This is a genomic window from Streptomyces sp. NPDC107500 (assembly GCF_055582785.1).
This window is the reverse complement of record NZ_JBVJPF010000003.1, coordinates 564,856-620,039: the sequence shown is the minus strand read 5'-3', so window position 1 is coordinate 620,039 and position 55,184 is coordinate 564,856. Positions and strand designations below refer to the sequence as shown.

The window sequence follows — 55,184 nt, the reverse complement described above, 5'->3', positions numbered from 1 at the left end:
CTGGGTGCTGGCGCACGGCGCCGAACTGGTCCGCGCCGACACGCTCTCCGGCACCCCCGCACCGGTGGGCGTCACCCCGCTGCTGCTGGTCCTGCTGCCGGTGTGGCTGCTGCACCGCGCGGCCCGGGACGCCACCGACCCCGGCGACGGGGTGGGCGTGGCCGTCGGCTCCGGACCCGGGGCCGGGACGGGCTTCGCGGGGGAGAGCGGCCTCCGGGACGCCGGGCCGCCGCCGGTCTCCGCGCGCTTCGCCTGGGTGGGGGTCGTCGCGGGCTACCTCTGCGTCGCCGGGCCCGTCGTGCTGTACGCGACGGGCGGTGCGCTGCGGCCCTCCTGGTGGTGGGCCGCCCTCTGCCTGCCGCTGGTCGCCATGGGCGCCGCGGGCGCGGGCGTGTGGACGGCGTTCGGCCGGCCGGGCGGGCCGGTGGGCCGGGCGCTGCGCGTACTGCCCCGGAACCTGCGGGAGCTGCTGGTGGAGCCGGACGCGCGCCTGGGCGCCTCGACGCGCGCCGCGGGCGCCGGTGCGGCGGTGCTCGTCGGGGGCGGGGCGCTGCTGGTGGGGGTCTCGCTGGTGTGGCACGGAGCCGCCGCGCAGGAGGCCTTCCTGCGGCTGACCGAGGGCTGGTCCGGGCGGTTCGCCGTACTGCTGCTCTGTCTGGTGCTGGTGCCGAACGCGGCGGTGTGGGCCGCGGTGTACGCCCTCGGCCCCGGGTTCGCGCTCGGCGTGGGGCATGTCGTGCACCCCCTGGCCTCCGCCCCGGCGCCGTTGCTGCCGCCGTTCCCGCTGCTGGCGGCGGTGCCGGACGCGGGGCCCGGTACGCCGCTGCACTGGGCGGCGGGAGGGGTGCCGCTGGTGGCGGGGACGGTGGTGGGGTGGTTCACGGCGCGGGCGGCCACGGGGGCCCCTGTGGGCGCGGTCGAGGCTGGGGCCGCCGGGGTGTGGTCGTGGCGGCGGACGGCCGGTGCCGCCGTCGTGGCCGCCGTGCTGTGCGCGGCGCTCGTCGCCCTGCTGGCCGCGTTCGCGGGCGGGCCGCTCGGCAGCGATGCCCTCGCGCGGTTCGGGCCGGTGTGGTGGCAGGCCGGGGGCGCGACGCTGGCCTGGATCGCGGTGCCGGCGGTGCCGGTGGCGTTGGTGGTGCGGGCCTGGCGGGGGCGGGGTGCTGCCGTGCGCGAGCCGGTCGTGCGCGAGCCGGCCGTGGACGGCGGCGAGGCCGCCGGCGGGGGTGGGCGGGGGTGGGCGCCGGTGCCCTTCGGGGGGCGGTGGTGGAAGCGGTCTGGCGGGGCCGACGCGGAGGGTGGCGAGGATGCGGGGGAGGCGGACGAGGATGCCGTGCCGTTCGGGCTGTACGACGGCGACGACGAGGGGGGCGGCGGGCCGTACGATCTGCTGCCGGTCGATCCTCCGGCGGAGCCGCCGCGAGGGTAGGGGGAGGGTGTTTCGCCCCCGCCGCCCCTACCCTTCCCGTCCCTGAGGGCTGCGCCCCCAGACCCCCCTTTTCGGCCTGACGGCCTCGTCCTCAAACGCCGGACGGGCTGAAAGACGAAGACCGGACCGGCCATCCGAGAGAGAAGAACCGAGGGGCGGCTAGCCCTCCGTGCCCAGCAGGTCCCGCAGTTGTTCCGGGAGCAGGCGCTCGCAGCCCTGCTTCGCCGTATTGGTCAGGGCGTCCTCGCGGCAGGTGTAGTAGTCGTTGTAGACCAGCTGGGCGCCGAAGGACGCGGCGACCAGGAGGATGGCCAGGGACGACGTGACCAGGCCGCTGATGGCCGCGGTGCGCTGCGGGCGGCCGGTCTGCTCGGCGGTGCGGGCCGGGGTGTCCGGGTCGCCGGCGGCGCGGGGCTTGGCGCGCAGGGAGCTGATGCCCCAGTACAGGGCCAGCACGCCGAGCAGCAGAGCCACGTACGGCCAGGTGAAGAGCGCGAAGAAGAGGGCCCACATGCCGCTCAGCAGGGCGTACCGCGCACGTCGCTGGGACGGGTCCGTGGGGTCCCAGCGCGGGCCCGGGCCGCCGCCCTGCCCCTCGGGACCGGAACCGGAACCGGAACCGCCGGGCCGCTCACCGAAGCCGCCGGAGGAACGGCCGGGCTGCCGGTCGCTCCACTGACCGCCCCACGGCGAACGCCCGCCGCCCCGGGAACCGGACGAGTCCTCCGAGTCGCCGCCGTCGCCCGACGGGTGCCGGGGCTGCCAGGGCCGGTCCGGCGTGCCCTCCGGGGGCGGGGCGAACGGGTTGTCCCGGTCCGGGGTGTCCTGGGAGCCGTCCTGCCCGCCGCCGTTCCCCCGGTCCGAGGGCGTGCCGGGCGGTGACGAGGGGCGCTCCCGCAGCAACACGGTGCTGCGCCCCCCTGGCTGCGCCGACTGCTGGGGGAGCGTGAGCGGTCTCAGGCTGCGGTCCGGCATCAAGTGAGCGTCTTCCCCTTGGCGGCGATGAACGGGTGGAACGGGCGAACGGGTCGGCACGACTGGTGAACGCGTGACGCGCAGGTCGCGTTCCCGGTCCGGCTCCACGCAGACGCTACCTTCCGGCCACGCCCCCGTCCCGAGGGGGCCGTCCGGTGTGCCGGTATCGTTGCTGACGGTCGGCCGCTTCGTAGACTTCCCCGTATCCCGGGGCGCGAAGCATTCGTACGACTGTACAAACCGACGAACGTACCGCTTCCCCGAGAAAGGCCCACACCGTGGCCGCCAAGCCCGTGGCCCCGCGAGCCAAGCGCCTCGTCGTGCTGGTCTCCGGATCCGGCACCAACCTCCAGGCGCTGCTCGACGAGATCGCCGCCACCGGCGTCGAGGCCTACGGAGCCGAGATCGTCGCGGTCGGCGCCGACCGCGACGGCATCGAGGGGCTGGCCCGCGCCGAGCGCGCCGGGCTGCCGGTCTTCGTGACGAAGGTCAAGGACTACGGGAGCCGCGACGAGTGGGACGCGGCGCTCGCCGAGGCCGTAGCCGCGCACGAGCCGGACCTCGTCGTCTCGGCCGGGTTCATGAAGATCGTGGGCAAGGAGTTCCTGGCCCGTTTCGGGGGGCGGTTCGTGAACACCCACCCCGCCCTCCTCCCCAGCTTCCCGGGGGCCCACGGCGTGCGGGACGCGCTCGCGTACGGCGCCAGGGTCACCGGCTGCACCGTCCACTTCGTCGACGACGGCGTCGACACCGGGCCGATCATCGCGCAGGGCGTGGTGGAGATCCGGGACGAGGACGACGAGAGCGCTCTGCACGAGCGCATCAAGGAAGTCGAGCGAAGGCTGCTCGTCGATGTCGTGGGGCGGCTCGCCCGCAACGGCTATCGCATCGAGGGACGAAAGGTAGTTATCCAGTGACCGCCGAGAGCAACAAGCGGGCCGTCCGACGGGCGCTCGTCAGCGTCTACGACAAGACCGGTCTGGAGGAGCTGGCGCGCGGGCTCCACGAGGCGGGCGTCGAACTCGTCTCCACCGGGTCCACGGCCGGCCGTATCTCCGCCGCCGGCGTCCCCGTCACCAAGGTCGAGGAGCTGACCGGCTTCCCCGAGTGCCTGGACGGCCGGGTCAAGACCCTGCACCCCAAGGTGCACGCCGGCATCCTCGCCGACCTGCGCCTGGACAGCCACCGCGAGCAGCTCGGCGAGCTGGGCGTGGAGCCGTTCGACCTGGTCGTGGTCAACCTCTACCCGTTCGAGCAGACGGTCGCCTCCGGTGCGTCGCCCGACGAGTGCGTGGAGCAGATCGACATCGGCGGCCCCTCCATGGTCCGCGCCGCCGCCAAGAACCACCCCTCCGTCGCGGTCGTGACGAGCCCGGCCCGGTACGCGGACGTGCTCTCCGCAGTGAAGGACGGCGGCTTCGACCTGACCGCCCGCAAGCGGCTCGCCGCCGAGGCGTTCCGTCACACCGCCGAGTACGACGTGGCGGTCGCCGGCTGGTTCGCGGGGGAGTACGCCGGCGACGGCGAGCAGTTCCCGGAGTTCATCGGTGTCACGTACGAGCGCAAGAACGTGCTGCGCTACGGCGAGAACCCGCACCAGCCCGCCGCCCTCTACACGGGCGGCTGCGGCGGCCTGGCCGAGGCGGAGCAGCTGCACGGCAAGGAGATGTCGTACAACAACTACGTCGACACGGACGCCGCCCGCCGTGCCGCGTACGACCACGCCGAGCCGTGTGTCGCGATCATCAAGCACGCCAACCCGTGCGGCATCGCGGTCGGCGCGGAGGTCGCCGAGGCGCACCGCAAGGCGCACGCCTGCGACCCGCTCTCCGCGTACGGCGGCGTGATCGCGGTCAACCGCCCGGTGTCCAAGGAGATGGCCGAGCAGGTCGCGGAGATCTTCACCGAGGTCATCGTCGCGCCGGACTACGAGGAAGGCGCCCTCGAAGCCCTCACCAAGAAGAAGAACATCCGCGTCCTGCGCTGCCCCGAGGCACCGCAGCCGCCCGCCGAGTTCCGCCCGATCGACGGCGGCGGCCTGGCCCAGGTCAAGGACGTGTTCCAGGCCGAGGGCGACGACCCGGCGAACTGGACGCTCGCGGCCGGCGAGGCGCTGAGCGACTCCGACCTCGCCGGCCTGGCCTTCGCCTGGAAGGCCTGCCGCGCCGTCAAGTCCAACGCGATCCTGCTCGCCAAGGACGGCGCCTCCGTCGGCGTCGGCATGGGCCAGGTCAACCGCGTCGACTCCGCGAAGCTGGCGGTGGAGCGAGCGGGCGCCGAGCGGGCGCAGGGGGCGTACGCCGCCTCCGACGCCTTCTTCCCCTTCCCGGACGGCCTGGAGATCCTCACCGCGGCCGGCGTGAAGGCCGTGGTCCAGCCGGGCGGCTCGGTCCGCGACGAACTCGTCGTCGAGGCCGCCAGGAAGGCCGGCGTGACGATGTACTTCACGGGGACGCGGCACTTCTTCCACTGACCCGGACGCCCGGTGTTGGGCCGGTCGGTAGGACCGGCCCAACAGGCGTGTCAGTCGCAGGTGTTGGACGTGTAGCTCGCGTAGTGCCACGCGTCGTTGTGGAGGAAGCGGTACTGGCCCGAGGCCGTCCGGTAGAGGTCGAAGTAGTACTTCGCCCCGTGGTAGCGCAGCTTGTACTTCGTGGCGTCGGTCGAGCCGCTGCCGAGGTACTCCAGTTCGCCACCACCGGTGGACGCGTTCCACTGGGTGTCCGCGGAGCCGAAGGTCTCCGGGCCGACCTTGCCGTCGACGCCGATGCTCCAGGCGCTCTGGAGACTCTCGGTGGCTTCCTTCGTGTTCGGGCCGAAGTGGCCGTCGATGTCGGACCAGTCGTACGGGGTGCCGTTGCTCTCCTTGGCGCCCTCCGCCAGGAGGATGATCTGCCACAGGCAGGTGGCGTTGGAGCTGGCGTACGTCGACGTCGACAGGGTGCCCTCGTCCCCGAAGTCGTCGTAGTAGGAGCCGGCCCCGCTGACGTAGCCGCTGGAGGCGGAGGCCGAGGCGGGTGCCGCGGTCATCGCCAGTGCGCCGGCGGCGATCGCGGCGACGACGGCGGTGCCGAGGCGGGCACGCGTGGTGCGGATGCTCATGAAGGTTCCTTCCCCCGGTGGGTCATGCGTGGCGTTCTCGCCATGGCCATGCTGGCCGGGAAGGGGGTGCGAGGGTACCTGCAACGTTCCAGGGCGGTTCAGGACCCTCCGCCCTTGCGCAACGCCCGCCATGTCGCCGGTCCCACGATGCCGTCCGCGTCCAGTCCCGCCCGCTCCTGGAAGATGACGACCCCGCTCCGGGTCTTCGGGCCGAAGTCGCCGTCGACCTCGCCGACCTCCGGGATGCCGTGCAGGTGGCGGAGCAGGCACTGCAACTCCCTGACCTGGCTGCCGCCGTCGCCGCGCTTGATGGTGAAGTCCCAGGTGCCGCTGTGGCCCGCCATGTATCCGCGGCCGTCGGCGTTCTCGTACACCACGGGTTTCTCGCAGGTGGGAGGGGCCGCGGCGGCGGGCGCCGACTCCCACGGGGCGGTGTAGGCGAGGCTCGCCGCTCCGACGAGCGCTGCCGCGAGCGCCGCCGCCAGGGCCGGGCGGCGCCACCGCCGGGGACGCAGCCTCGGCAGCCGGGCCGAGCGGGAGGCGCCCGCCGCCTCCTCCACCCGGCGCAGCAACGCGGCGGTGTCGGCGCCGCGTTGCCCGTGGGTCGGGGCCAGGCAGTCCTGGAGGATGCCGCGCCAGGCCGCCGGAAGGGCGGGAGACAGGCGCAGTTCCTCCCGACCGCGGGCGTACCGCATCGCCGCGTCGGAGCGGGCCTCCGACGTGCCGCCGGGCAAGGGGAAGCCGCCGGTGAGGACCAGGTGGGCGAGGACGCCGAAGGCCCAGACGTCGGCGGACGGGCGGATCCGCGTCCCGCGCTCGTCGACCTCGGGCCACAGCAGCTCGGGCGGGGTGTAGTCCGGGGTGGAGAAGGCGGGCGTGTAGGCGTGGGTGCCTTCCAGTTCGGCGGCCATGTTGAAGTCGCCCAGCCGGGCCGAACCGTCCGCCATCAGCAGGACGTTGGCCGGTTTCAGGTCGCCGTGCACCCAGCCCGCGTGGTGCAGCTGCGCCAGCCCCTCGCAGATCTGGGACAGGAGGGCGGGTCCGGCGTCCGGACGCGGGGTCCGGGCCAGTACGGCGTCCAGGGAGCCCTCGGCCCGCTCCAGCACCAGCACGGTCGCGCCGTCCAGCTCCGGATGGTCCGGGTCGTCGACCGTGAGGGTGTCGTACATCCGGATCAGGCGGGGCGAGCGCAGCCGGCGCAGCAGCAGCACCTCGCGCTCGGCCAGGTCGCGCAGGTGGTGCAGCTGCCGCGGGGTGCGGGTGCCGGTGGGCAGGAACTTCAGCGCCGCCCGGCGCGGCGGTTCGCCGCCGTCCGCGAGGGCATCCCCCGGGTCCGCGGTGTGCCGGATCCCGTCGTAGACCGTGGCGAAGGCCCCCGACGCCAGCGGCTCGCGCACCTCCCACGGCCCGATCCGGTAGCCCTTCGGCACCGGGACCGCGTACGGCCGCCCGGTCACCGTGCCGCTCCGCTCGGGGCCGGGGCGAGGACCACGAGGTCGTCCTCGCGGACCAGGTCGAAGCGGAGGGCGAGCGAGGCCAGGGACTCCTTCTTGCCGTGGGTGCGCCGGCCCGGCTCGGCGGTGTCCGGGCCGGGTCTCAGCCGGAGCTTGACGGCGAGGTAGTCGATGTTCCAGTAGACGGCGGAGCGGCTGACCTTGGGCCAGCTCGGGCGCAGCCGCTCCACGATCTCCTCGACCGCCGGCAGCGGGGCGCGGGGCTCACCGCGCAGGCGCCGTTCGCACAGGGCGGCCAGCACCGCGAAGTACCGCTTGGTGCGGTCCAGGGCGAACGCCGGGACGGTGCCGGCCCCCTCGAGACCGTGGCGCTCGATGCTGCGGAAGGCGTGCCGCGGAGCCCAGACGTCGAAGGTGAGCAGGTCCCCCGCCGCGGGCAGGGTCACGCGCGCCAGCTCGAACGGCACCGGCGCCTCCACCCGGCCCGGGCCGACCTTGATGTGCTCGCCCGCGCCTTCCGGGTTCTCCACCACGTAGGTCTGGTCCACGCTGAGGTTGCTCAGCAGCCAGAACGTCCGGTGGGCCGCGATCTCCCCGGCGACCCGGGGTACCCCCGCGTGTGCGATGGCGAGTCCGCCGCTGGGCCCGGCTCTGCCGAACTCGATGCGCTCACCCGCGCTGATCCTCAGTTGTTCGGCCACACTGCCGCACGACGGCGGCACGACGATGACGCTGTACATGGAGTCGTCCCCCTCCCCCGATCCCCTCGGGGTAGCCCTTCCCCAGTCCAACAAGGGGCAGCGTACGGGAGGCGGATGAGGGCACCCCAAGCATTCGGGCGGCGCGGCGGGTCGCCGTGAACCTGGGACGTCACAGGGTCACTTCCGCCCCTCGGGCGTGTACTCCTTGAGGTGGTGAGCGACGCGGTCGGCGTAGTCGCGGTACTTCGGGGGAACCCCGCCCGCGTCGTTCACCTTCTTGTACGACGTCCGGTACGCGACGGCGACCAGGACGGAGCGGTCGCCGGGCAGGCCGGCCTCCAGACGGGGCGTGATCCAGCACAGGTAGCGGCCCATGGCGGGGATGGACTCGGCGGGCGGGAACGGCGGTTCCGGGACGGTCTCGCCGGGTGTGCCGTCCTCGTTCATCCACCAGCGCAGCACGCTCGGGGTCCAGCGGGCGATGCCGTACTCGTTCTTGGCCGGGTCGGACAGGGCGGGGTCGAAGTCGCTCTCCGCCTTCAGCATGGCCGCGATCAGGGCCGGGCTGACCTCCTCGCGGTCGCAGTCGTGCGCCGTCTCGACGATCAGCAGCCGGTAGGCGGGCGGCACGTCGCGGTCGGTGCGCAGCACGTCCGCGCCGTAGGCGGCGGCGGAGACGCTGGCGGTGCCGCCGCCGGGCGGGCCCGCGGCGGGCTGCCGGCCGTCACCGGCCCAGGAGACGATGCCGTAGGCGAGCGCGGCCAGCGCCACGGTGCCCGCGGCCGAGGCCGCGACGACGCCCCGCCGGGTGCCGCCCCGGGCCCGGAGCGAGAACCTCGCCGCCCCGCTCGCGGCGTCGGCGGCCGCCGTCACCCGGCGCAGCAGGGCGGCGGTGCCGGTCCGGCCGGCGTGCGTCCGGGTCAGGCAGTCCCCGACGATCTCCCGCCACACCTCCGGCAGTTCGGGGGAGAGCCGCAGCTCGTGGGTGCCGCGGGCGTAGGCGACGGCGGCGTCGCGGCGGGCCGTCGGGGTGCCGCCGGGCAGCGGGAAGGACCCGGTGAGGACGAGGTGGGCGAGGACACCGAAGGCCCACACGTCGGCGGACGGCCGGATGCGGCGGCCGCGTTCGCCGATCTCGGACCACAGCAGCTCGGGCGGCGTGTAGTCCGGGGTGGAGAAGGCGGGCGTGTAGGCGTGGGTGCCCTCCAGTTCGGCGGCCATGTTGAAGTCGGCCAGCCGCACCGAACCGTCCGCCATCAGCAGGACGTTGGCCGGTTTCAGGTCACCGTGCACCCAGCCCGCCCGGTGCAGCTGCGCCAGCCCGGCGCAGACCTGGGCGAGCAGCGCGGGCCCGTCCGGCGGGCGGGGCGAGGCGGCGATCAGGGCGGACAGGGAGCCCTCCGCCCGCTCCAGGACGAGGACGGTGGCGCCGTCCAGCCGGGGATGGCCGGGGTCGTCGACGGTGAGGGTCTCGTACATCCGGATCAGCCGGGGCTGCCGCAGCCGGCGCAGCAGCGCGATCTCGCGCTCGACCAGGTCCCGCAGGTGGGCGAGTTGCCGCGGGGTGCCGGTACCGGTGGGCAGGAACTTCAGGGCGGCGGTGTCCGGCAGGTGCCCGCCGCCTGTGTCGCCGCCCCCGGCGCCCGCGGTGCCGTCGACGCGGCGCGCGGCGTAGACGCTGCCGAAGGCGCCGGTGGCGATCGGCTCGCGCACCTCCCACCCGCCCACCCGGTAGCCCCGGGGCACCGGGACGGCGTACGGCTCGGTCATCGCGGTGCCTTTGCGGACGGTGCCGCGAGGACCGCGAGGTCGTCCTCGCGGACCAGGTCGAAGCGGAGCGCCAGGGAGACCAGAGACTCCTTCTTGCCGTTCAGCCGCGGGCCCGGGTCGGCTGTCTCCGGGCCCGGCTTCAGCCGCAGTTTCACGGCGAGGTAGTCGATGTTCCACTGCACCGACGTACGGGACGCGGCCGGCCAGGCCGGGCGGAGCCGCTCGACGACCTGGTCCATGGTCGGCAGCGGCGCGTGCGGCGCCCCGCGCAGCCGCGGTTCGCACAGCGCGGCCAGCACCGCGAAGTACCGCTTGGTGCGGTCGACGGAGAAGGCGGGCGCGGTCGGCTCGCCGTCGGTGCCGTCCTCGGCGCGCAGATAGTCGTGGCGCGGCGCCCACACTTCTACCGGCAGCAGATCGCCCGCCGCGGGCAGCACGATCCGCGAGAACTCGAACGGCACCGGCGCGTCCAGCCGGCCCGGCGCGACCTTGATGTGCTCGCCCGCGCCCTCCGGGTTCTCCACCACGTACGTCTGGTGGGCCGAGAGGTTGCTCACGGTCCAGAAGGTGCCGTGGGCGGTGATCTCACCGGCCCGGCGGGACACCCCGTCGTGCGCGATCAGCAGCCCGCCCTCGGGCACGGCGCGTCCGAAGACGAGCCGTTCGCCGGGTGCGAGCCGGAGCTGGGCGCTGCTGTGTTCGTCCTCCGAGGTCGGCGGAGGTACCACGATGATGCTGAACAAGGTGCGTCTCCCCGTGCCTGACGGCTACCCGCGTCAGACTATTGCGACGCACCAGGGCCGTGCCCCCCTCGTACGGGTGAGACACGGCCCTGTGACGTGATTGGCGAGAAGTACGCACTGGCGTGCGCCGGTTCAGTACTGCGGGCGGGTGAACCAGTAGCTGCCGTTCCGGTTGGCGCAGAAGACGATGATCAGGATGCCGAGCACCAGGCTGATGAGGGCGAAGACGTTCGCCGTGAACAGGCTGATGACGCTGAACAGCACGACCACCGACGCGTAGATGATCGCGGAGACGCGCACCCCGCCCCGGCCCGTGGCGAACTTGACGCCCGTGAATATCGCCCAGAACGCAAACGCCAGCACGATGACCCCGAGGACGATCATGATGCCGGTGCCGACGCTGGCGGCGGCGTCCGCGTCCTCGGCGGAGAGGCTCGGGTCGGAGCTGACCGCGTCCTCGAACTCCTCCGAGAACCAGGCGCTGGCGATCATCATCAGCAGGCCGCCGATCACCTGGAAGCCGCCCAGGACGAACAGCATCACGCGCGCTGCCTTCACCGAGCCGGGCATCGCCACCGGGGCGGGCGCGTAACCGCCGCCGTACGGCTGTACCGGCGGGGCCGCGGGGTAGCCGTAGCCGGGCTGGCCCTGGGGCTGCTGCTGGGGGTAGCCGTAGTTCGGCTGCTGGCCGCCGCCCTGGGGCGGGCCGTAAGGGTTGTTCGGATCGCCGAAACTCATGGCGGGACTTCCTCCGTCGCTGTCAAGTGCGGGGACGGCGCGCGGCGCGAGTCGGAGGAGTCTCTTCGGTGCGGTTCGTCCCCCCGGTACGGCCCCGCGGCACTGTGCACCCCAATCGTTCTTGACCGATCTCTTACTTGTCCAGCCCGCTCACAAGGTGTTGTGCAAGTGCAACAACGTCGATCATGGATCGACGACCGGATGCCGGCCGGATTGGAACCGGGGGCCGGTCATCCGCGAGGATGGGGGCATGACCGCCCAGATTCTCGATGGCAAGGCCACCGCAGCCGCGATCAAGTCCGAACTGACCGCCCGCGTGGCGGCGCTGAAGGAGAGGGGTGTCACCCCCGGCCTCGGCACCGTCCTGGTCGGCGACGATCCCGGCAGCCAGAAGTACGTCGCCGGCAAGCACCGCGACTGCGCGCAGGTCGGCATCGCCTCCATCCAGCGTCACCTGCCGGCCACGGCGACCCAGGAGGAGATCGAGGCGGTCGTCCGCGAGCTGAACGAGGACCCGGCCTGCACGGGTTACATCGTCCAGCTGCCGCTGCCCAAGGGCATCGACGAGAACCGCATCCTGGAGCTGATGGACCCGGACAAGGACGCGGACGGCCTGCACCCGATGAACCTCGGCCGCCTCGTCCTGAACGAGCCGGCGCCGCTGCCCTGCACCCCCAACGGCATCCTCACCCTCCTGCGCCGCTACGGCGTGGAGATCAAGGGCGCCGAGGTCGTGGTCGTCGGCCGCGGGGTCACCATCGGCCGCCCGATGCCGCTGCTGCTCACCCGGCGCAGCGAGAACGCCACCGTGACCCAGTGCCACACCGGCACCCGGGACCTCTCCGCCCACCTCAAGCGCGCCGACATCATCGTCGCCGCGGCCGGCTCCCCGCACCTGGTCCGCGCCGAGGACGTGAAGCCGGGCGCCGCCGTCCTCGACGTGGGCGTCTCCCGCAACGCCGAGGGCAAGATCGTGGGCGACGTCCACCCGGACGTGGCCGAGGTCGCCGCCTGGATCTCCCCGAACCCCGGCGGCGTCGGCCCGATGACCCGCGCCGAGCTGCTCGTCAACGTGGTGGAGGCGGCGGAGCGCCGTGCCGGCTGAGGACACCCACGCCGAGCGCCCGGGCCGCACGACGGACCGCGCTCAGGCCCGCGAGAACACCGCGGTACGCGCCGACAGCGCCGAGGGCGCAGAGACGGTCGAGGGCACCGAGGGCGTGGAACGGGCGCCGGACTCCGGCGACACCGCCGGGCCCGCCAAGTCATCCGGGTCCTCTGGGCCGGCCGGGTCCTCCGGGTCCGCCGAAAAGTCCGGCCGCCCCGACCGCGCGGAGGACGTCTCGGAGCCCGAGGCCGCCGAAGACCCCGACGAGATCCTCGTCCGGGACCCGGTCAGCGCGCCCGACGCCCAGGGCCGGCCGAAACGCGCCACGCGCCGGTTCCCGCTCTTCACCCGCGACACCGCGCGCCCCGAGGGCGGCGGCCGGGCCGCGGCCGGCGACGCCCCCGCGCCCGCCCGGCAGTGGCCGGTGCTCACCGTGGCCGGACTGGTCGGGATCGGGCTGCTGATCACCGGGCTCGACGTGTTCCGGTGGGGACTGGTGCTCGTCGGCGTCGCGCTGCTGATCGGTGCCGCGCTGCGCTGGTCCGTGCCGGACGTCGGCATGCTCGCGGTCCGCTCGCGCTTCACGGACATCGTCACCTACGGCGTGCTGGGCACCGCCATCGCCATGCTGGCGCTGATGGCCCAGCCGCACGCGCCGCTGAAGATCCCGTTCCTGAACGATCTGCTGCACTTCACCGTAAGTAGTTAGCGAAGCCCCGCTCGAACGACGGCCCGTCCCCACCCCCGTGGAAGGACGGGCCGCCGTCCGGATCCACACTCCTGCACGTCGAACGCGCTGTTCAACGCCTGTCAGGGCGCTGTGGCACGGAAGTGACCGTTCCGCTACTCCGCTACGCGGGCCCCGGAAACGGCTCCGTTCAGGGGTTCCGTCACCAGCACGGGAACGCCGGTGGGAGACTGGACCAGGTGTCGGTGGGCGTGCGACCGTGCATGCCTGCGGCCTCTGTGCTCCTGTGCGCCCCCACCCCGGGAACTGAGCTCCTGACCGGGCGCATCCCTGTGGGTAGCCAGAACGGCGGGGGAACGACCAGCACGTACCGGGGGAAGAGGGGGGAAGCAGTGCCTCGTTGGAAGGCCTTGCCGGAGGAACTCGATCCGCAGATCAAGGAGTTCACCGGCCAGCTGCGCCGACTCGTGGACCGCAGTGATCTGAGCGTCGCGTCGGTGGCCGACGCCACGGGCTACAGCAAGACGTCCTGGGAGCGATACCTGAACGGACGGCTGCTGGCGCCGAAGGGCGCCATCATCGCCCTGGCGGAGGTGACGGGGACCAACCCCCTGCACCTGACCACCATGTGGGAGCTGGCCGAGCGTGCCTGGAGCCGCTCGGAGATGCGCCACGACATGACGATGGAGGCCATCCGCATATCCCAGGCGCGTGCCGCCCTCGGCGACCTGGGCACCGCGTCCGGCAAGACCGCGGGACCGGGCCACGGCGGCAGGAACAGCCGCGGAAGCCGCTCCGGCCGCCACGGCGGCGGCGCGTCGGCGACGTCCGGAGTCGCGGGGCCCGCCGGGGTGGCGCCCACACTGGGGCCGACGGTCCCCGCCCAGCCGACCGCGGCGGACAGCCCCGACGCGGCCGCAGGCCCGGTCCGCGGCGGCGGCACGACCGGCTCCCCCTCCGTCCCGTTCTCCGGCGACCCGTCGCCGGGCGGCGCCACCGACGGCAACTCGTGGGGGCTGGCCGGATACCGGGGACCCGCACCGACCGGTGACCGCACGGCACGCCCCGGGCACCGGGCCGGTTCCGGCGAGGCCGCCACGGCCATGGGCCCCGCGGCGACGCCCGGTCCCGCCGCGCCCGACGGCCGGAGCCCCTCCGGCGGGTACGGCGAGCCCCCGCGCGGCGGCTCGGGCTCGCGCGGCCGGTCCAACGGGGGCGGCAGCAGGCGGTTGACGACGTTCGTCGCGGGTGTCGTCGGCGTGCTCGTCGTGATCGCGGGCGCCTTCTTCCTGCTGAACGACGGCGGGGACAAGAAGAACGAGGGCGCCAAGCCCTCCCCGTCCCCGACGGTGAGCAGCAAGCAGCAGCTGCCGCCCGGCGTGAAGTGCAGCGGCGACGCCTGCACCGGCAAGGACCCGGAGGTCATGGGCTGCGGCGGCGACCTGGTCACCACCGCCGCCACCGCCACCGTCGGCACGACCGCGGTCGAGGTCCGCTACAGCAAGACCTGCGGTACCGCGTGGGCCCGCGTGACCCAGGCCGCCCAGGGCGACAAGGTCCAGGTGAGCGCCGAGGGCAGGAACCAGCAGACGGGGACGGTCTCCGGAGTCGGCGACACCGTCGCGTACACCCCGATGGTGGCGGTGAAGTCCGCGGCCGCGGCGGAGGCGTGCGTGACGACCGCGTCCGGCGTCCAGGGCTGCACGGAGTAGGCGGCGGGACGGCACTCGGCGGGCACCGAGCAGGCCCGCGAAGAAAGTTCGCCGGCGGCAGGCATGTCCGGCGAGGACCCGGGCAGGCGAGAAGTACCCCCACGGGAGTCCGGCAACGGTATCCCCCGAAACGGCGGTCGCCTCCGTCCCCCCTCTCCCGGACAGGCGGCCGCCTTTCCGTTGCCCCGCCCGCGCGTCCGGTGGAGTCGGAAGGCCCTGTGGGCCGGGCCACACCGACCCGGACGTCCCGGACACCGCGGGCGCGATAGCCTGACGGCCGGATCGGTCTCTTGGTATCAAGAGATCGATCAAATGCCCGGGGCAGGGACGCCCCACCGCCAGCTGTCATACGGAGAACGCCATGACCCGCACTCCCGTGAACGTCACCGTCACCGGCGCGGCCGGCCAGATCGGTTACGCCCTGCTCTTCCGCATCGCCTCCGGCCAGCTGCTCGGCGCGGACGTGCCGGTCAAGCTCCGCCTCCTGGAGATCACCCCGGCGCTCAAGGCCGCCGAGGGCACCGCGATGGAGCTGGACGACTGCGCGTTCCCGCTCCTCCAGGGCATCGAGATCACCGACGACCCGAACGTCGCCTTCGCCGGCGCCAACGTCGCCCTCCTCGTCGGCGCCCGCCCCCGCACCAAGGGCATGGAGCGCGGCGACCTCCTGGAGGCCAACGGCGGCATCTTCAAGCCGCAGGGCAAGGCCATCAACGACCACGCCGCGGACGACATCAAGGTCCTCGTCGTCGGCAACCCGGCCAACACCAACGCCCTGATCGCCCAGGCCGCCGCCCCGGACGTACCGGCGGAGCGCTTCACCGCGATGACCCGCCTGGACCACAACCGCGCGCTGACCCAGCTCGCGAAGAAGACGGGCTCGACGGTCGCCGACATCAAGCGCCTGACCATCTGGGGCAACCACTCCGCCACCCAGTACCCGGACATCTTCCACGCCACCATCGCCGGCAAGAACGCCGCCGAGACCGTCAACGACGAGAAGTGGCTGGCCGAGGACTTCATCCCGACCGTCGCCAAGCGCGGCGCGGCCATCATCGAGGCCCGCGGCGCCTCGTCGGCCGCCTCCGCCGCCAACGCCGCCATCGACCACGTGCACACGTGGGTCAACGGCACCGCCGACGGCGACTGGACCTCCATGGGCATCCCCTCGGACGGCTCCTACGGCGTCCCGGAGGGCCTGATCTCCTCCTTCCCCGTCACCACCAAGGACGGCAAGTACGAGATCGTCCAGGGCCTGGACATCAACGAGTTCTCCCGCGCCCGCATCGACGCCTCCGTCAAGGAGCTGTCGGAGGAGCGCGACGCGGTCCGCGGTCTCGGTCTGCTCTGACCCCACTCCGCCCCCGAACGGGCCCCGCACCGGTACGACCGGTGCGGGGCCCGTCCCCGTTTCCGGGCCCGTTTCCGACCCGCCTCCGGTCCGTTAAGCACCCTTCATTCCCTTCCTCCGTGATGCGCCGCACTTTCGATGCCCGAATCGGCATGCCTGGGGGGCTCCGGGGCAGGGGCTCGGTCCCCGGGAGTGACACGCGTGTGACACAGGGGCGTTGATCAGGAACGGAAGGCAATCCCACCATGGCGAACAGCACGGAAACCCAGGCGGACCGGGGGCACCGGACCATCCACGCCGGCGGCCGGTGGCTGGCCGCGTCCTCCGGCGCGACCCGCGACATCGTCGACCCCGCCGACGGCCTGCCCTTCGCCGTGGTCGCGGAGGGCGACGAGAAGGACACGGACCTCGCGGTGGCCGCCGCCCGGCGGGCGTTCGACGAAGGGCCGTGGCCGCACACCCCGGTCGCCGAGCGGGCCGCCCTGCTGCGCCGCGTCGCCGACCTCCTCGTGCGCGACCGCGAGCCCCTCGGCCTGCTGGAGAGCCGCGACGCGGGCAAGACGGTCGAGGAGGGGCGCGTCGACATCGACTGCGTCGCCGACGCCTTCCGCTACTTCGCCGACCTGGTCGCCGGCGAGGCCCCCGGCCGGGTCGTCGACGCGGGCTCGCCCGAGATCCACAGCGTCGTGGTGCACGAACCGGTCGGCGTCTGCGCCATGATCACACCCTGGAACTACCCGCTCCTCCAGGCCAGCTGGAAGATCGCCCCGGCCCTCGCCGCCGGCAACACCTTCGTGATCAAGCCGAGCGAGATCACCCCGCTCACCACCGTCGCCCTGATCGACCTGCTCGTCGAGGCCGGCCTCCCCACCGGCGTCGCGGGCATCGTCACCGGTCCCGGCCACACCGTCGGCGCCCGGCTCGCCGGGCACCCCGACGTCGACCTGGTCTCCTTCACCGGCGGCCTGGTCAGCGGTACCAAGGTCGCCCAGGCCGCCGCCGTCACCGTCAAGAAGGTCGCCCTCGAACTCGGCGGCAAGAACCCCAACGTCGTCTTCGCCGACGCCTGCGCGACCGAGGAGGGCTTCGACACCGCCGTCGACCAGGCCCTCAACGCCGCCTTCATCCACAGCGGGCAGGTCTGCTCCGCCGGTGGCCGCCTCATCATCGAGGAGTCGGTCCGCGAACGCTTCGTCGCCGAACTCGCCCGCCGCGCCGCCTTGATCCGCCTCGGCCGCGGCACCGAGGACGGCGTCGAGTGCGGCCCGCTCGTCTCCGAGCAGCAGCGCGCCAAGACCGAGGACTTCGTCGCCTCCGCCCTCGCCGAGGGCGCCGTGCCGCGCAGCGGCGGCAAGCGCCCCGAGCCGTCCCCCCAGCGGCCGGAGGGCGGCTACTTCTACGAGCCGACCGTCCTCGACCAGTGCCACCGCGAGATGCGCGTCGTGCGCGAGGAGGTCTTCGGACCCGTCCTCACCGTCGAGACCTTCCGCACCGAGGACGAAGCCGTAGCCCTGGCCAACGACACCGAGTACGGTCTGGCCGGTGCCGTCTGGACCGCCGACGCGGGACGGGCCCGCCGGGTCGCGGGCCGGCTGCGGCACGGCACCGTCTGGATCAACGACTTCCACCCCTACCTGCCGCAGGCGGAGTGGGGCGGCTTCGGCAAGAGCGGCGTGGGCCGCGAACTGGGCCCCGCGGGCCTGGCCGAGTACCGCGAGAGCAAGCACGTCTACCAGAACCTCGCGCCCAAGCCCGTCCGCTGGTTCACCGGCTGATATCGCGCACCTCCACGCATCTCCCCGCACCATCCGCTCGCCCCACTGGAGTACCCCCATGCCAGATACCACTCACGTCTACGACTACGTCGTCATCGGCGGCGGCACGGCGGGATCGGTGATCGCCTCACGGCTCACCGAGAACCCGGACGTCACCGTCGCCGTCATCGAGGGCGGCCCCAGCGACGTCGGCCGCGACGACGTACTCACCCTGCGCCGCTGGATGGGCCTGCTCGGCGGCGAACTGGACTACGACTACCCGACCACCGAGCAGCCGCGCGGCAACTCGCACATCCGGCACAGCCGCGCCCGCGTGCTCGGCGGCTGCTCCTCGCACAACACCCTCATCGCCTTCAAGCCGCTGCCGTCCGACTGGGACGAGTGGGAGGCCGCGGGCGCCAAGGGCTGGGGCGCGGTGCAGATGGAGGCCTACTACGCGCGGCTGAAGAACAACATCGTCCCCGTCGACGAGAAGGACCGGAACGCCATCGCCCGGGACTTCGTCGACTCCGCGCAGAAGGCGCTGGAGGTTCCCCGGATCGACGGCTTCAACAAGAAGCCGTTCACCGAGGGCGCCGGCTTCTTCGACCTCGCCTACCACCCCGAGAACAACAAGCGTTCGTCCGCCTCGGTGGCGTACCTGCACCCCGTGATGGACGAGCGCCCCAACCTCACCCTCATGCTGGAGACCTGGGCGTACCGGCTGGAGCTGGCCGGCACCCGCGCCGAGGGCGTCCACGTCCGCACCAAGGACGGCGAGGAGATCCTGGTCAAGGCCCGGGGCGAGGTCGTGCTGTGCGCCGGGGCGGTCGACTCGCCGCGCCTGCTGCTGCACTCCGGCATAGGCCCCCGCCAGGACCTCGAAGCGCTCGGCATACCCGTGGCGCTCGACCTGCCCGGCGTCGGCGAGAACCTGCTCGATCACCCCGAGTCGGTGATCGTGTGGGAGACCGAGGGACCCATCCCGGACAACTCCGCGATGGACTCCGACGCCGGTCTCTTCGTGCGCCGCGACCCCGAACACGCGGGCCCCGACCTGATGTTCCACTTCTACCAGATCCCGTTCACGGACAACCCGGAGCGCCTCGGCTACGAACGCCCGGAGTTCGGCGTCTCGATGACCCCGAACATCCCCAAGCCGAAGTCCCGCGGCCGCCTCCACCTCACCAGCGCCGACCCGTCCGTGAAGCCCGCCCTGGACTTCCGCTACTTCACCGACGAGGACGACTACGACGGCCGCACCCTCGTCGACGGCATCAGGATCGCCCGCGAGATCGCGAAGACCCAGCCGCTGGCCGGCTGGCTCAAGCGCGAGGTCTGCCCCGGCCCGGACGTCACCGGTGACGAGGAGCTGAGCGAGTACGCCCGCAAGGTCGCCCACACCGTCTACCACCCGGCGGGCACCTGCCGGATGGGCGCCGCCACCGACGAACAGGCCGTCGTCGACCCCGAGCTGCGCATCCGCGGCCTGGAGGGCATCCGCATCGCCGACGCCTCCGTCTTCCCGACCATGCCCGCCGTGAACCCGATGATCGGCGTCCTCATGGTCGGCGAGCGCGCCGTCGAGCTGATCGGTGGTGACGCTCGATGAGTACCACCACCAGCGCCAGTACGCCGCCGGGTACGGACGAGAGCACGGCTCCCGTGTTCTCCGTGGACGGGCTGTGGAAGGTCTTCGGCCCCAAGGCCGACCGCGTCCCCGCCGACCCCGAACTCGCCGCCCTGAGCCCGGCCGAGCTGCGTTCGCGCACCGGCTGCACGGCCGCCGTGGCCGACGTCTCCTTCGACGTCCGCAAGGGCGAGGTCTTCGTCGTCATGGGCCTGTCCGGCTCCGGCAAGTCCACCCTCGTACGCTGCCTGACCCGGCTCATCGAGCCGACCGTCGGCTCCATCGCCATCGACGGCGAGGACGTCCGCGCCATGGACAAGTCCCGGCTGCGCGAACTGCGCCGGCACCGCGCCGCGATGGTCTTCCAGCACTTCGGCCTGCTCCCGCACCGCACGGTCCTCGACAACGTGGCCTACGGCCTCGAGGTCCAGGGCGTCGGCCGCGCCGAGCGCCGCGAACGCGCCGCCGCCATCGTCGCCAAGGTCGGCCTGGAGGGCCTGGAGCAGCGCCGCCCCGGCCAGCTCTCCGGCGGCCAGCGCCAGCGCGTCGGCCTCGCCCGCGCCCTCGCCGTCGACCCCGAGGTGCTGCTCTTCGACGAGCCGTTCAGCGCCCTCGACCCGCTGATCCGGCGGGACATGCAGGAGGAGGTCGTCCGGCTGCACCGGGAGGAGGGCCGCACGATGGTCTTCATCACCCACGACCTCCAGGAAGCCCTCAAGCTCGGCGACCGCATCGCCCTCATGCGCGACGGGCGCGTGGTCCAGCTCGGCACCCCGGAGGAGATCGTCGGCTCGCCCGCCGACGACTACGTCCGCGAGTTCGTCCGCGACGTCCCGCGCGAACAGGTCCTCACCGTCCGTACGGCGATGCGCCCCGCCTCCTCGTCCGACGAGGCCGGCGCCGGCCCCGCGATCCGCCCCGAGGCCACCGTCTCCGAGGCCATCGAGGCCGTCGCCCGCGCCGGCTCCCCGGCCCGGGTCATGTCCGACGGCCGCTGCCTGGGCGTGGTCGACGCGGACGCGCTGCTGTCGGTGGTGGCGGGCACGGCCGGCGCGGCCACCGCACCCGACCCGGCTGCGGGCAGTCGTGCCGCAGGGGCGGCACCCGTCCCACCGAGAGCGGCACCGGCCAAGCGCCGAGAGCCACCCACCCCGCCCCCCGCCACCAGCGAGGAGCCGGCGTAATGGCAACGATCACCGCATCGACACAGAAGGCGGCCCCGCCGGGCTTCCTCACCCACCCCGCCGTCCGCAAGCTCCTGGCTCTCGCCATCGCCGCCGCGATCCTCGTCCCCCTGGCCGTCACCCAGTGGGGCGGCGCCACCTGGCCGAGCGCGCTGACCGTCGACGTCTCCGAGCCGCTCGGCAAGGCCAGCGACTGGATCATCGACAACCGCGACAGCCACCCCCTGTTCCTCTACTTCTTCGGCCACGTCAGCAACGTCGTCGTCCTCGCCGTACGCGCCGTGTACCTCGCCCTCCTCGCCGTCGGCTGGGCCGGGGTCACCGCGATCGGCGCCCTGGTCGCCTGGCGCGTGGCCGGCGTGAGGCTGGCCCTCGGCACCGCCGCCGCCTTCCTGGCCTGCGGCCTGCTCGGCATGTGGGTGCCGACCATGCAGACCCTCGCCCTGATGGTCGTCGCCGTCCTCGCTTCGGTCGTCGTGGGCGCCCTGCTGGGCCTCGCCGCCGGCCTGTCCGACCGGATGGACCGCGTCCTGCGCCCGGTGCTCGACACCATGCAGGTGCTGCCCGCCTTCGCCTACCTCCTCCCGGTCGTCCTGGTCTTCGGCATCGGCGTCCCCGCCGCCGTCCTGGCCACCGTCGTCTACGCCGCCCCGCCCATGGCCCGGCTCACCTCGCTGGGCCTGCGCGGCGCCGACAAGGAGGTCCTGGAGGCCGTCGAGTCCCTCGGCACCACCGCCCGCCAGCGACTGCTGACCGCCCGCGTCCCGCTGGCCCGCAAGGAACTCCTGCTCGGCGTCAACCAGACGATCATGATGGCGCTCTCCATGGCCGTCATCGCCTCCGTCATCGGCGCCGGCGGCCTCGGTGACCGCGTCTACCAGGCGCTCGCCTCGGTCGACGTCGGCGCCGCCCTCGCGGCCGGCATCCCCATCGTGCTGCTCGCCGTCGTCCTGGACCGCGTGACCGGCGCGGCGGGGGAGCAGCACCCCGGGGAGTCCGGCAGGTCCCCGCTGACCTGGCTGTACGCCCTGGGCGTCGCCGCGGCCGTGGCCATCGCCGGACGCGTCGCGGGCTTCCTGGAGTGGCCCGAGGGCTGGGAGGTGAACATCGCCGAGCCCGTCAACCGGGCCGTCGACTGGATGACCGCCCACCTGTACTCCGGCGTGCCCGTCGTCGGCGGCACCGCCGACTGGGCCGCGCACTTCACCAGCTGGGTCCTCAACCCGGCCCGGGACGGCCTCCAGTGGCTGCCCTGGTGGTCGGTACTCCTCGTCGTGGCCGCCCTCGCGTGGCTGATCGGCACCTGGCGCACCGCGCTCACCGCCGTCCTCGCCATGGCCGCCATCGGTGTCCTCGGCGTCTGGAACCCGTCCCTGGACACGCTCTCGCAGGTGCTCGCGGCGGTCGCCGTGACCCTCGTCCTCGGCTTCGCGACGGGTATCGCCGCCGCCCGCAGCGAGCGGTTCGAACGCCTGTTGCGGCCGGTCCTGGACGTCTTCCAGACCATGCCGCAGTTCGTCTACCTGATCCCCGTCGTCGCCCTGTTCGGCGTGGGACGGGCGCCCGCGGTGGCCGCCGCGGTCGTCTACGCCCTGCCGGCCGTCGTGCGCATCACCACCCAGGGACTGCGCCAGGTCGACCCGGCCGCCCTGGAGGCGGCCCGCTCGCTCGGTGCCACCAGCGGACAGCAGCTGCGCCAGGTCCAGCTCCCGCTGGCCCGCCGGTCGCTGCTGCTCGCCGTCAACCAGGGCGTCGTCCTGGTCCTCGCCGTCGTCATCATCGGCGGCCTGGTCGGCGGTGGCGCGCTCGGCTACCAGGTCGTCTTCGGCCTGGCCCAGGGCGACCTGGCGAGCGGTCTGGTGGCCGGCGCGGCCATCGTCTGCCTCGGCCTGATGCTCGACCGGGTCACCCAGCCCACCGAACGCCGCGCGAGGAAGGGAGCCTGACATGCGCGTACGTACCACCGCGGCCGTCGCCTCGGCCGCCGCGCTGACCCTGCTCACCGGCTGCGGCGCCGCCGACATGACCAAGCAGGCGTCCCCGTTCGCCAACGCCCAGGGCGCGAAGACCGTCACCCTGTCCGTGCAGTCCTGGGTCGGCGCGCAGGCCAACGTGGCCGTCGCCCAGTACCTGCTGGAGCACGAGCTGGGCTACCGCGTCGACACCGTCCAGGTCGACGAGGTCCCCGCCTGGGACGCGCTCAGCCAGGGCCGCGTCGACGCCATCCTGGAGGACTGGGGCCACCCCGAGCAGGAGCAGCGGTACGTCGAGGACAAGGGGACCATCGCCCCCGGCGGCGACCTCGGGGTCACCGGGCACATCGGCTGGTTCGTCCCGACGTACTTCGCGAAGAAGCACCCGGACGTCACCGACTGGAAGAACCTCGACAAGTACGCCGACCTGCTGCGCACCGCCGAGAGCGGCGGCAAGGGCCAGCTCCTGGACGGCTCCCCGTCCTACGTCACCAACGACAAGGCGCTGGTGAAGAACCTGGACCTGGACTACCAGGTCGTCTTCGCCGGCTCCGAGGCCGCCCAGATCACCCAGATCAAGCAGTTCGCCAAGGAGAAGAAGCCCTTCCTCAGCTACTGGTACACGCCCCAGTGGCTGTTCGAGAAGGTCCCGATGACCGAGGTGAAGCTGCCCCCGTACAAGGAGGGCTGCGACGCCGACCCGGAGAAGGTCGACTGCGCCTACCCGGTCACCCCGCTCCAGAAGTACCTCAACGCCGACTTCGCGAAGAAGGGCGGCAGGGCGGCGGAGCTCCTCAAGAGGTTCAAGTGGACGACCGAGGACCAGAACCAGGTCTCCCTGATGATCGCCGAGCAGAAGATGCGGCCCGAGGAGGCGGCGAAGAAGTGGGTGGACAGCCACGAGTCCGTCTGGAAGGAGTGGCTGTCCTGACCCTCACCGCGTCACGGACATGACCCGGGTGGCCCCGAGTCCGCCGAGTGCGGCGGGCGAGGGGCCCTCCCCGGGCCGGGCGGTCACGTTCGGCGGGCCCGGGAATCGGAACCGCCCGGCGCCGGTCGTCACCACCGCGTGCTCCCCGCCGGAATCCGCCGCGCGACCATGAGACGGTTCCAGCTGTTGATCGCCGCGATCAGCGCGAGCAGGTGCGCCAGCCCGTCGGCGTCGAAGTGCCGCGCGGCCTCCTCGTACACCGCGTCCGGCACGAAGCCCCCGGTCAGCACCGTCACCGCCTCGGTCAGCGCCAGCGCGGCCCGCTCCCGCGCGTCGAAGACCTCCCCGGCCTCCTCCCACGCGGCGAGCAGATCCAGCTGACGCTCACTCACCCCCTGCTTGCGGGCGATGCCCAGATGCATGTCGAGGCAGAATGCGCAGTGGTTGAGTTGCGAGGCGCGGATCTGCACCAGCTCGGCGAGCCGGGCGTCACCGAGACCCGCCTTGGCGGCCGCGCCCATCCCCTGCAACGCCGAACGGACTCCCGCGTCCAGATGGGTCGTACGGGCCGTCACGCGTACTGGCCCGGCGTGTAGTGCCCCGGCGTCAGCCGGCAGGTCACCCCGAAGCGGTTCCAGGCGTTGATCACCGTGATCGCGGCGATCAGCTGCGCCAGCTCCGGCTCGTCGAAGTGCGCGGCGGCCTTCTCGTACACCGCGTCCGGCACGAAGCCGTCGGTGAGCACCGTCACGGCTTCGGTCAGCTCGATCGCCGCCAGTTCCTTCTCCGTGTAGAAGTGCCGCGACTCGTCCCACGCGGCGAGCTGCACGATCCGCTCCACGCTCTCCCCGGCCGCCAGCGCGTCCTTGGTGTGCATGTCCAGGCAGAAGGCGCAGTGGTTCAGCTGGGAGGCGCGGATCTTCACCAGCTCCCCCAGCTTCGGGTCGAGCCCCTGGGTGGCGGCCTTGTCCAGGCGCAGCATCGCCTTCCAGACCTCGGGGGCGTGCTTCGCCCACTCCAGCCGGGGTGCGTGCTCGGCGGCGAAGGCCTCGGGTGCGGTGGCGGTGGTGTTCTCGTTCGTCGTCATGCCACCGAGCCTAGAAGTGAGGCAGCCCAGGGGTATGGTCCATTCCCATGGCGAAATCTTGGGCCACTTTCGGCGTCGACCTGCACTTGGACCGCTCCGGGCCCGGCCTGCGCCGGAGCCTCACCGAGTCGCTGCGCGAGGCCGTCCGCGGCGGCCGGCTGGCCCCCGGCACCCGGCTGCCCTCCTCCCGCTCGCTCGCCGCCGACCTGGGCGTGGCCCGCAACACGGTCGCCGAGGTCTACGCCGACCTGATCGCCGAGGGCTGGCTCGCCGCCCGGCAGGGCTCCGGCACCCGGGTCGCCGACCGCACGCCCGCCACCCCCGCACACCGTCCGGCACCCCACCCGCGCGAACCGGGCCGCCCGGCCTACGACCTCGTCCCCGGCACGCCCGAACTCGCCTCCTTCCCCCGCGCCCAGTGGCTCAGGGCCGCCCGCCGCGCCCTGTCCGCCGCCCCCGACCAGGCCCTCGGCTACGGCGACCCACGCGGCCGCGTGGAACTGCGCACGGCGCTCGCCGGATACCTGTCCCGCGCGCGGGGCGTGCACGCCGACCCCGACCGGATCGTGGTGTGCGCCGGCTTCCTCGGCGGCCTCGGTGTCCTCGCCGAACTGCTGCGCCGCCGGGCCGGGAACGCCGTCGCCGTCGAGTCCTACGGCCTGCCCCACCACCGCCGGCTGCTCCGGCGAGCGGGCTGCGACACGCCCCCGCTGCCCTTCGACGACCGCGGCACCCTCCCGCCCTACGACCCGGCCGCCGCCGGCGCGGTCCTGCTGACCCCCTCCCACCAGTTCCCCCTCGGCCTCCCGCTGCTCCCCGAGCGCCGGACGGCCCTGATCGACTGGGCCCGCCGCACCGGCGGCCTGGTCCTGGAGGACGACTACGACGGCGAGTTCCGCTACGACCGCCAGCCCGTCGGCGCCCTCCAGGGCCTCGACCCCGACCGCGTCGTCTACCTCGGCACCGCCAGCAAGTCCCTCGCCCCCGCCCTGCGCCTGGGCTGGCTGGTGCTGCCGCCCGCGCTCGTCGAGGAGGTCATGGACGGCATGGCGGGCCGCACCCCGGGCGTCCTCGACCAGCTGACCCTCGCCGAGTTCCTGGGCTCCGGCGACTACGACCGCCACGTCCGCTCCGCCCGCCTGCGCTACCGTCGCCGCCGCGACGCCCTGGTCGCCGCCCTCGCCGAGCGGGCACCCGGAGTCCGCGTCACCGGCATCGCCGCGGGACTCCACGCCGTCCTCGAACTGCCGCCCGGCACCGAGCGGCAGACCGTCCGTGCCGCCGCCTGGCACGGGCTCGCGGTCCACGGCCTCTCCATGTTCCGGCACCCCGACGCCGACGTCCCCCCGCTGGACGCCCTCGTCGTCGGCTACGGCACCCCGCCCGACCATGCCTGGGCGGGGGCCCTGGACGCCCTGTGCCGGGCGCTGCCGTAAAGTCCACCCGCGACGGGGGCCGTACACTCGACCGGCCCAACTGTCGTACAAGAGCACGGACAACGGGGAGACGAGGAAATGGCAGAGACCCGGCGACGGCTGCGGTCGAGCACCGTGGTGCTCGGTGGCATGGGAATGCTCGCGGCGGCCCTGAGCGCATGCGGCTCGGACCCCGACCGCCGCTGTGTGGACCGCGACAGCTACGACTACCTCAACGGCTACAAGGTCGTCTCCGACAAGAACTGCAAGTCGGGCTCCTCCGGCAGCTCGTACGGCAAGGGCGGCAAGAAGCGGACCTCGGCCGACGCCGACTGGTACTACGACGCCGACGTGAGCGGCGGCTGGGCCGACGACGGCACCTTCAGCCGGTCCGAGGCCGTGGACCGGGGCGGCTTCGGCTGCTCGGGCGGCAGCGGCGGAGGCTGAGCGCGTGGAACGCCGCACCATCACCCCGCGCACCGGCTGGCAGGAGACCGTCGAGGAACAGGGCCTGATCTACCCCCTGACCCGCTACCCCGACGGCTCCCTGCGCCCCTACTGGGACGAGAGCGCCCACTACGTCTTCTCCCTGCCGGAGGTCGAGGCGCTGGAGGAGGTCGTCGAGGAACTCCACCGCATGTGCCTGGCCGCCGCCGAGCACATCGTCACCCACGACCGCTTCGCCGACCTGGGCATCACCGACCCCCGCATCGTCCGGGCGGTCACCGAGGCCTGGCACCGCCGCGCCGAACTCCCCTCCGTCTACGCCCGCTTCGACCTGCGCTACGACGGCACCGGGCCCGCCAAGCTCCTGGAGTACAACGCGGACACCCCGACCTCCCTGGTCGAGGCCGCCTCCCCGCAGTGGTTCTGGATGGAGGAGCGCTTCCCCGGCGCCGACCAGTGGAACAGCCTGCACGAGCGCCTGGTCGACGCCTGGAAGAAGCAGGCCGCGCTGCTCCCGCCCGGCAACCCCCTGTACTTCGCGCACTCCTCGGACGACGAACTCGGCGAGGACCTGATGACGGTCGCCTACCTCAAGGAGACCGCCGAACAGGCCGGCCTGGAGACCGACTGGATCTCCATGGAGGAGATCGGCTGGGACCGCCTCTCCGGCCGCTTCGTCGACAACAAGCTGCGCTTCATCCGCAGCCTCTTCAAGCTCTACCCCTGGGAGTGGCTCACCACCGACCGCTTCGCCGGCCACGTCCTGGACACCCTCGACAACGGCGGCGGCACGGGCACCACCCTGTGGATCGAGCCCGCCTGGAAGATGCTGCTCAGCAACAAGGCCCTGCTGGCCGTCCTCTGGGAGCTGTACCCGGACCACCCCAACCTCCTGCCGGCCTACCTGGACGGCCCGAGGGAGCTGGCCGACACGACGGGCTGGGTGGCCAAGCCACTGCTGGGCCGCGAGGGCGCGGGCGTCACGATCCACGAACCGGGCACCGCCCCCGCCCCCCGCGACGAGCCCTGCTGCTACCAGGCCCTCGCCCCGCTGCCCGACTTCGACGGCAACCGCGTCGTCCTCGGCGCCTGGGTGGTGGAGAGCGAGTCGGCGGGCCTGGGAATCCGGGAGTCGTCGGGCCTGGTGACGGACGAATACGCCCGCTTCCTGCCCCACGTGATCCTCTAGCGCCCTGGAGGGGGCCGCAGGCCCCCAGGGGCGCGGGGAACTGCGCGACCAGCCCCAATGCGCCCGCAGCCCGCGACGGACAGCAACGCCGCAGACGCTTTCCGGTAGCCTGGCCCAGGGCCGTGACTGGCGCGCAAGGATGGGATGAACCATCGGGAAGCGGCCCGAACGACGAGTGCCGAGCGCCTGGGCCGACCTGAACGCTGATCCCAACGTCCGGAGGCCCCCATGTCCGCAGACCTCACCCCCGAGTCCGTCGCCTACCGCGCCGCGCTGCAAGCGATCCGCGCCGTCGAGCCCCGCGTCGCCGACGCCATCGGCCAGGAGGTCGCCGACCAGCGCGAGATGCTCAAGCTGATCGCCTCGGAGAACTACGCCTCCCCGGCCACGCTCCTCGCGATGGGCAACTGGTTCAGCGACAAGTACGCCGAGGGCACCGTCGGCCGCCGCTTCTACGCTGGCTGCCGCAACGTCGACACCGTCGAGTCCCTCGCCGCCGAGCACGCCCGCGAACTCTTCGGCGCCCGGCACGCCTACGTCCAGCCGCACTCCGGCATCGACGCCAACCTGGTCGCCTTCTGGGCCGTCCTCGGCGCCCGCGTCGAGGTGCCCTTCCTGGAGAAGGCGGGCGCCCGCCAGGTCAACGACCTGACCGACGCGGACTGGGCCGAGCTGCGCCAGGCCTTCGGCAACCAGCGGATGCTCGGCATGTCCCTGGACGCCGGCGGCCACCTCACCCACGGCTTCCGTCCGAACATCTCCGGCAAGATGTTCGACCAGCGCTCCTACGGCACCGACCCCACCACCGGCCTCATCGACTACGAGGCCCTGCGCGCCTCCGCCCGCGAGTTCAAGCCGCTGATCATCGTCGCGGGTTACTCGGCGTACCCCCGGCTGGTGAACTTCCGGATCATGCGCGAGATCGCCGACGAGGTCGGCGCGACCCTCATGGTCGACATGGCGCACTTCGCCGGTCTCGTCGCGGGCAAGGTCCTCACCGGCGACTTCGACCCGGTCCCGCACGCCCAGATCGTGACGACCACCACCCACAAGTCGCTGCGCGGCCCGCGCGGCGGCATGGTCCTGTGCGACGACTCCCTCAAGGACCAGGTCGACCGCGGCTGCCCGATGGTCCTCGGCGGGCCGCTCCCGCACGTCATGGCCGCCAAGGCCGTCGCCCTCGCCGAGGCCAGGCAGCCCGCGTTCCAGGACTACGCCCAGCGCATCGTCGACAACGCCCGCGCCCTCGCCGAGGGCCTGATGCGGCGCGGCGCCACCCTGGTCACCGGCGGCACGGACAACCACCTCAACCTGATCGACGTGGCGTCCTCCTACGGCCTCACCGGCCGCCAGGCCGAGGCCGCGCTCCTCGACTCCGGCATCGTCACCAACCGCAACGCCATCCCGTCCGACCCGAACGGCGCCTGGTACACCTCCGGCATCCGCATCGGCACCCCGGCCCTCACCACCCGCGGCCTGGGCACGGCGGAGATGGACGAGGTCGCCGGCCTGATCGACCGCGTCCTGACGACCACGGAACAGGGCACGACGAAGTCGGGCGCCCCGTCGAAGGCGTCCCACGTCCTCGACGAGAAGGTCGCCCAGGAAATCGCCCAGCGGGCCACGGACCTGGTGGCGGGCTTCCCGCTCTACCCGGAGATCGACCTGGGCTGAAGCACCCCGTCAGGGGCGCGGGGCTGTGTCGATGTGCGGCTACCGCCGCGTGGGCGCGACCAGCCACGAACGGACCGCAGTTCCCCACGCACAGAACCCGCCACTCTCTCTGAGAGAATGACGGGCATGGCGACTGACCACCCGCGCGTACTCTCCGGAATCCAGCCCACCGCAGGCTCGTTCCACCTCGGCAACTACCTCGGCGCCGTCCGCCAGTGGGTGGCCCTCCAGGAGACCCACGACGCGTTCTACATGGTCGTCGACCTGCACGCGATCACGGTCCCGCAGGACCCTAAGGAACTGCGGGCCAACACCCGGCTGGCCGCCGCCCAACTGTTGGCGGCCGGCCTGGACCCGGACCGCTGCACGCTCTTCGTGCAGAGCCACGTCCCCGAGCACGCCCAGCTCGCCTGGATCATGAACTGCCTCACCGGTTTCGGCGAGGCCGGCCGCATGACCCAGTTCAAGGACAAGTCCGCCAAGCAGGGCGCCGAGCGCGCCTCCGTCGGCCTGTTCACGTACCCGATCCTCCAGGTCGCGGACATCCTGCTCTACCAGGCCAACGAGGTCCCGGTCGGCGAGGACCAGCGCCAGCACATCGAGCTGACCCGCGACCTGGCCGAGCGGTTCAACGGCCGCTTCGGCGAGGCGTTCACCGTCCCCTCCCCGTACATCCTCAAGGAGACGGCGAAGATCTACGACCTCCAGGACCCGTCGATCAAGATGAGCAAGTCGGCGTCCACGCCGAAGGGCCTGATCAACCTCCTGGACGAGCCCAAGGCCACCGCGAAGAAGGTGAAGAGCGCGGTCACCGACACGGACACCGTGATCCGCTTCGACCGCGAGCACAAGCCGGGCGTCAGCAACCTCCTGTCGATCTACTCGGTGCTCACCGGCACGGAGATCGCCGAGCTGGAGGAGAAGTACGCCGGCAAGGGCTACGGCGCGCTCAAGACGGACCTCGCCGACGTCATGGTCGAGTTCGTGACCCCGTTCCGGGAGCGCACCCAGCAGTACCTGGACGACCCGGAGACGCTGGACTCGATCCTGGCCAAGGGCGCCGAGAAGGCACGCGCCGTCGCCGCCGAGACCCTCTCGCGGACGTACGACATGGTGGGCTTCCTGCCCGCCAAGCACTGACCCGGGGCCACCGCCCGGCCCTGGTCCCGGCCCCGCCGTGCGCCCCGGCATGCCGCCGTAGCGCTGCACATCACTCCGGTTGCGCCTGCCCCGGGCACGGTCGTGGCCGTACAGTCGATAGCCGGGTGTCCGACACAGCGACACACGACGTGTGACACGTAACGACAGGAGACGACGTGGGGACCGTAACGATCGGCGTGTCGATCGCGGTCCCGGAGCCTCACGGCAGCCAGCTCCAGCAGCTGCGCGCGGGCTTCGGCGACGCCGCTGCTCACGGCATCCCCACGCACGTCACCCTGCTGCCGCCGACCGAGGTCGACGGCAGCGCGCTGCCCGCGGTCGAGGCGCACCTGGCGGAGGTGGCGGCGCGCGGCCGGCCCTTCCCGATGCGGCTGTCCGGCACCGGGACCTTCCGTCCGCTGTCGCCCGTGGTCTTCGTCCAGGTGGTCGAGGGCGCCGCGGCCTGCTCCTGGCTCCAGAAGCGGGTGCGCGACGCGTCCGGTCCCGTCCCACGCGAACTGCAGTTCCCGTACCACCCGCACGTCACGGTGGCGCACGGCATCGGGGAGGCGGCGATGGACCGCGCCTACGAGGAGCTGTCCGACTACGCCGCCCAGTGGTCCTGCACCGGCTTCGCGCTCTACGAGCAGGGCCCCGACGGGGTGTGGCGCAAGCTGCGCGAGTTCCCCTTCGGCAGCGCCACGGTGCCCCCGCAGGCCGGGCGCGTGGAGAGCGGCTCGCTGCCCGGCCGGTGATCCGAGCCCGCCCGGCGGCCGGACGTCACACGGGCAGCCGCCGGAACAGCGTCCGCGGCAGGTGCCGCACCGCCGACATGACCACGCGCAGCGCGCCGGGCACCCACACCGTCTCCGAGCGCCGCCGCAGCCCCAGCTCGATCGCCGTGGCCACCGCTTCGGGCGTCGTGGCGAGCGGCGCCTCCTCCATCCCGGCGGTCATCCGCGACCGCACGAACCCGGGGCGTACGACCATGACGTGCACGCCCGTGCCGTGCAGCGCCTCGCCGAGGCCCTGCGCGAAGGCGTCCAGGCCGGCCTTGCTCGAGCCGTAGATGAAGTTGGCGCGCCGGGCCCGTTCGCCCGCCACCGAGGAGAGCACGACCAGGGAGCCGTGGCCCTGCGCCTGGAGCGCGCGGGCGCTGACCAGGCCGGCCGAGACCGCGCCGGTGTAGTTGGTCTGCGCGACCCGCACGGCGTTCAGCGGCTCGCGCTCGTCGTGCGCCTGGTCGCCCAGGATGCCGAAGGCCAGCAGCACCAGGTCGACGTCGCCCTCGGCGAAGACCTTGCCGAGTGCCGCCTCGTGGGACTCGGGGTCGAGCGCGTCGAAGGCGACGGTGCGCACCTCGGCGCCGAGGCCGCGCAGCTGCTCGGCGGCCGCGTCCAGGGCGGGGGAGGGGCGCCCGGCCAGCCACACCGTGCGGGTGCGGCGGGCCACCAGGCGGCGTGCGGTGGCGAGCGCGATCTCGGACGTACCGCCGAGGACGAGCAGGGACTGGGGGAGGCCGAAGGCGTCCTTCACGACAGCTCCAGAAGGGTCAGAGGGTGAGGCGGCGGGCCAGGTCGGACACGAACACCCCGCGCGGGTCCAGCTCCGCGCGCAGCGCGCGGAAGTCGTCGAGGCGCGGGTACATCGCGGCGAGCAGTTCGGGCCGCAGCCGCGAGTCCTTGGCGAGGTAGACCCGGCCGCCGGCCTGCGCGACCTCCTCGTCCAGCTCGTCCAGGAAGGCGCCGAGGCCGGGCAGGCCCGCCGGGATGTCCAGGGCCAGGGTCCAGCCGGGCACGGGAAAGGAGAGCCAGCCCGGGTCGGCCTCGCCGAACCGCTTGAGGACGGCGAGGAAGGATGGGCAGCGCCGGTCCGAGATGCGCCGCACGATCCGGCGCAGGGCGTCCTCCCGGCCCTCGCCGACGGCGAACTGGTACTGCACGAAGCCGCCGCGGCCGTAGATCCGGTTCCAGTGCGGGACGCCGTCCAGGGGGTGGAAGAACGTGGAGATCCGCTGGAGGCGGCCCCGGCTGAACCGGGGGGACTTGCGGTACCAGAGTTCGTTGAACAGGCCCACCGTGGTCCGGCCGAGGAGCCCGTCCGGGACGAGGTCGGGGGCGGCCGGGAGGCGTGAGGTGCGGAAGGCCAGCGGCGCCCGCCGTGCGCGGGAGCGGGCGGGCAGCGCGTCCAGCGGGGCGTGGTCGCCGCGGGTGAGCACCGCGCGGCCGGTCGCCCGGCCGCGCGCGAGGAGGTCGATCCAGGCGACCGAGTAGCGGTAGCGGTGGTCGGTGGCCGTCAGACGGGCCATCAGGTCGTCCAGGTCGTCGGCGCGCTCGGTGTCGACGGACATCAGCGCGGTCTCGACCGGGTGGAGCCGCAGCGTCGCGGTGAGGATCACCCCGGTCAGGCCCATGCCGCCGGCGGTCGCGTCGAACAGGGGCGTGCCCGGCGCGACGGTGCGGACCCCGCCGTCGGCCGTGAGCAGCTCCAGAGAGAGCACGTGCCGCGCGAAGGACCCCGACACGTGGTGGTTCTTGCCGTGGATGTCCGCGCCGATCGCCCCGCCGACCGTGACGTAGCGGGTGCCGGGCGTCACCGGCACGAACCAGCCGAGCGGCAGCAGCACCTCCATCAGGTGGTGCAGGGAGACGCCCGCGTCGCAGAGCACGGTGCCGCCCGCGACATCGACGGCGTGCACCTGGTTCAGGGCCGTCATGTCCAGCACGGCGCCCCCCGCGTTCTGCGCGGCGTCCCCGTACGCCCGTCCCAGCCCCCGCGCGATGCCGCCGCGGGCCCCGCAGTCGCGGACGGCCAGGGCGGCCTCCTGGTACGTCCGCGGGCGGATCAGACGGGCCGCGGTGGGCGCGGTGCGGCCCCAGCCGGTGACGGGACCCCAGTCGGTGTCGGCAGACATGCCGGTGACCGTATCGCCCCTATGAGAACGATTAGTTCCAAAACATCACGCACATACCCGAAACGGGTGATTAATGGTATGTCGCTCGATCGTGCCGTCCTTCCGGTCCGGCGGGCGGGAACAGTGAGTCGGCATGGACGACCTCGACGACATGGACCACCGGATCGTCACGGCGCTCAGAGCCTGCGGCACGGACCCGCGCGTGGCCGGCGCCGCGCGCGCCCTGTCCTGGGCCGGGGAGCACGCGGCCCTGTGGCTCGCCGCGGGTCTCGCCGGTGCCGCCGTGGACCGCGCGCGACGGGGGGCCTGGCTGCGCGGCACCGCGCTCACCGCGGGCGCCCACGTCGCCAGCATGGCCCTGAAGCGGGTCGTACGCCGTCCGCGCCCCGCACACGTCGTGCCCCTGGTGCGCACCGCCGGGCGGCACTCGTTCCCCAGCTCCCACGCCACCTCGGCCGCGGCCGCCGCCGTCGCCTTCGGCGCGCTCGGCGTGCCCGCGGTCCGGCCGCTGGCCGCCGCGGTGTGCGCCTCCCGGCTGGTCGTCGGCGTCCACTACCCCTCGGACGTCGCGGCCGGCGCGGCCCTGGGCGCGCTCACCGCCCGGCTCGGCGCCCGCTGGATGCGAGGAGGCACCCGTGACTGACACGGCCGTCCTGAGACAACGCGCCCCGCAGCGGCCCGGGGAGCCCGCGACGCCCCGCGCGAAGGGCGTGCTGAGCGGCCTGCTCCGGACCGCACGCCCCCGCCAGTGGGTCAAGAACGTCCTGGTCGTCGCCGCCCCGGCCGCCGCGGGCGAGCTGTTCTCGGTGCCCGCGCTGAGCCGGCTCGCCCTGGTCTTCGTGCTGTTCACCGCCTGCGCCAGTGCCGTCTACCTCGTCAACGACGCCCGCGACGCCGAGGCCGACCGCGCCCACCCGGTCAAGCGGCACCGCCCGGTCGCGGCCGGACAGGTCCCGGTGCCGCTCGCCTACGCCGTAGGCGGCCTCCTGGGCGTCCTCGCGCCCCTCGTCGCGGCCTGGCTGTGCCCGCCGTCCGTCGCTGCCCTGCTGACCGCCTACCTCGCGATGCAGCTGGCGTACTGCGTCGCCCTCAAGCACGTCCTCGTCGTCGACCTTGCCGTCGTCACCACCGGCTTCCTGATGCGGGCCATGATCGGCGGACTCGCGCTCGGCATCCCCCTGTCGCGCTGGTTCCTCATCACGACCGGCTTCGGCGCGCTGTTCATGGTCGCCGCCAAGCGGTACTCCGAGGCCGTCCAGATGGCCGGGCGGGCGGGCGCCACCCGCGCGCTGCTCACCGAGTACACCACCGGCTACCTCCGCTTCGTCTGGCAGCTCGCGGCCGGTGTCGCCGTCCTCGGCTACTGCCTGTGGGCCATGGAGGAGGGCGGCGTCCCGCACACCAGCGTGCTGCCCTGGCGCCAGCTGTCCATGGTCGCCTTCGTCCTCGCCGTCCTGCGCTACGCCGTCTTCGCCGACCGCGGCACCGCGGGCGAACCCGAGGACGTCGTCCTGCGCGACCGGGCGCTCGCGCTGATCGGCGTGGTCTGGGTGGCGATGTACGGCCTGGCGGTGGCCAATTGGTAGCCGGCCGGCGCGAGCTGGCCGCCTTCGCCTCCGTGGGCCTGCTCGCCTACGCCGTCGACCTCGGCCTCTTCACCTGTCTGCGCGGTCCCGCGGGCCTCGGTCCGCTCGGCGCCAAGACGCTGTCCTTCGTGGCCGGCTGCGCGGTGGCGTACGCGGGCAACGCGCTGGGCACCTACCGGCACACCCGCCCCCGGGGACTGCGCCCCTGCGCCGTGTTCGTCGCGGTGAACCTCGCCGGTGCCGGCGTGCAACTGCTCTGCCTGACCGTCAGCCACTACGGCCTCGGCCTCACCTCGCAGCGTGCCGACACCGTCTCCGGCGCAGGAATCGGCATGGTCCTGGGCACGATCCTGCGCTTCTGGGGCACAAGAACACTGGTCTTCCGGGCCGCGGACGGATCCGGTGGCCCGACGAGATCATGGAGCGGGACGAGCGGGGGCAGGGTCGGATCATGGACTGGCTGAAGAAGCTCCCCGTCGTGGGACCGTGGATCGCACGCCTGATGACCACGCACGCGTGGCGCTCGTACGAACGGCTCGACCGCGTGAAGTGGTCACGGCTGGCCGCCGCCATGACCTTCACCAGCTTCGTCGCGCTCTTCCCGCTGCTGAGCCTGGCCGCCGCCGTGGCCGCCGCCACGCTCAGCAAGAAGCAGCAGGACCAGCTCCAGGACAAGATCGCCGAGCAGATCCCCGGCATCGCCGACCAGCTGAACATCCAGGGCCTGGTGGACAACGCCGGCACCGTCGGCCTCATCTCCGGCCTGCTGCTGCTCTTCACCGGCATGGGCTGGGTCGAGGCCACCCGGGGCTGTCTGCGCGCCGTCTGGGAGCTGCCCGACGAGGAGGAGAACCCGGTCCTGCACCGGGCCAAGGACGCCGGCGTCCTCGTCGGTCTCGGCGGCGCGCTGCTGATCACCGTCGGCATCTCCACCGTCGCCTCGGCGCTGGTGGGCTGGATCATCCGCTCGATCGGCCTGGCCGAGGGCGGCGTCGGCGGCGTCCTGCTGTACATCGCCGCCTTCGTGGTGGCCGTCCTCGCCGACTTCCTCCTGCTGCTGTACGTGCTGACCCTGCTCCCCGGCGTCCACCCCGAGCGCCGCCGTCTGGTCGTCGCGGCGCTGATCGGCGCGATCGGCTTCGAACTGCTGAAGCTGCTGATCAGCGGCTACATCCAGGGCGTCGCGGCGAAGAGCATGTACGGCGCCTTCGGCGTCCCCGTGGCCCTGCTGCTGTGGATCAACTTCACCTCGAAGCTGCTGCTGTTCGCGGCCTCCTGGACGGCGACCGGGAGCAAGGAGCAGGAGGCCGGGAGCGGGGACGACGGCGACGGCGCCGACGCCCCCGACGTCACGGGCGGGTCCGGCGGCGGACCAGGTCCGGCAGCGGCCACTTCCGGTTGACCAGGAACGCGCCCCCGGCCAGCAGCACCAGCACCCCGGCCGCGATGCCGGCCGCGATCCCGACCCCGCCGGAGCCGTCCGAGGCCGTCGCGCCCGCCACCGGCCCGGTGCCCGCCGCGCCCTTCCCGGTGCCGCCGGCCTCCCCGGAGGCGTCCGGGCCGGGGCTCGCCTGCGCGGCGCTCTTCGGCCGGACCAGCTCGCCCACCGGCCGTGCCTTGCCGGCTGCCGCGAAGCCCCAGTCGAAGAGGCGGGCCGTCTCCTTGTAGACCTCGTTGTGCTCGTCCTTGGCCGGGTTCATCACCGTGACGAGCAGCACCTTGCCGTTCCGTTCGGCGACGCCGGTGAAGGTGGCGCCCGCGTTGGTGGTGTTGCCGTTCTTCACGCCCGCGATGCCCGGGTAGACCTCCATGTCCGAGTCGCCGGCCAGCAGCCGGTTGGTGTTCTGGATCTCGAAGGGCTTGCGGGTCGTCTTGCCCTTCTTGTCCTTCTCCGTCTGGCCGGGGAACTTCGCGCGGACCGTCGAGGCGTACTCCCGGAAGTCCTTCTTCTGGAGCCCCGAGCGCGCGAACAGCGTCAGGTCGTAGGCGGAGGAGACCTGGTGCGGCGCGTCGTAGCCGTCGGGGCTGACCACGTTGGTGTCGAGGGCCTGGAGCTCCTCGGCGTGCTCGTTCATGTCCGCGACGGTCTTGTCGACGCCGCCGTTCATCGCGGACAGCACGTGCACGGCGTCGTTGCCGGAGCGCAGGAAGACCCCGAGCCACAGGTCGTGGACGGTGTAGGTCTCCTCCTCCTTGACGCCGACCAGGCTGGAGCCGGGGCCGATGCCCGCGAGGTCGGAGACCTCCACCTTGTGCTCGGTGGTCTTCGGCCACTTCGGCAGCAGCGTGTCGGCGAACAGCATCTTCAGGGTGCTCGCCGGGGCCAGCCGCCAGTGCGCGTTGTGCGCGGCGAGCACGTCGCCGGACTCGGCGTCGGCCACGATCCACGAATGGGCGGTGATGTCCTTCGGCAGCACCGGCGCACCGCCCGCCAGGTCCACCTGCGTGCCCGGCTTCCCCAGCCGCGCGCCGCCCATGGTCGACATCGACGCGGGGGGAGTGGGCGTCGGACTGTCCGAGGGGTCGGGGGCCGCGAAGGCGGCGGGGGAGAGCACGGCGAGCGCGGTCAGGGCGGCGGAGGTGACCGACAGGCTTCGCCTGAGGGCCTTCTTGGGTGCGGGCACGAGCGAGAACGTACCTTCCGGGAGCGGACCCTTCCCACCCCCCTCCCCACCCCGCGCACGGTTCAGGACAGCGTGCGGCGATACTGAAGCCATGAAGCTCAGCCGCCCCGTCTCCTGGTTCCTGCTCGCTTTCGGGGTGTGGAGCTGGATCATCTGGATCACTTTCGTCAAAAACCTGATCAAGGACAGCAGCGGACTCGCCTTCGAGGACGGCGATCCCACGGCGTACTTCTGGGTGCACCTGCTGCTCGCCGTCGTCTCCTTCGTATTGGGGACGGTCGTCGGAGGCATCGGGTTGCGTTCGGTGCGCGTACTGCGCCGAAGCTCATAGACGTCGCGGACGTCACAACCGAGGGGATACGGCGGCATGGTGGTCGTCTTCGCGCTGGTCGCGCTGGCAGTGGTGAGCGTCCTCGTGACGTCCAACTGGTACGTGTGGCGGCGCCTGTTCCGTGACACCACCCCGGGCCCGGGCCCGGTGCGCCGGATCGGCGGGGCGGTGATCGCCGGGGGCTGGGTGCTGGCCGTCGGCGCCCTGGTCGCCGAGCGCGCGGGCGCCCCCTTCTGGCTCCAGCAGGTGCTGGCCTGGCCGGGCTTCCTGTGGATGGCGCTCTCCATCTACCTGCTCCTCGCGCTGCTGGCGGGCGAGGTCGTCCGCCCGCTGCTGCGGCGCTTCCTGGAGCGGCGCGGGGCGGTGCGGAAGGCCGGTGCGGACCCGCTGCGGCCCGAGGCCACGGACCAGGAGCGGATACCGGCCGCCACGGCCCCGCCCGAGCAGCCGGAGCCCGCCGAGCCGGGCCGGGCGACCGAGCCGCCCCGGGCGTCCGGGGGGCCGCAGCCGCCCAAGGCGCCCGACAGCCCGCTCGCCCTTCCCTCCCGCCGCCTCTTCGTCTCCCGCGTCGTCGCCGGTGCCGCCGCCGCGGCGGCCGTCGGAACGGTCGGCTACGGCACGTACGGCGTGCTGAACGGTCCCTCGGTCAAGCGGGTCACCGTGCCGCTGGCCAAGCTCCCGCGCGCGGCGCACGGCTACCGCATCGCCGTGGTCAGCGACATCCACCTCGGCCCGGTCCTCGGCCGGGGCTTCGCGCAGAAGGTCGTCGACACGATCAACTCCACGCAGCCCGACCTCATCGCCGTCGTCGGCGACCTGGTCGACGGCAGCGTGAAGGACCTCGGCCCGGCGGCGGCCCCGCTGGCCGGGCTGAGGGCGCGGGACGGCGCGTACTTCGTCACCGGCAACCACGAGTACTTCTCCGGCGCCGAGCAGTGGGTCGAGGAGGTGCGGCGGCTCGGACTGCTCCCGCTGGAGAACGCCCGCACCGAGCTGCGCCACTTCGACCTGGCCGGCGTCAACGACGTGGCGGGCGAGGAGGAGGGCCAGGGTCCCGACTACGCCAAGGCCCTCGGCGACCGGGACCGGGCGCGTGCGTGCGTGCTCCTCGCCCACCAGCCGGTGCAGATCCACGACGCCGTCGACCACGGCGTCGACCTCCAGCTCTCCGGTCACACGCACGGCGGCCAGCTCTGGCCCGGCAACCTCATCGCGGGGGCCGCCAACCCCACCCTGGCGGGTCTGGAGCGCTACGGCGACACCCAGCTGTACGTCAGCCGCGGCGCGGGCGCCTGGGGCCCGCCCACGCGCGTGGGTGCGGAGTCGGACATCACGGTGATCGAGCTGGCGTCCCGTCAGGCCTGATTCCCGGTCTGCCCATCGGCCTTCCGGTCGGCCTTACGGTCGACCTTCCGGCCGGGGTCCGGCAGTGCCCGCGTCATGCCCGGCAGGAAGTCCGTGAACAGCTCGTGCACCTCGCGCACCAAGGGGCGCAGGACCCGGAAGCGGGCCAGCACGACGCCCCGCGCGGTGAGCCGGGCGCCGCGTTCGGCGAGCCGGTAGCTGCGCTCGCGGCCCTCCGTCCGGTCGAAGATCCAGTACAGGACGAGGCCCATCTGGGAGAGCCACATCAGCTCCGGCAGGATCTCCCGCAGGTCTTCGGGCACCTTGGTCTTCGCGCCCGCCAGCACCGCGCGGTGGATGCTGATGGCCTCCTTGCGCGCGTGCTCCGACTCGGGGGAGAAGGGGCTGAGCGGGCTGTCCGGGTCGGCGGCGTTCTTGAAGAACTGCACCGCGAACTCGTGGTACGGCGTGGCGATGTCCAGCCAGACCTTCAGCACGCCCGCCAGCCGCGCCTCCAGGTCGGTCTCCTTGGCCAGGACCTCGCGGACCGCCGCCTGGTGCTCGGCGGCGATCCGGTCGTAGAAGCCCTGGATCAGGTGTTCCTTGCCGGCGAAGTAGTAGTACGCGTTGCCGACGGAGACGCCGGCCTCCTGGGCGATGGCCCGCATCGTGGTCCGGTCGTAGCCGCGTTCCTGGAACAGCCGCATGGCCGTCTCCAGGATCAGCGCGCGGGTCTGCTCGGACTTGCTGAGGGGGGCGCCGTCGTCGGGGCCGTCGTTGGTCGCAGGCACGGGTACAGAGCCTATCCAGTGGCGCAGGTGCCGTCGGCACACCCGGGTCCGGCGTACATCCAGCCGAGCCCCGGCTCGTACACCCAGCCGTCCGCGCGGCGGTATCCGTTGCCGCCCCACCGCCGCTGACCGCCCCGCCACTTCGCGGCGGCCAGCACCGCCCCGCGGGCCAGCCGGGCGCCCGCGGGCGTGCTGAGCCGGTGGGCCAGGGCGCGGTGCTCGCGCAGGGCCCACAGGACGACGATCCAGGCGGCGGCGCCCCGGTAGACCTGACCGGCGTCGCCCACGGCGGTGACCTCGTCGAGGCTGGCCGCGTGGTCGAGGCCGGGCAGGAGCCCGCGTGCCTCTTCGGACCCGGCCGGGACCAGGTCCAGCTCCACCAGGCGGGGCTGACGCAGCAGCCAGTCCCGTACGTGGGTGCACAGGGAGCACTCGGCGTCGTAGAGGACGGTGAGCCGGCGCACGGGGGCGCCGGCCGTCCCGGTGGCGGGAGCCATCTGCTCAGGCTCCGGCCGTCGGGGCCACCCAGCCCTGCGGCGGGACCGGGGGCACCTGCTCCCGCTCCATCATGCCGCGCCGCCGGATCCTGTTGAGCACGTAGACGTTGCCCAGGTGCATGACGCCGAGCACCAGCAGCACCACGCCGAGCTTGGTCGAGAGCGCCTCGAAGATGCCGCGGGTGTCGGTGATGGTCGCGTCGTCGCTCAGGTAGAGCGCGACGAAGCCGAGGTTGACCAGGTAGAAGCCGACCACCAGGAGGTGGTTGACGGCGTCGGCCAGCTTCTCGTTGCCGTGCAGGACGTCGGCCAGGAAGACCCGTCCGTTGCGGCTGAGCGTGCGGGCCACCCAGACGGTCAGACCGATGCTGACGGCCAGGTAGATGACGTAGGCGATGACGGTGCGGTCCATGCCCCACCCCTTCTTGAACGCGTTCAAAACGCTGACAGGACTGACTGTAGACCTGTTTTTGAACACGTTCAAGCCGGAAGTCGCTCAGGGGCGACGGCCCAGTTCCGGACGCTTGGAGTAGTCCGTCAGGCCGATGACGTTGCCCCACGGGTCGGCGAACTCGACGGTCCAGCCGGTGGCCACGGGGAACGGTTCGTCGAGCGGCGGCACCCCCGCCTCCCGCAGCGCCGTGGCCGCGGTGCGGGCGTCCGTCGTCTCCAGCCACACCCGCGCGGAGGGCCACATCGGCGGCTGCCGCCAGAACTCCTCCTCCACCCGCAGCAGCAGCCCGGGCGTCTCGCCCCCCACCTTCAGCAGCGCGATCCCGGCCTCGTCGAGCCGGTAGGCGACCGTGAACCCGGCCCGCTCGTAGAAGTCGACGGCCTCGCCGAGGTTTCCGACGGGCAGCAGCACGTTGTCGAACCCGAGCAGTTCGTACGACTCATGATCTGACATGACGTCAGATTAGGTGTGCGCGGGCGCCGTACGGACGGACCGGGCGGCGACGCAGCGGCGCCGTCACTCGCCCGGGCGGACGGCCGTTCCCGGCCCCGACTTCTCTTGTGCCGCTCCGGTCCTGCAATATGACCGGCAGTTTCCGAAGTCGACCAGGAGTGACCCCACTGTGAGCGAGCAGCCGCCCCAGCCTTCCCAGCCGCCCGGCTACGGCTACCCGAACCAGGGCTCCGGCCCCGCCGGGCAGCCCGGCCCCTACGGCTATCCCCAGGGTGGCCAGCAGCCCCCGCCCGGCGGCTACCAGACCCCCGGCTACCCGCAGGGCGCTCCCGGCTACCAGACCCCCGGTTACCCCCCGCCGGCGCCGGGCTACTACGCCACCGACCCGAGCGCCCCCTACGGCTACGACCCCTACGGCCGCCCGTACTCCGAGAAGTCGAAGATCGTCGCCGGTGTGCTCCAGCTCTTCCTCGGCAGCTTCGGCATAGGCCGCTTCTACGTCGGCTCCGTCGGCATAGGCCTGGCCCAGCTGTTCACCTGCGGCGGCCTCGGCTTCTGGGCGCTGATCGACGGCATCATGTACCTGGTCAGCAACGACCGCACGGACGACCAGGGCCGCGTCCTGCGTGGCTGACACCGCGCCCTGCGCACCACCCGGCCGGCGACGGCGTCAGTGGCATCCCGCGGCCGCACCCCTCGGGGTGCTCGTCGCGGGCGCCGCGGGTGCCGGGTACCTGTGGGGCACCGATCCGCACGAGGGCGGCCACCCACTGCCCCAGTGCCCGTTCCGCTTCGTCACCGGGCTGCTCTGCCCGGCCTGCGGCGCCACGCGCATGGTCTACGACCTGATGCACGGTCACTTCGCCGCGGCCTGGCTGGACAACCGCGCCCTGCTGCTCGCCGCGCCGTTCGCGCTGGCGCTGTGGGCCCGTTGGACGGTGGAGGGCCTGCGCGGCCGCTCCTACCGGCCCCGGATCGCCCCGTGGGGTCAGGCGCTGATCCTGCTGACGGCGGTGGCCTGGACGGTCGTTCGCAACGTCGTGTGATCAATGATCACGAAATGGGAACGTTGGATCATAATATTTCCCAAGTGACCCACACGTCTCCTACGCTTCGTGACGCACAGCGGGGGGACGGCCACGTCACTGACGTGAGCCGCCGTGCGTCAAGCGTGCGATCAGCGGTGTCCCCTCCTGGGCCGCCGGGGCCATCCCGCCCCGGTCCGTCCCGCATCTCCCCAGGAGCACCACACCATGACCGTTCCCCCGAACCCCACCGCTCCCTACGGCGTCGACCCGCAGGGCCGCCCGTACTCCGACAAGTCGAAGATCGTCGCCGGTATCCTCCAGCTCTTCCTGGGCACCCTGGGCATCGGCCGCTTCTACGTCGGTTCCGTCGGTGTCGGTGTGGCCCAGCTGCTCACCTGCGGCGGCCTCGGCTTCTGGGCGCTGATCGACGGCATCATCTTCCTGGTCAGCAACGACCGCACGGACAAGGAAGGCCGCCCGCTGCGCGGCTGACCCGCCCGTTGTACGGCCGAGGGCCCCGATCACGCGGATCGGGGCCCTCGGCCGTGGCGGTCGTCCCGCGGGTCAGAAGCGGCGCGTGATCAGCGCCCGCTTCACCTCCGCGATCGCCTTCGTGACCTCGATGCCGCGCGGGCAGGCGTCCGTGCAGTTGAAGGTCGTGCGGCAGCGCCAGACGCCGTCGCGGTCGTTGAGGATCTCCAGTCGCTGCTCGCCGGCCTCGTCGCGCGAGTCGAAGATGAAGCGGTGGGCGTTCACGATCGCGGCGGGGCCGAAGTACTGCCCGTCGTTCCAGAACACCGGGCACGAGGACGTGCAGGCGGCGCACAGGATGCACTTCGTGGTGTCGTCGAAGCGCTCGCGGTCCTCGGCGGTCTGGAGGCGCTCACGCGTCGGCTCGTTGGTGTCCTTCGTGATCAGGAAGGGCATCACGTCCCGGTACGCCTGGAAGAACGGCTCCATGTCGACGACCAGGTCCTTGAGGACCGTCAGGCCCTTGATGGGCTCGACCGTGATCGGCTTCTCGGGGCTGAGGTCCTTGATCAGCGTCTTGCAGGCCAGCCGGTTCTTGCCGTTGATCCGCATGGCGTCCGACCCGCAGATGCCGTGCGCGCAGGAGCGGCGGAAGGTCAGGCTTCCGTCGAGGTCCCACTTGATCTTGTGCAGCGCGTCGAGGACACGCTCCTTGGGGTCGATCTCCAGCTGGAAGTCTTCCCAGGCGGCCTCGGCCGCGACCTCCGGGTTGAACCGGCGGACGCGGAAGGTGACCGTGATGTAGGGGGAGTCGGCGAAGCCGGGCTCGGGGGCCGAGTCGCTCTTCTCCATGACAGGGGTAGCCATCAGTACTTACGCTCCATCGGCTGGTAGCGGGTCTGGACGACCGGCTTGTAGTCGAGCCGGATGGACTCGGCGCCGTCGTCGCCCACCTCGCGGTACGCCATGGTGTGGCGCATGAAGTTGACGTCGTCGCGGTTGGGGAAGTCCTCGCGGTAGTGACCGCCGCGGGACTCCTTGCGGGCGAGGGCGGAGACCGCCATCACCTCGGCCAGGTCGAGCAGGTTCCCCAGCTCGACGGCCTCCAGCAGGTCGGTGTTGAACCGCCGGCCCTTGTCCTGGATCGACACGTTCTTGTAGCGGGCGCGCAGCTCGGCGATCTTCTCGACGGCCGTCTTGATCGTCTGCTCGGTGCGGAACACCATGACGTTGGCGTCCATGCACTCCTGCAGCTCGCGGCGGAGCGTCGCCACCCGCTCGGTGCCGGTGGAGGAGCGCAGCCGCTCGATCTGCTCGACGACCAGGGACTCCGGGTCGGCGGGCAGCTCGACGAAGTCCGCCTTCTGGGCGTACTCGGCGGCGGCGATGCCGGCCCGGCGGCCGAAGACGTTGATGTCGAGCAGCGAGTTGGTGCCCAGGCGGTTGGCGCCGTGCACCGACACGCAGGCCACCTCGCCGGCCGCGTACAGGCCCGGGACGACGGTGGTGTTGTCCGCCAGGACCTCACCCTCGACGTTGGTCGGGATGCCGCCCATGGCGTAGTGCGCGGTGGGCTGGATCGGGATCGGGTCCGTGTAGGGCTCGATGCCGAGGTAGGTCCGCGCGAACTCCGTAATGTCCGGGAGCTTGGCGTCCAGCTGCTCCGGCGGGAGGTGCGTGAGGTCCAGGTAGACGTGGTCGCCCTCGGGACCGCAGCCGCGGCCCTCGCGGATCTCCGTGTAGATGGAGCGGGAGACGACGTCACGGGAGGCGAGGTCCTTCATGACCGGCGCGTACTTCTCCATGAAGCGCTCGCCGTCCTTGTTGCGGAGGATGCCGCCCTCACCGCGGGCGCCCTCCGTCAGCAGGATGCCCATGCGCCAGATGCCGGTCGGGTGGAACTGGAAGAACTCCATGTCCTCCAGCGGCAGTCCGCGCCGGTACACGGCCGCCTGGCCGTCACCGGTGAGCGTGTGCGCGTTGGAGGTCACCTTGAAGAACTTGCCGGTGCCGCCGGAGGCGTAGATCACGGACTTCGCCTGGAAGACGTGGATCTCGCCGGTCGCCAGCTCGTACGCGACCACACCGGACGACTTCTTGACGCCGTCGACCTCGGTGATCAGCTGGTCCAGGACGTAGAACTCGTTGAAGAACTCCACGCCCTCCTTCACGCAGTTCTGGTACAGCGTCTGGAGGATCATGTGGCCGGTGCGGTCGGCCGCGTAGCAGGAGCGGCGGACGGGAGCCTCGCCGTGGTTCCGGCTGTGCCCGCCGAAGCGGCGCTGGTCGATCGTCCCGTCGGGCGTCCGGTTGAACGGCAGGCCCATCTTCTCCAGGTCGAGGACCGAGTCGATGGCCTCCTTCGCCAGGATCTCGGCGGCGTCCTGGTCGACCAGGTAGTCACCGCCCTTGACCGTGTCGAAGGTGTGCCACTCCCAGTTGTCCTCCTCCACGTTGGCCAGCGCGGCGGCCATGCCGCCCTGCGCGGCGCCCGTGTGGGAGCGGGTGGGGTAGAGCTTCGTCAGGACGGCGGTGCGGCTGCGCTTCGTCGACTCGATGGCCGCGCGCATGCCGGCGCCACCGGCGCCGACGATGACGGTGTCGTACTTGTGTACCTTCATGATTTTCGCAGCCCCGTGCCTAGCGGATGTTCGGGTCGAAGGTGAAGATCACCAGCGTGCCCAGCAGGATGGTGAACACCGTGGCGGTGTAGAGCAGGCCCTTGAGCCACAGCCGGGTGTTGGGGCGCTCCGCGTAGTCGTTGATGACCGTGCGCAGGCCGTTCGCGCCGTGCAGCATCGCGAGCCAGAGCATCAGGAGGTCCCAGACCTGCCAGAACGGCGAGGCCCAGCGGCCGGCCACGAAGGCGAAGCCGATCTTCGAGACGCCGCCGTCCAGCACCAGCTGGATGAGCAGGTGCCCGATGACCAGGACGACCAGCACCACGCCGGACAGGCGCATGAAGAGCCAGGCGACCATCTCGAAGTTGCCACGGGTGGACTTCGGGGTCTTCTTCGTGCGCGCGCGGGGGGCTTCGATCAGCGGCGCCGGGTTGTCGACCGTGTAGAGCGAGGCGCCCTCGACGGGGCCGATCCCGGATGCGGGGGATTCAGTCGTGGACATTGGCGTCAGCTCCCGAACAGTTCACGAGCGGCGTGGCCGAGGACGGGGTAGATCGCCCCGAGCATCAGCACGACCCACAGGGCGACGACGGTCCAGAGCATCTGCTTCTGGTAGCGGGCGCCCTTGACCCAGAAGTCGACGGCGATGACACGCAGGCCGTTGAGCGCGTGGAAGAGGATGGCGGCGACGAGGCCGTACTCCAGCAGCGCGACGATCGGCGTCTTGTACGTGGCCACGACGGTGTCGTAGGCCTCGGGGGACACCCGCACGAGAGCGGTGTCCAGCACGTGAACGAACAGGAAGAAGAAAATGAGGACGCCGGTGACTCGATGAGCCACCCAGGACCACATTCCTTCCCGGCCGCGGTACAGCGTTCCAGCCGGCACGGAAATTTCCTCCGGGAGCGGGGATTGGGGCCGCGCCGGCTTTCCTTGTCGGTCGGGCCCGGCCGGGTACGGTCCACCGGCCCCCAGCATGGTAGCGACGGTTGCCTGCGGCGCTTACGGGGGGCCTGCCTGTGTGATCAAAGTTGCACTCAAAGGAGCAGTGGATCGGGGCGGGGCGGGGCAGGGAGTGGGGGTTTGGGTGGTTTGCCGGGTGTGCGCGGTCGGTGGCTGGTCGCGCAGTTCCCCGCGCCCCTCAGAGGGCGTTGGTCAGCCGGGTTCTCGCCAGGCGGCGGAGTTCCTCTGCCGCCACCAGGCGTTCCTCGTCCGGATCGTTTGTCAATCGTGACCGGATGGCTGCCAGTACCTGGTCCAGCGACTCGTCGGGGTTGAGTCCGTCCAGGCAGATGACGAACACGTGTCCGAAGCGGGACTCGTAGGCCGCGTGGGCCGCGTTCAGGGCCGTGTGGGCCGCCGCGTAGGTGTCGGCCGGGAGGGCGGGCTGGGTCTCCGCCGACAGGGCCTCCGTCAGGGCCGTCGGCGTCAGGTCGTATGCCGCCTCGTCCGCGGCCGCGAGGAGGGCGGGGAGGTCCGGGTAGGGGCGGTGGGCCGTCAGGCGGTGGGCCCAGTCGTGGCTTCCCAGGCATGCCAGGAGGGTCCGGGCGGCTTCGTCGGCGGGGGCCGTGTTGAAGCGGTCCAGTGATGAGGGCGTTGCCGGCGTGGCGCGTGTTTGCACCGGTACCGGTATGGCCACTCGGCCGGAGAGATCTGGGAGGCGGTGCACAGGCAGCGTGGTCCTCGTGTGCGAAAGATGTGGCGTCACGTTATCGAGTGACGGCATGACGTGTCCGTCCGATGCCCGAATTTCACCCGAACGGGAGAGTTTCAGAACATGTGGTGGACGCATTGCGGCAGCGGCGCGCTTAGGTTGGCGCCGTGAGCGAGCACGGACGCCGGATACCGGCGAACAAGGTGAGGCAGCGGGCCGTGATCGCCGGTGCGGTGGTCGCCTCGCTCGGCGTGGGAGTAGGCCTGTGGGCCACCGACGGAGACGGTGACGGCGGGCCGGGAGGCCAGGCCGCGCGGTCCACCGCGGAGGCGGCCGCGCCCAGCCCGAGCCGTTCCTACCCGCTGTCCGAGGAACCGCGCACCATACCCGCCGTGCGTGAGCACACCGCGGCCCGCGGTCCCGGCTGGCAGCCGGAGAAGGAGCACCGAGTCGTCGTCGCCGACGCCGCCCTCGCCGACGAGGGGCGGCAGATCGCCGGCGACCTCGGGCTGACGTACGCGGGGGAGAAGGACGACGAACGCGCCGGGGACGTGCTCCTCGACGTCAAGGCCGACAAGGGCGCCAACCCCGAGTCGTACACCATGACCGTGCGCGACGGCAGGGTCACCGTCAGCGGGCCGGCCGAGGCCGGTGTCTACTACGGCACCCGCACCCTGAAGCAGGCCGTGGACGGCGGCGGCACCGCGCCGGAGGGCGTGGTGAAGGACGAGCCCGCCAAGCCGAAGCGCGGCTTCTCGCTCGACATCGCCCGCAAGCACTACGACGCCGACTGGATCAAGGACCGGATACGCGAGCTGGGCGACCTCAAGTTCAACGAACTGGGCCTGCACTTCTCCGACGACCAGGCCTTCCGCATCGAGTCCGACTCGCACCCCGAGATCGTCTCGGACGACCACCTGACCAAGGCGGAGATGACGGAGATCATCGATCTCGCCGCCTCGCGCCACATCACCGTCGTCCCCGAGATCGACTCGCCCGGCCACCTCGGCGCCGTGATCGCCGCCCACCCGGACCTCCAGCTGCGCAACGCGCAGGGAACGCCGACGCGCGGCGCCATCGACATCTCCAAGCCCGAGTCCGCCGAGATCGTCGACGACCTGCTGAACGAGTACGCCGACCTCTTCCCCGGCTCCCAGTTCCACCTGGGCGCCGACGAGTACCAGGCGCTCGTGGTGCCCGACCCCGAGGCGTCCTACCCGGACCTGGCCGCCGCCGCCCGCAAGGCCTACGGCTCCGGCGGCACCGTCGCCGACCTCACCACCCAGTGGCTGAACGACCGCGCCAAGACGGTGCAGGCCCACGACCGCGTCCCGCGCGCCTGGAACGACGGCTTCTTCAAGGACACGTCCGTCGAACCGTCGAAGGACATCAAGGTCGCCTACTGGACCGGCAAGGAGATCGGCGCCCGGCCCCCCACCGAGTACCTCGCCGAGGGGCGCCAGGTCCTCAACTACAACGACGAGTTCCTCTACTACGTCCTCGGCGAGCCGCAGACCTTCGTCTACCCGACCGGCGAGCGCATCTACGAGCAGTGGACCCCCCGCGTCATCCGCGGCACCACGGCCGTCGACGCCAAGTACGACGACCAGATACTGGGCGGCAGCTTCGCGGTCTGGGGCGACATCCCGAGCGCGCAGACGCAGGCGCAGGTCGCCGAGGGCATCAAGCTGCCGCTGGCGGCGACGGTCCAGAAGCTGTGGGACCCCGGCGAACCCGAACTGTCCTGGGCCGACTTCAGCTCGCTGGCGAACCGGCTCGACTGATCCCTCGACTGATACGAGATTGTCCTATCCGGCTGCGAACTCCCGTACGCCTGTGGTGGTCTTTGGGCAGCCGAACCGAGACCGGGGGGAACCGGGACATGGGGTACTGGGGCTATTTCGTCGTGGGCCGCGGGGCGCGGCCGCTGGCCGAACTGGACGCGCTGGCCGGCGCCGCGGACATGGCGCTGCGTCAGTCCGCGCCGGACGGCTGGCAGGTGTGGGAGTTCCCGGGCGGCGACGGAGACGTCGGCAACATGAACGACCTGGCCGGACAGACCGGCGCCCCCGCCCTCTTCGGGTACGTCATGGACAGCGACTGCGTGGTCGTGGAGGCCGCGGCGCCCGAGAGCGGGGCGTGGACGACCTGTCTGGCGCGGTCCGCGATGGCCGGCTACCTCGGCGCCGAACGGGACGGGCTCACGCTGGAGGACTACTTCCTGGAGCCCCGGGACGCCGCCGAACGCGCCGTCGCCTGGGCCGCCGAGGCGGGGCGCACCGCGAGCGCCGTGGAGTTGGCGGAGGTGCTCGCGGCGGAACCGGCCGCCGGTGCGGACGCCGGGGGCGACGACTCCGGTCCGGTGGCCGAAAAACTCTTCTTCCGGTTCCTCGACCGGCTGGGCGTCGTCCCGCTGTGACACTCCCGGGTCGTCGCACGCTGTAAGGGTCAGTGCGGGCTCCGTGGTGGTGAGCGGGGCGAATCGGCGGGAACAGGGAGGCAACCGATGAGCCTGGTGGAACTGATCGCACAGGCCGACACACGCGGACTCGCCGCGAGCGGACTGGCTTGTTTGGATCGCTGTCTGCCGCTCCTCGACGGCGACGACGAGGTCCTCAGACCTCTGTGGGCCACCCTCGCCGACGACGCCGAACCCGACTGGGCGGGGGAGTTGGCGCGGGTGCGCGCCACACTCGCGGGAACCGGTGGTGCGGGCGAGGACGAGGCCGTGCTGCTGGCCCGCGTGATGCTGGCCGACGCGCCGGACGCGTGCTCAGGGCCGGCGCTGCGGACCTGGGCCGACGCCTGTTCCGCCGCCGCGCTGCGCGTCCACCGGCTCCTGGACCCGGCGGCGGACACGAACGGGCCGGCACCGCTCGTCGCCGGCGAACTGCGCCGCCAGGTCACCGTCCTGGACCTGCTCGCCGCGCACGGATCGGCCGGGCTGCGGCCCGCCCTCGAAATCTCCACGGAGGGGCGCCGGGTCCTGCGCGCAGTGGTGTCCCGACGGGCCCGCGGGCGGGACGCCCGCCTGTGACGGTCGTGCGGCGAACGCGCGGCGGCGGTGCGGCGGACGTGGCGGAGGTGGGGTGGTCCTGCGCCGGTTGCGGAACGGCCGCCGCGAGCCTGTGACGAAACTCCGCCCGACGGCGCTCTAGCCCATATGACGACTGTGACCAGCGGATTGACGACCCAGCAGGAGAACCGGCCGTCGGCCGCCGCGAAGCCGGTGCGGTGGGCGGCGGACGCGGTGGCCACGATGCGCGAGGGCGCCCGGCTGCGCCTCGACTACTCGGCGCAGAGCCTGTGGCGCGTCGACCGGGTGATCGACGGCATCCGCCGCGAGGGGGCGCCGTACGCCGCCGTGGAGACCGCGCTGCGCGGCCTGGGCGCCTATGCCGGTGAGGTGATCGCGCGGGAGTCCGGCGGCGAGTGGTGGGCGACCGGGGGCGATCACTGGATCCGCACCCCCGACGGGCGGCTGTGGGACCCGGTCGACGAGGCCCGTCGCTGCTTCGCAGGTCACGGTTCGCTCCGGCTGCTGTGCCGGGACGCGACGACGGCCCCGTGAGGACGGTGCCGTCCGGCCGCCGAGGCAACGGCCGGGGCCGCCACCCCCCACAGGAGAGGCCCCGGCCGTCGCGCGGCACGGGCCGCGCGGCGGCCCGTACTCCCTTCAGCGCCGGGAGTGCGTTTTCTGTCACACCTCACCGCGTCACGGGTTAGTTGCATCTTGTACGGCAATGCGATCGGGACATGGACGGGTGGCGGTTTCAAGACGTAACGTGCCATTCGTGCCGACCAGCGGGGGGCTCGCTCCCGCGACGGGGGTTGCGGGAGACCACCGCGACCACCAATGGCGAAACCACGACGGCGAGGACCACGTCCGCGAGAGCGGCGCCGGTTTAGGCGCAGAAAGGCTTCTCGGTGCTGGGGGACGACGCGGAGTTGACCGCCGCGCTGCGTGCGGCACAGGACGGGAGCGAGGACGCGTTCCGGACTGTGTACCGCGCCGTGCATCCGCGGCTGCTCGGGTACGTGAGGACGCTCGTCGGCGATCACGACGCCGAGGACGTGGCGTCCGAGGCCTGGCTCCAGATCGCCCGCGACCTGGAGCGGTTCGACGGGGACGCCGACCGGTTCCGCGGCTGGGCCGCCCGGATCGCCCGCAACCGGGCCCTGGACCACATCCGCATGCGCGGTCGCCGGCCCGCGATCGGCGGTGACGAGACGGAGCTGGCCGGCAGGCCCGCCGAGTCCGACACGGCGGGCGAGGCCATGGAGGCCCTGGCCACCGACAGCACCCTCTCGCTCATAGCCCGGCTGCCCCAGGACCAGGCCGAGGCCGTCGTCCTGCGCGTGGTGGTGGGCCTCGACGCCAAGAGCGCCGCCGAGACGCTCGGCAAGCGGCCCGGAGCCGTCCGCACCGCGGCGCACCGCGGCCTGAAGCGGCTGGCCGAACTGCTCTCCTGCGATCCGGAATCCGGCGGCGGGCTGGACGCCCTGCCGCCGCAGCGAGAACCGCGCGGTCGTGCGGTGACGTCCGCCAGTGTGACGCATACGCGTGCGCGGACGCAGAAGGACATGTGATGGCCGACGAGCAGGACAAGTGGCTGGACCGCGAAACAGCGGAGCTCTTGCTGCGCGGAGAGTCACCGGACGCTGTCCGCCCCGCGGACCGCGAACGCGCCGAACGGCTGGCCCTGGCCCTGGGCGCGCTGTCCGCCCCACCTACGCCGACCGCCGACGAACTCCCCGGCGAAGCGGCCGCGTTGGCCGCTTTCCGCAAGGCGTACGCCGAACGGACCGACCTCTCTGCGGGAGCCCCGGGCGCGTTCGCGTCCGGCACCGCGACCCGGCCCTCCGACGCCGGTCTGGTACGGATCGGCCCGCGCGGCGACACCCCCGGGCGCCCTCGCTGGAGCCGGCCCCTGCGGCTCGGCCTGGTCGCCGCGCTGACCGTCGGCATGATCGGCGGGGTCGCCGTGGCGGCCGGAACCGGAGTGCTGCCCACACCGTTCGACCGCACCCAACCGGAACCCGGCGCCAGCGCCTCGGCCGCCGTGCCCCCCGACCGTTCGCTCCTCTCGCCCTCCCCGATGGACGGCACGCAGGGCGGGGCGGTGCCCGACGGCACCCCCTCGGGCGCGCCCGGCGCGGACACCCCGGGCAACGGCGGCACCGCGGCGAACCGGACCCCGGAACGCCGGAACTCGGACGACAAGGGGACCGACGGTGCCGACGCTAGGCGTTCCGGCCACGCCGCGTCGTGCCGCAAGGTGCGGGCCGGCAAGGACGTCGACGGCGCCCACCGGCGCGCCCTGAAGGAGGCGGCCGGCGGCTCGTCGCGGGTCGGGAAGTACTGCAGGCACCTCCTCGCCGTCACCGGAGCCGACGGCCGGGGCGGCGAACTTCGGACGGGTGACGGCGACGACCGGACCGACCGCCGCGACAAGCACGGCAGGACCGAAAAAGACGACAAGGGCGATAAGGGCGACAATGGAAACAAGGACGGCGAGGGCAAGGGGAAGGGCGGGAAGAGGGGCGAAGACGGCAAAGACGGCGACGACGGCAAGGACGAGGACGACGACGACCGCCGCCCCGCTCCGTCCGGCCACGACGCCGTCCGCCCCCACCAGTGGCACGCCTTTTCCGCTACCCGCCCTCTGACCTGCGCTTTCACCGGCGACAGCGAGCCGTGCCCGACGGGTGTGACACTTTCGGCCACCCGGACGCAGTAATGAGTGAGCCGACTGGTCATCGGCTTCCGCACCGAGCCGGGGTTCCCCCCGTACCTGCGGCTCGTGCACCTGGCGCGGGCGGGACACGTTCCCCCGGTCCCGCCCGCGCCCATTCACCCCGCCCCGCGCCTCACCGGTACACGACGACCTTGTCGCCGTTCCTCACCTGCGCGAACAGATCCTTGACCGCCGCTTCGTCCCGTACGTTGACGCAGCCGTGCGAAGCCCCCGCGTAGCCGCGGGCCGCGAAGTCGTAGGAGTAGTGCACGGCCTGGCCCCCGCTGAAGAACAGCGCGTAGGGCATCGCCGTGTCGTAGAGCGTCGACCAGTGCTCGCGGGACTTCCAGTACACCTCGAAGACGCCCTCGCGGGTCGGTGTGCGCTGCGAGCCGAAGCGCACCGCCATCGTCGAGACGGTCCGGCCGTCGACCATCCAGCGCAACGTCCGGCTCGACTTGCTGACGCACAGCACCCGGCCGGTCGTGCAGCGGGGGTCGGGCGCGGCGGCCGGCTGCCCGCCCATCAGGTACAGGTCCCACTTGCCGGGCTCGCGCGTCATGTCCAGCAGCCGCTGCCAGGTCACGGTGTCCGTCCTGCCCGTCCTCGGCAGCCCGCGCTTGCCCTGGAAGCCGCTCACCGCGCGCTCGGTCAGGTCGTCGTACGTGCCGGTGGGCCCGTCGACCAGCCACTCGACCTGACGCAGCCGGGCCTGGAGTTCGCGCACGTCCCGGCCGGAGTCGCCGCGCGTCCACAGCACCCTGGCCGGGAGCGGGTCGGGGTCGGAACTCGGTTCGTCCGAACGTGGCTCGTCCGAACGGGGCTCGTCCGTACGCGGTTCACCCGACGGCGGCCCGCTCGACGGCCGGTCCTCGGCCGGCGTGTGCTTCGGCGGGGCGCCGGTGACGTCTATGCGCACCGGCGAGTGCCCCTTGCCGTCCGGGCCCGCGCCCTGCACGGTGCAGCCGGCCGCCACCAGCGCGGCCCCCACGGCGAGGGCGACCGCCCTCCCCGCGTTCCCCATGCCCGCCTCACGCATCACGGCCCCCCGTCGTCCCACGGCTCCGCACGGATGTCCCCTGAGATGTTCCCCGCGAATGACGCCGAGTGAACGGAGCGGCATTGTTGTGACCGGGACCGCTCGGAGCAGGAGCCGGTGGCCCGATCGGTTCGAACAGGTGCTCAGAGGGAGGCGACACACCATGACGCGCGAGTCGGGCGGTGCTCGGTCCACCGAGAGCGGACTGCCCATCGAGCCGGTCTACGGGCCGGACGCCCTGGCGGGCTGGGATCCGGCCGAGCGGCTGGGGGAGCCGGGGGAGTACCCGTTCACGCGGGGTGTGTATCCGTCGATGTACACGGGCCGGCCGTGGACGATGCGTCAGTACGCGGGTTTCGGTACGGCGACGGAGTCGAACGCGCGGTACAAGCGATTGATCGCCAACGGCACGATGGGTCTGTCGGTGGCCTTCGACCTGCCCACTCAGATGGGCCACGACTCCGACGCGCCGATCGCGAGCGGTGAGGTCGGCAAGGTCGGTGTGGCGATCGACTCGATCGACGACATGCGCGTGCTGTTCGGCGGGATTCCGCTGGACAAGGTCTCGACGTCGATGACGATCAACGCGCCGGCCGCGCTGCTGCTCCTTCTGTACCAACTGGTGGCGGAGGAGCAGGGGGTGAGTGCGGACCGGTTGACCGGCACGATCCAGAACGACGTGCTGAAGGAGTACATCGCGCGGGGCACGTACATCTTCCCGCCGAAGCCGTCGCTGCGGCTGATCGCGGACATCTTCAAGTACTGCCGGGCCGAGATCCCGAAGTGGAACACGATCTCGATCTCGGGCTACCACATGGCGGAGGCGGGTGCGTCGCCGGCGCAGGAGATCGCGTTCACGCTGGCGGACGGCATCGAGTACGTGCGTACGGCGGTGGCGGCCGGGATGGACGTGGACGACTTCGCGCCCCGTCTGTCGTTCTTCTTCGTGGCGCGGACGACGATCCTGGAGGAGGTCGCCAAGTTCCGGGCGGCCCGCCGGATCTGGGCGCGGGTGATGCGCGAGGAGTTCGGCGCGCGCAACCCGAAGTCGCTGATGCTGCGCTTCCACACGCAGACGGCGGGTGTGCAGCTGACCGCCCAGCAGCCCGAGGTCAACCTGGTCCGCGTCGCCGTGCAGGGACTCGCCGCGGTCCTGGGCGGCACCCAGTCGCTGCACACCAATTCCTTCGACGAGGCCATCGCGCTGCCCACCGACAAGTCGGCGCGCCTGGCCCTGCGCACCCAGCAGGTGCTGGCCTACGAGACCGACGTGACCGCCACCGTCGACCCCTTCGCCGGCTCCTACGTCGTGGAGAAGATGACCGACGACGTCGAGGCCGCGGCGCTGGAGCTGATGCGGAGGGTCGAGGACCTCGGCGGCGCGGTCAACGCCATCGAGCACGGCTTCCAGAAGAGCGAGATCGAGCGCAGCGCGTACCAGGTCGCC

General features: G+C 72.5%; 56 protein-coding genes and 1 riboswitch (2 of these 57 only partly in view). Of the genes, 34 read left to right on the top strand and 22 right to left on the bottom strand.

Annotated elements, in window-relative coordinates; translation table 11 throughout:
• Positions 1-1,426: the 3' portion of a cell division protein PerM gene (locus ACZ67M_RS14445; protein WP_469851054.1), read on the top strand. Its footprint begins 221 nt before the window's first position; only the last 1,426 of its 1,647 coding nucleotides appear in the window; the start codon falls outside the window, past its left edge; it ends in the stop codon at positions 1,424-1,426.
• Between the two features lie 159 nt (positions 1,427-1,585).
• Here the strand turns inward: ACZ67M_RS14445 and ACZ67M_RS14440 are convergent, their stop codons facing one another.
• Positions 1,586-2,401, bottom strand: coding sequence for a hypothetical protein (locus tag ACZ67M_RS14440; protein ID WP_385794639.1), 816 nt, complete (start codon positions 2,399-2,401; stop codon positions 1,586-1,588).
• Positions 2,402-2,679: 278 nt separating this feature from the next.
• On the opposite strand from ACZ67M_RS14440, the gene purN reads away from it, so the two are divergent.
• Both purN and purH read left to right on the top strand, forming a co-directional pair.
• Positions 2,680-3,318, top strand: a complete 639-nt coding sequence (gene purN / locus ACZ67M_RS14435; RefSeq protein ID WP_469851052.1) for a phosphoribosylglycinamide formyltransferase — start codon at positions 2,680-2,682, stop codon at positions 3,316-3,318.
• Positions 3,315-4,874, top strand: coding sequence for a bifunctional phosphoribosylaminoimidazolecarboxamide formyltransferase/IMP cyclohydrolase (purH, locus tag ACZ67M_RS14430; protein WP_361352696.1), 1,560 nt, complete (start codon positions 3,315-3,317; stop codon positions 4,872-4,874). The genes purN and purH overlap by 4 nt, the downstream gene beginning before the upstream one ends.
• A gap of 50 nt (positions 4,875-4,924) precedes the next feature.
• On the opposite strand, the gene ACZ67M_RS14425 is transcribed toward purH, so the two are convergent.
• The 6 genes from ACZ67M_RS14425 to ACZ67M_RS14400 form a co-directional block, all read right to left on the bottom strand.
• A complete protein-coding gene (locus ACZ67M_RS14425; RefSeq protein WP_469851050.1) occupies positions 4,925-5,503 on the bottom strand; it encodes a peptidoglycan-binding domain-containing protein in 579 nt (192 codons plus the stop codon).
• A gap of 98 nt (positions 5,504-5,601) precedes the next feature.
• The gene (locus tag ACZ67M_RS14420) at positions 5,602-6,960 is read right to left on the bottom strand and encodes a protein kinase domain-containing protein (protein WP_469851049.1); all 1,359 of its coding nucleotides are present in this window, start codon (positions 6,958-6,960) and stop codon (positions 5,602-5,604) included.
• The gene (locus tag ACZ67M_RS14415) at positions 6,957-7,697 is read right to left on the bottom strand and encodes an FHA domain-containing protein (RefSeq protein ID WP_361352687.1); all 741 of its coding nucleotides are present in this window, start codon (positions 7,695-7,697) and stop codon (positions 6,957-6,959) included. Before ACZ67M_RS14415 ends, ACZ67M_RS14420 begins: the two co-directional genes overlap by 4 nt.
• A gap of 138 nt (positions 7,698-7,835) precedes the next feature.
• Entirely contained in the window at positions 7,836-9,428 is a 1,593-nt protein-coding gene (locus ACZ67M_RS14410) for a serine/threonine protein kinase (protein WP_469851047.1), read from the bottom strand.
• Positions 9,425-10,171 (bottom strand): FHA domain-containing protein, encoded by a 747-nt coding sequence (locus tag ACZ67M_RS14405; RefSeq protein WP_385794651.1) that lies wholly within the window; start codon positions 10,169-10,171, stop codon positions 9,425-9,427. The genes ACZ67M_RS14410 and ACZ67M_RS14405 overlap by 4 nt, the downstream gene beginning before the upstream one ends.
• Before the next feature lie 132 nt (positions 10,172-10,303).
• Positions 10,304-10,909 (bottom strand): hypothetical protein, encoded by a 606-nt coding sequence (locus ACZ67M_RS14400; RefSeq protein ID WP_361352679.1) that lies wholly within the window; start codon positions 10,907-10,909, stop codon positions 10,304-10,306.
• A gap of 250 nt (positions 10,910-11,159) precedes the next feature.
• On the opposite strand from ACZ67M_RS14400, the gene ACZ67M_RS14395 reads away from it, so the two are divergent.
• The 9 genes from ACZ67M_RS14395 to ACZ67M_RS14355 all read left to right on the top strand — a co-directional run bounded on the left by ACZ67M_RS14395 (position 11,160) and on the right by ACZ67M_RS14355 (position 23,240).
• Positions 11,160-12,014, top strand: a complete 855-nt coding sequence (locus tag ACZ67M_RS14395) for a bifunctional methylenetetrahydrofolate dehydrogenase/methenyltetrahydrofolate cyclohydrolase (RefSeq protein ID WP_122615840.1) — start codon at positions 11,160-11,162, stop codon at positions 12,012-12,014.
• Between the two features lie 271 nt (positions 12,015-12,285).
• Positions 12,286-12,726, top strand: a complete 441-nt coding sequence (locus ACZ67M_RS14390) for a DUF3017 domain-containing protein (RefSeq protein WP_469851350.1) — start codon at positions 12,286-12,288, stop codon at positions 12,724-12,726.
• A 371-nt stretch (positions 12,727-13,097) separates the two neighbouring features.
• Positions 13,098-14,417, top strand: coding sequence for a helix-turn-helix domain-containing protein (locus ACZ67M_RS14385; protein WP_469851046.1), 1,320 nt, complete (start codon positions 13,098-13,100; stop codon positions 14,415-14,417).
• A 361-nt stretch (positions 14,418-14,778) separates the two neighbouring features.
• A complete protein-coding gene (locus ACZ67M_RS14380) occupies positions 14,779-15,768 on the top strand; it encodes a malate dehydrogenase (RefSeq protein WP_361352673.1) in 990 nt (329 codons plus the stop codon).
• Positions 15,769-16,013: 245 nt separating this feature from the next.
• Complete coding sequence (locus tag ACZ67M_RS14375) at positions 16,014-17,543, top strand: aldehyde dehydrogenase family protein (protein ID WP_469851044.1); 1,530 nt, start codon at positions 16,014-16,016, stop codon at positions 17,541-17,543.
• A gap of 58 nt (positions 17,544-17,601) precedes the next feature.
• Complete coding sequence (locus ACZ67M_RS14370) at positions 17,602-19,134, top strand: GMC family oxidoreductase (RefSeq protein ID WP_392099225.1); 1,533 nt, start codon at positions 17,602-17,604, stop codon at positions 19,132-19,134.
• Complete coding sequence (locus ACZ67M_RS14365; protein WP_469851042.1) at positions 19,131-20,336, top strand: quaternary amine ABC transporter ATP-binding protein; 1,206 nt, start codon at positions 19,131-19,133, stop codon at positions 20,334-20,336. The genes ACZ67M_RS14370 and ACZ67M_RS14365 overlap by 4 nt, the downstream gene beginning before the upstream one ends.
• Positions 20,336-22,282 (top strand): ABC transporter permease, encoded by a 1,947-nt coding sequence (locus tag ACZ67M_RS14360; RefSeq protein WP_392010084.1) that lies wholly within the window; start codon positions 20,336-20,338, stop codon positions 22,280-22,282. Before ACZ67M_RS14365 ends, ACZ67M_RS14360 begins: the two co-directional genes overlap by 1 nt.
• Position 22,283: 1 nt before the next feature.
• Entirely contained in the window at positions 22,284-23,240 is a 957-nt protein-coding gene (locus ACZ67M_RS14355; protein ID WP_361352660.1) for an ABC transporter substrate-binding protein, read from the top strand.
• A 128-nt stretch (positions 23,241-23,368) separates the two neighbouring features.
• Here ACZ67M_RS14355 and ACZ67M_RS14350 read toward each other — a convergent pair whose 3' ends face one another.
• Together ACZ67M_RS14350 and ACZ67M_RS14345 are read right to left on the bottom strand one after the other, a co-directional pair.
• Entirely contained in the window at positions 23,369-23,815 is a 447-nt protein-coding gene (locus ACZ67M_RS14350; RefSeq protein WP_361352657.1) for a carboxymuconolactone decarboxylase family protein, read from the bottom strand.
• A complete protein-coding gene (locus ACZ67M_RS14345) occupies positions 23,812-24,327 on the bottom strand; it encodes a carboxymuconolactone decarboxylase family protein (protein WP_122615848.1) in 516 nt (171 codons plus the stop codon). Before ACZ67M_RS14345 ends, ACZ67M_RS14350 begins: the two co-directional genes overlap by 4 nt.
• Positions 24,328-24,374: 47 nt before the next feature.
• Here ACZ67M_RS14345 and pdxR point away from each other — a divergent pair, with 47 nt between their 5' ends.
• The 6 genes from pdxR to ACZ67M_RS14315 all read left to right on the top strand — a co-directional run bounded on the left by pdxR (position 24,375) and on the right by ACZ67M_RS14315 (position 30,947).
• The gene (gene pdxR, locus ACZ67M_RS14340; RefSeq protein WP_469851040.1) at positions 24,375-25,763 is read left to right on the top strand and encodes a MocR-like pyridoxine biosynthesis transcription factor PdxR; all 1,389 of its coding nucleotides are present in this window, start codon (positions 24,375-24,377) and stop codon (positions 25,761-25,763) included.
• A 78-nt stretch (positions 25,764-25,841) separates the two neighbouring features.
• Positions 25,842-26,189 (top strand): hypothetical protein, encoded by a 348-nt coding sequence (locus ACZ67M_RS14335; RefSeq protein ID WP_307014706.1) that lies wholly within the window; start codon positions 25,842-25,844, stop codon positions 26,187-26,189.
• A gap of 4 nt (positions 26,190-26,193) precedes the next feature.
• Entirely contained in the window at positions 26,194-27,378 is a 1,185-nt protein-coding gene (locus tag ACZ67M_RS14330; RefSeq protein ID WP_467319698.1) for a glutathionylspermidine synthase family protein, read from the top strand.
• 112 nt (positions 27,379-27,490) lie between these two features.
• A riboswitch (ZMP/ZTP riboswitch) is annotated at positions 27,491-27,577 on the top strand.
• Between the two features lie 29 nt (positions 27,578-27,606).
• Positions 27,607-29,052, top strand: coding sequence for a glycine hydroxymethyltransferase (locus ACZ67M_RS14325; protein ID WP_361352648.1), 1,446 nt, complete (start codon positions 27,607-27,609; stop codon positions 29,050-29,052).
• Between the two features lie 117 nt (positions 29,053-29,169).
• A complete protein-coding gene (gene trpS, locus ACZ67M_RS14320) occupies positions 29,170-30,192 on the top strand; it encodes a tryptophan--tRNA ligase (protein WP_469851038.1) in 1,023 nt (340 codons plus the stop codon).
• A 176-nt stretch (positions 30,193-30,368) separates the two neighbouring features.
• Positions 30,369-30,947 carry a 2'-5' RNA ligase family protein gene (locus tag ACZ67M_RS14315; protein ID WP_392010103.1) on the top strand — a complete coding sequence of 193 codons (579 nt, stop codon included), beginning with the start codon at positions 30,369-30,371 and terminating at the stop codon, positions 30,945-30,947.
• Between the two features lie 25 nt (positions 30,948-30,972).
• On the opposite strand, the gene ACZ67M_RS14310 is transcribed toward ACZ67M_RS14315, so the two are convergent.
• Entirely contained in the window at positions 30,973-31,728 is a 756-nt protein-coding gene (locus tag ACZ67M_RS14310) for a decaprenylphospho-beta-D-erythro-pentofuranosid-2-ulose 2-reductase (protein ID WP_469851037.1), read from the bottom strand.
• 16 nt (positions 31,729-31,744) lie between these two features.
• Positions 31,745-33,106, bottom strand: a complete 1,362-nt coding sequence (locus ACZ67M_RS14305) for an FAD-binding oxidoreductase (RefSeq protein ID WP_385794679.1) — start codon at positions 33,104-33,106, stop codon at positions 31,745-31,747.
• Between the two features lie 133 nt (positions 33,107-33,239).
• Between ACZ67M_RS14305 and ACZ67M_RS14300 the strand changes: the two genes are divergently transcribed.
• From ACZ67M_RS14300 to ACZ67M_RS14285, 4 genes are read left to right on the top strand one after another with little or no spacing between them, the layout of a single operon-like run.
• Positions 33,240-33,749, top strand: a complete 510-nt coding sequence (locus ACZ67M_RS14300; protein WP_385794681.1) for a phosphatase PAP2 family protein — start codon at positions 33,240-33,242, stop codon at positions 33,747-33,749.
• Complete coding sequence (locus ACZ67M_RS14295; protein WP_361352634.1) at positions 33,742-34,692, top strand: decaprenyl-phosphate phosphoribosyltransferase; 951 nt, start codon at positions 33,742-33,744, stop codon at positions 34,690-34,692. Before ACZ67M_RS14300 ends, ACZ67M_RS14295 begins: the two co-directional genes overlap by 8 nt.
• On the top strand, positions 34,686-35,156 hold the full coding sequence (locus ACZ67M_RS14290) for a GtrA family protein (protein WP_385794686.1): 471 nt from the start codon (positions 34,686-34,688) through the stop codon (positions 35,154-35,156). Before ACZ67M_RS14295 ends, ACZ67M_RS14290 begins: the two co-directional genes overlap by 7 nt.
• Positions 35,144-36,094, top strand: coding sequence for a YihY/virulence factor BrkB family protein (locus ACZ67M_RS14285; RefSeq protein ID WP_469851035.1), 951 nt, complete (start codon positions 35,144-35,146; stop codon positions 36,092-36,094). The genes ACZ67M_RS14290 and ACZ67M_RS14285 overlap by 13 nt, the downstream gene beginning before the upstream one ends.
• Here ACZ67M_RS14285 and ACZ67M_RS14280 read toward each other — a convergent pair.
• Positions 36,042-37,316 (bottom strand): D-alanyl-D-alanine carboxypeptidase family protein, encoded by a 1,275-nt coding sequence (locus ACZ67M_RS14280; RefSeq protein ID WP_469851034.1) that lies wholly within the window; start codon positions 37,314-37,316, stop codon positions 36,042-36,044. The genes ACZ67M_RS14285 and ACZ67M_RS14280 overlap by 53 nt on opposite strands.
• Positions 37,317-37,407: 91 nt before the next feature.
• Between ACZ67M_RS14280 and ACZ67M_RS14275 the strand changes: the two genes are divergently transcribed.
• Both ACZ67M_RS14275 and ACZ67M_RS14270 read left to right on the top strand, forming a co-directional pair.
• On the top strand, positions 37,408-37,647 hold the full coding sequence (locus ACZ67M_RS14275) for an SCO4848 family membrane protein (protein ID WP_122615862.1): 240 nt from the start codon (positions 37,408-37,410) through the stop codon (positions 37,645-37,647).
• Between the two features lie 36 nt (positions 37,648-37,683).
• Positions 37,684-39,012, top strand: coding sequence for a metallophosphoesterase (locus ACZ67M_RS14270; RefSeq protein WP_469851032.1), 1,329 nt, complete (start codon positions 37,684-37,686; stop codon positions 39,010-39,012).
• On the opposite strand, the gene ACZ67M_RS14265 is transcribed toward ACZ67M_RS14270, so the two are convergent.
• The 4 genes from ACZ67M_RS14265 to ACZ67M_RS14250 all read right to left on the bottom strand — a co-directional run bounded on the left by ACZ67M_RS14265 (position 39,003) and on the right by ACZ67M_RS14250 (position 41,186).
• Positions 39,003-39,782, bottom strand: a complete 780-nt coding sequence (locus tag ACZ67M_RS14265; RefSeq protein WP_469851030.1) for a TetR/AcrR family transcriptional regulator — start codon at positions 39,780-39,782, stop codon at positions 39,003-39,005. The two genes, ACZ67M_RS14270 and ACZ67M_RS14265, sit on opposite strands and share 10 nt — an antisense overlap.
• A gap of 11 nt (positions 39,783-39,793) precedes the next feature.
• On the bottom strand, positions 39,794-40,279 hold the full coding sequence (locus ACZ67M_RS14260) for a thiol-disulfide oxidoreductase DCC family protein (protein ID WP_392234544.1): 486 nt from the start codon (positions 40,277-40,279) through the stop codon (positions 39,794-39,796).
• A gap of 4 nt (positions 40,280-40,283) precedes the next feature.
• Positions 40,284-40,691, bottom strand: a complete 408-nt coding sequence (locus tag ACZ67M_RS14255; RefSeq protein WP_360883265.1) for a hypothetical protein — start codon at positions 40,689-40,691, stop codon at positions 40,284-40,286.
• An 84-nt stretch (positions 40,692-40,775) separates the two neighbouring features.
• A complete protein-coding gene (locus ACZ67M_RS14250; protein WP_125495347.1) occupies positions 40,776-41,186 on the bottom strand; it encodes a VOC family protein in 411 nt (136 codons plus the stop codon).
• 169 nt (positions 41,187-41,355) lie between these two features.
• Between ACZ67M_RS14250 and ACZ67M_RS14245 the strand changes: the two genes are divergently transcribed.
• From ACZ67M_RS14245 to ACZ67M_RS14235, 3 genes are all read left to right on the top strand, one after another.
• A complete protein-coding gene (locus ACZ67M_RS14245) occupies positions 41,356-41,820 on the top strand; it encodes an NINE protein (protein ID WP_161329040.1) in 465 nt (154 codons plus the stop codon).
• On the top strand, positions 41,813-42,232 hold the full coding sequence (locus ACZ67M_RS14240; RefSeq protein ID WP_122615869.1) for a DUF2752 domain-containing protein: 420 nt from the start codon (positions 41,813-41,815) through the stop codon (positions 42,230-42,232). The genes ACZ67M_RS14245 and ACZ67M_RS14240 overlap by 8 nt, the downstream gene beginning before the upstream one ends.
• 207 nt (positions 42,233-42,439) lie before the next feature.
• Complete coding sequence (locus tag ACZ67M_RS14235) at positions 42,440-42,706, top strand: TM2 domain-containing protein (protein WP_122615870.1); 267 nt, start codon at positions 42,440-42,442, stop codon at positions 42,704-42,706.
• 72 nt (positions 42,707-42,778) lie between these two features.
• Here the strand turns inward: ACZ67M_RS14235 and ACZ67M_RS14230 are convergent, their stop codons facing one another.
• The 5 genes from ACZ67M_RS14230 to ACZ67M_RS14210 all read right to left on the bottom strand — a co-directional run bounded on the left by ACZ67M_RS14230 (position 42,779) and on the right by ACZ67M_RS14210 (position 46,927).
• Positions 42,779-43,552, bottom strand: coding sequence for a succinate dehydrogenase iron-sulfur subunit (locus ACZ67M_RS14230; RefSeq protein ID WP_122615871.1), 774 nt, complete (start codon positions 43,550-43,552; stop codon positions 42,779-42,781).
• Positions 43,552-45,306, bottom strand: coding sequence for a succinate dehydrogenase flavoprotein subunit (gene sdhA / locus ACZ67M_RS14225; protein ID WP_307014727.1), 1,755 nt, complete (start codon positions 45,304-45,306; stop codon positions 43,552-43,554). The genes ACZ67M_RS14230 and sdhA overlap by 1 nt, the downstream gene beginning before the upstream one ends.
• Positions 45,307-45,325: 19 nt before the next feature.
• A complete protein-coding gene (locus tag ACZ67M_RS14220) occupies positions 45,326-45,808 on the bottom strand; it encodes a succinate dehydrogenase hydrophobic membrane anchor subunit (protein ID WP_122615873.1) in 483 nt (160 codons plus the stop codon).
• Positions 45,809-45,813: 5 nt separating this feature from the next.
• Positions 45,814-46,194 carry a succinate dehydrogenase, cytochrome b556 subunit gene (gene sdhC / locus ACZ67M_RS14215; protein WP_003974113.1) on the bottom strand — a complete coding sequence of 127 codons (381 nt, stop codon included), beginning with the start codon at positions 46,192-46,194 and terminating at the stop codon, positions 45,814-45,816.
• Positions 46,195-46,447: 253 nt separating this feature from the next.
• On the bottom strand, positions 46,448-46,927 hold the full coding sequence (locus tag ACZ67M_RS14210) for a 2-oxo-4-hydroxy-4-carboxy-5-ureidoimidazoline decarboxylase (protein ID WP_392010126.1): 480 nt from the start codon (positions 46,925-46,927) through the stop codon (positions 46,448-46,450).
• Positions 46,928-47,178: 251 nt separating this feature from the next.
• On the opposite strand from ACZ67M_RS14210, the gene ACZ67M_RS14205 reads away from it, so the two are divergent.
• The 6 genes from ACZ67M_RS14205 to ACZ67M_RS14180 all read left to right on the top strand — a co-directional run bounded on the left by ACZ67M_RS14205 (position 47,179) and on the right by ACZ67M_RS14180 (position 52,701).
• Entirely contained in the window at positions 47,179-48,744 is a 1,566-nt protein-coding gene (locus ACZ67M_RS14205) for a beta-N-acetylhexosaminidase (RefSeq protein WP_361353619.1), read from the top strand.
• A gap of 98 nt (positions 48,745-48,842) precedes the next feature.
• Positions 48,843-49,379: a hypothetical protein gene (locus ACZ67M_RS14200; protein ID WP_361352605.1), complete on the top strand. Its 537-nt coding sequence runs from the start codon at positions 48,843-48,845 to the stop codon at positions 49,377-49,379.
• An 87-nt stretch (positions 49,380-49,466) separates the two neighbouring features.
• Complete coding sequence (locus ACZ67M_RS14195; RefSeq protein ID WP_361352603.1) at positions 49,467-49,997, top strand: hypothetical protein; 531 nt, start codon at positions 49,467-49,469, stop codon at positions 49,995-49,997.
• A 126-nt stretch (positions 49,998-50,123) separates the two neighbouring features.
• Entirely contained in the window at positions 50,124-50,531 is a 408-nt protein-coding gene (locus ACZ67M_RS14190; RefSeq protein WP_392010132.1) for a hypothetical protein, read from the top strand.
• A 356-nt stretch (positions 50,532-50,887) separates the two neighbouring features.
• The gene (locus ACZ67M_RS14185) at positions 50,888-51,550 is read left to right on the top strand and encodes an RNA polymerase sigma factor (protein ID WP_361352597.1); all 663 of its coding nucleotides are present in this window, start codon (positions 50,888-50,890) and stop codon (positions 51,548-51,550) included.
• Complete coding sequence (locus ACZ67M_RS14180) at positions 51,550-52,701, top strand: hypothetical protein (RefSeq protein WP_469851027.1); 1,152 nt, start codon at positions 51,550-51,552, stop codon at positions 52,699-52,701. Before ACZ67M_RS14185 ends, ACZ67M_RS14180 begins: the two co-directional genes overlap by 1 nt.
• A 130-nt stretch (positions 52,702-52,831) precedes the next feature.
• Here the strand turns inward: ACZ67M_RS14180 and ACZ67M_RS14175 are convergent, their stop codons facing one another.
• Entirely contained in the window at positions 52,832-53,722 is an 891-nt protein-coding gene (locus ACZ67M_RS14175) for a L,D-transpeptidase family protein (RefSeq protein WP_469851025.1), read from the bottom strand.
• 178 nt (positions 53,723-53,900) lie between these two features.
• Between ACZ67M_RS14175 and ACZ67M_RS14170 the strand changes: the two genes are divergently transcribed.
• Positions 53,901-55,184 carry the 5' portion of an acyl-CoA mutase large subunit family protein gene (locus ACZ67M_RS14170; protein WP_392010138.1) on the top strand. 315 nt of this gene lie beyond the right edge of the window, so only the first 1,284 of its 1,599 coding nucleotides appear in the window; the start codon lies at positions 53,901-53,903; its stop codon lies off the right edge, out of view.

Excerpts from the sequence above, each read along its gene's own strand:
- ACZ67M_RS14425 (WP_469851050.1), bottom strand. The coding sequence starts at position 5,503 with ATGAGCATCCGCACCACGCGTGCCCGCCTCGGCACCGCCGTCGTCGCC.
- ACZ67M_RS14175 (WP_469851025.1), bottom strand. The coding sequence starts at position 53,722 with ATGGGGAACGCGGGGAGGGCGGTCGCCCTCGCCGTGGGGGCCGCGCTG.
- ACZ67M_RS14440 (WP_385794639.1), bottom strand. The coding sequence starts at position 2,401 with ATGCCGGACCGCAGCCTGAGACCGCTCACGCTCCCCCAGCAGTCGGCG.
- trpS (WP_469851038.1), top strand. The coding sequence starts at position 29,170 with ATGACGGGCATGGCGACTGACCACCCGCGCGTACTCTCCGGAATCCAG.
- ACZ67M_RS14355 (WP_361352660.1), top strand. The coding sequence starts at position 22,284 with ATGCGCGTACGTACCACCGCGGCCGTCGCCTCGGCCGCCGCGCTGACC.
- ACZ67M_RS14190 (WP_392010132.1), top strand. The coding sequence starts at position 50,124 with ATGACGACTGTGACCAGCGGATTGACGACCCAGCAGGAGAACCGGCCG.
- ACZ67M_RS14365 (WP_469851042.1), top strand. The coding sequence starts at position 19,131 with ATGAGTACCACCACCAGCGCCAGTACGCCGCCGGGTACGGACGAGAGC.
- ACZ67M_RS14285 (WP_469851035.1), top strand. The coding sequence starts at position 35,144 with ATGGACTGGCTGAAGAAGCTCCCCGTCGTGGGACCGTGGATCGCACGC.
- ACZ67M_RS14255 (WP_360883265.1), bottom strand. The coding sequence starts at position 40,691 with ATGGACCGCACCGTCATCGCCTACGTCATCTACCTGGCCGTCAGCATC.
- ACZ67M_RS14345 (WP_122615848.1), bottom strand. The coding sequence starts at position 24,327 with ATGACGACGAACGAGAACACCACCGCCACCGCACCCGAGGCCTTCGCC.
- ACZ67M_RS14325 (WP_361352648.1), top strand. The coding sequence starts at position 27,607 with ATGTCCGCAGACCTCACCCCCGAGTCCGTCGCCTACCGCGCCGCGCTG.
- ACZ67M_RS14370 (WP_392099225.1), top strand. The coding sequence starts at position 17,602 with ATGCCAGATACCACTCACGTCTACGACTACGTCGTCATCGGCGGCGGC.
- ACZ67M_RS14200 (WP_361352605.1), top strand. The coding sequence starts at position 48,843 with ATGGGGTACTGGGGCTATTTCGTCGTGGGCCGCGGGGCGCGGCCGCTG.
- ACZ67M_RS14410 (WP_469851047.1), bottom strand. The coding sequence starts at position 9,428 with ATGACCGAGCCGTACGCCGTCCCGGTGCCCCGGGGCTACCGGGTGGGC.
- ACZ67M_RS14235 (WP_122615870.1), top strand. The coding sequence starts at position 42,440 with ATGACCGTTCCCCCGAACCCCACCGCTCCCTACGGCGTCGACCCGCAG.
- ACZ67M_RS14395 (WP_122615840.1), top strand. The coding sequence starts at position 11,160 with ATGACCGCCCAGATTCTCGATGGCAAGGCCACCGCAGCCGCGATCAAG.
- ACZ67M_RS14400 (WP_361352679.1), bottom strand. The coding sequence starts at position 10,909 with ATGAGTTTCGGCGATCCGAACAACCCTTACGGCCCGCCCCAGGGCGGC.
- ACZ67M_RS14415 (WP_361352687.1), bottom strand. The coding sequence starts at position 7,697 with ATGTACAGCGTCATCGTCGTGCCGCCGTCGTGCGGCAGTGTGGCCGAA.
- ACZ67M_RS14180 (WP_469851027.1), top strand. The coding sequence starts at position 51,550 with ATGGCCGACGAGCAGGACAAGTGGCTGGACCGCGAAACAGCGGAGCTC.
- ACZ67M_RS14380 (WP_361352673.1), top strand. The coding sequence starts at position 14,779 with ATGACCCGCACTCCCGTGAACGTCACCGTCACCGGCGCGGCCGGCCAG.
- ACZ67M_RS14360 (WP_392010084.1), top strand. The coding sequence starts at position 20,336 with ATGGCAACGATCACCGCATCGACACAGAAGGCGGCCCCGCCGGGCTTC.
- ACZ67M_RS14220 (WP_122615873.1), bottom strand. The coding sequence starts at position 45,808 with ATGTCCACGACTGAATCCCCCGCATCCGGGATCGGCCCCGTCGAGGGC.
- sdhA (WP_307014727.1), bottom strand. The coding sequence starts at position 45,306 with ATGAAGGTACACAAGTACGACACCGTCATCGTCGGCGCCGGTGGCGCC.
- pdxR (WP_469851040.1), top strand. The coding sequence starts at position 24,375 with ATGGCGAAATCTTGGGCCACTTTCGGCGTCGACCTGCACTTGGACCGC.
- ACZ67M_RS14305 (WP_385794679.1), bottom strand. The coding sequence starts at position 33,106 with ATGTCTGCCGACACCGACTGGGGTCCCGTCACCGGCTGGGGCCGCACC.
- ACZ67M_RS14275 (WP_122615862.1), top strand. The coding sequence starts at position 37,408 with ATGAAGCTCAGCCGCCCCGTCTCCTGGTTCCTGCTCGCTTTCGGGGTG.
- ACZ67M_RS14300 (WP_385794681.1), top strand. The coding sequence starts at position 33,240 with ATGGACGACCTCGACGACATGGACCACCGGATCGTCACGGCGCTCAGA.
- ACZ67M_RS14250 (WP_125495347.1), bottom strand. The coding sequence starts at position 41,186 with ATGTCAGATCATGAGTCGTACGAACTGCTCGGGTTCGACAACGTGCTG.
- ACZ67M_RS14195 (WP_361352603.1), top strand. The coding sequence starts at position 49,467 with ATGAGCCTGGTGGAACTGATCGCACAGGCCGACACACGCGGACTCGCC.
- ACZ67M_RS14260 (WP_392234544.1), bottom strand. The coding sequence starts at position 40,279 with ATGGCTCCCGCCACCGGGACGGCCGGCGCCCCCGTGCGCCGGCTCACC.
- ACZ67M_RS14375 (WP_469851044.1), top strand. The coding sequence starts at position 16,014 with ATGGCGAACAGCACGGAAACCCAGGCGGACCGGGGGCACCGGACCATC.
- ACZ67M_RS14230 (WP_122615871.1), bottom strand. The coding sequence starts at position 43,552 with ATGGCTACCCCTGTCATGGAGAAGAGCGACTCGGCCCCCGAGCCCGGC.
- ACZ67M_RS14270 (WP_469851032.1), top strand. The coding sequence starts at position 37,684 with ATGGTGGTCGTCTTCGCGCTGGTCGCGCTGGCAGTGGTGAGCGTCCTC.
- ACZ67M_RS14335 (WP_307014706.1), top strand. The coding sequence starts at position 25,842 with ATGGCAGAGACCCGGCGACGGCTGCGGTCGAGCACCGTGGTGCTCGGT.